Raw genomic sequence first — 57212 nt, forward strand, 5'->3', positions numbered from 1 at the left:
CAGCGCACCCCCACCTACATTCTCCCGATCCCGGCGGAGGATCCGCTCGCACGGCGGCTGTGCGGCGTCGTCGGCCCCGAACGCACCGGGCGCATCATGGCCGAGGTCAGTGCGCGTCGGCAGCGGCTTATCTGGTCCGTCTGCCAACGCTGGCCACGCGCATCCCGCAGGGTCATCAGGGTCATCCAGGGCAAGGCACTGCCAGCGGGCTTCGATCTGGACACGCACCTGAACCCGCCGTACGCGCCCTGGGACCAGCGGCTGTGCGCCGTACCTGACGGCGACTTCTTCGGTGCCCTGCGCAGCGGTTCGGCCGGCATCGTCACCGGTCGGATCGCCGAGCTCACTGAGCGCGGCATCACCATGGTTTCGGGGGAGGAAGTGACGGCGGACGTCATCGTCACTGCCACCGGCTTTACCCTTCAGATTCTGGGCGGAATGGAACTGCGTCTTGACGGCGTTCCCGTGAATCTCGCCGACCATGTGGCGTACCGGGGCGTCATGCTCAGCGGTGTGCCCAACATGGCGTTCGCCATCGGCTACACCAACGCGTCCTGGACCCTGAAAATTGGGCTTCTGACCCGCTGGTTTTCCCGTCTGCTCGCCCACATGGACCACCACGGCTACTCCGCAGCAGTGCCGGTCACGCCGGAAGGCCTGCAGACACGGCCGCTGCTGGACTTCGGCGCGGGCTACGTGCAGCGGAGCCTGGAGTCATTGCCCCGGCAGGGAACGGAAGCCCCGTGGCTAATGACGATGAACTTTCTTGCCGACCGCAAAGACCTGCAGAAGGGCGCCCTCGTCGACGAACATCTGCACTTTTCGGGGTCTGAGGGGCCGGCGGCGGGTGCGGCCGGAGCAGCGGGGGATGCGAAAACGGCCGCCGATGCGGAAACCGACCGCTTCGCCACCCTGCGGACAGGTGTGCGGATGTGTTACCGGGTGGACGGCCCTGCCGACGGCGAACCAGTAGTTCTCGTCTCCGGGCTCGGGATGGACCTCACGTCCTGGCCGGCGTCGATTGTGGACGGCCTGGCGGCTGCGGGATACCGGGTGATCCGGCCGGACAACCGCGACGCCGGCCGTTCCAGCAGGATGAACACGCCCACGCCCACCCTGCTGGATCAGGCCTTGGCCCGTCCACTCCCGGGCGCCTACCGCCTGGAAGACATGGCCGACGACGTCGTCGCGCTTCTGGACCATCTGGACGTGCCGCGTGCCCACCTTGCGGGAATGTCGCTGGGCGGAATGATTGCCCAATCGGTGGCTGCCCATCACCCTGACCGGGCACTGACCCTGACCTCCATCATTTCCACCACAGGTGCGCGAAAGACCGGTGCCGCGGCGTTGTCCACCAAGCGGCGTTTTGTCGCCCGCCCTCCGCGGTCCCGCGAAGAGTTCATCCGGGCCCGAGTGGGAATGATGCGGCATCTGGCCGGCCGTACCTACCCTGCGGATACAGCAAACGACACCGCGGCGGCCGCCCTCGCCTGGGACCGCGGCGCCTTCCCGGACGGCGGGACGGCAAGATCCCGCCAGCTCGGCGCTATCAACGCCTCGCAGGACCGTACACGTGATCTGGCCCGGATCATCGCTCCTACTCTGGTGATCCACGGCGACCGGGATCCCATAGTCCATCCCAGCGGGGGAACGGCAACGGCCGCCGCGGTGCCCGGGTCCCGCCATGTCACCATTCCCGGGATGGGGCACTACTTCCACCCGGTCATCGTGCCGGAGCTGCTGCGGCTCATTACCGGGCATCTGGCTGCACATCGGCAGGTTAACGCAAAAAGCGCACTGCAGCCTCGGCGGCAGTGAGCTCGTTACGGGTTCAGGAAGCGGACTTACTGCCCCATGCCGGGGTGCACCGGAACGAAGTCAATCTTGTTGTTGTCCAGGACCCGCTTCTTCGCGATGCGGGTGAATCCCTTGGCATCCAGGCCGTTCTTTTCGCGGAAGACCGCCAGGGCATCGTCGTATGCCTTGTTGATCCGGGCGCCGGTGATGACCTCGGTGGTTCCGTCGGTGAAAGTGATGCTGACGGAGGCCGACTGGGGGAAATGCCGGTCCATGCGGATGAAGCCGTCGTGGCGCTGCTGAAGATTGATCAAGTGGTTCCACCTTTGGAGATTGCGAACTACCAGTCTTCCCTATTCCGGCGGCTCTGGAGTGCAGAGTTGCCTCTTGGCGATGACAACGGTTGCGTCGGTGGCCTCCCTGCGGGCGATTTCCGGGGCCAACCGGCGGGAAGCCATGACCAGTGCAACAGCCTCGGCCTGTCGTTCACTGCATTCCAGCAGCAGGCAGCCGTCCCGGCTCAGCCATTCCGGGGCGCCGGCAATGATCCGCCGGAGGACATCCAGTCCGTCGCTGCCGCCGTCGTGGGTTGCTGCCGGTTCATGGTTCCGAGCCTCGCGCGGAATGGTGTTCAGTTGCGCGGTGGGAATATACGGAGCGTTGGCGACGACGACGTCGACCCGGCCTCGCAGGTCATGCGGGAGGGGCGAAAACAGATCTCCCTCGAAAACCGCGGCCTTGCCGGTGAGATTCAGGCGGGCGCACCGTACGGCGGCCGGGTGGATGTCCACCGCATACGCCTCAAACGGTGAAGCTGAATGTCCGGATATCGCTAGTGTCACGGCTCCTGAGCCGCAGCAGAGCTCAACGACCAGGGGACGGGGATGCCCGGCTTGCCCGGAGCGTTCCCCGGTCTTGGTGAGTTCGGCAGCGTCGGCGAGTCCGGTGAACTGGCTGATGGCGGCAATGGCACGGTCGGCAAGGAGTTCGGTTCGGCGCCGGGGTACAAATACGCCCGGCGCAACCGGAACCCGTAGTCCATAGAATTCGGACCAGCCAAGGATCTGCTCCAGCGGTATTCCGGCGCAGCGGCGCCTGACCCTGTCTTCCAGAATCTCGGTATTTTCTGGTTCGGCGGCGAGCAGGGCCGCTTCCTCTTCGGCAAAGACACAGCCGGCTGCCCGTAGCCGTGCAATGAGTTCCGGTACCGGATTTACTGTTGAGTCCACCGGCACACTGTCACAGGTCACGTCCGGTAGGGCAATGGGCTGCGTCGATATGGGTTCTGCCTCGATTACAGCGTTCTGTGAAGCGAGAACATGAAGGGGGCTGCGGGCCTGCGCATGTCCATGGCTCCCAGCAGTGTATTCGCGTCTACCTTCCGGAAGGCGTCGTTGACAGGCAGCGCATCGTAAATCATGGTTGCGGAGACTACGCCGCGGTACTCCATCATTCGAAGCCGTGCACGGGGCCGGCCCGTTCTGGTCAGCTGGAGAAGTGGACGGGCAGCCCTTCCCGCGCCGGGATGTTTGTGCACCAGCGGTCCGATCCGCAGTGCCAGCCGGAGTGGGACGAGTCCCGGGTTCACCTCGAACTCCTTACCGGCCGCGGTCCGGAAGATTAGCGGACGAGCGGCCTCAGCGCCCTCGAACCGCTTACCCTGCCAACCCAGCGGCCCCAGGGCACCGTCAAGCCGGTGACCTGTTGGAACGTCGGCGCCGTGCCAGTCGCCGATCACTTCGTCTAAGCGAACTGGAGGAAGTGAATCGAAGAAGGCCAGCGCTTCGGCTGCTGTTGTGCCACGGCTCAGGGTGCTTAGCCGTTCTGCCGGCGTCTTTTTCGGTGTCCGCTGTTCTGATGTCTGCTGTTCCGGATTATGCCGTTCCGAATGCGGAGTCTGTAGCGGATGTTGAGTCTGTTGATCTGGATGTTGTTGACTCATGCTGGTCCTTTCGTCTTGTCGCCCCTCGCCGCTTCGTTTCCCAAGGGTGGGCTTCCTAGAGAGCCACCTGCCTAGAGAGCCACCTTTCCTGGAGAACCCCCTTCCGGAGGTACCTTTCCGGGGAGGGGCCGGCCGTTGCCTGGGAACCCTCTTCTTGCGGAGCCGGTGCGTTGGAGGAGCCCCTTCCCGGGGAGCCACTGCCTCCCGTGGAACCAATGTAATCCCCGGCTGGCGCGCTCGCAGATATACAAGGAGCTACAGTTCGCTCGAGGCGTCCGAGGCCGACTAACCGGGCTCGGGAGTGGACAGAGAGCCTCGGAACAGATGGAAAGCTAAGACCGCGCGAGTGGGCCGACGTTAATTTGGAGTATCTGACCAGTATGTGGATTTCCCGGAAACAGTGGTCTATTTCACTAAAATAGAAGACATGTACTACTCCCCAGCTGTTGAAGACGAAGGCAGGAGTACCCCTTTGGCTTCCACTCCCGCTTCTGTCCCCACTTCTACTCGCGGTGCTTCGCCTCGGGCGTCAACCGCTCAGAACCAGACCTTGACCCCAGCCGCTCGAAACAGGAACCCGGCCACCCGAAGCGAAGCGGCCACTACTGCCGGCTCTCCGGCAACAGCGGGATCGGCGAAAGCTTCGGAACCCGCCAAGTGCCCGGCAGCGTTCGAACCGGCAGGGAACCCTGCGGCGCTGGAGACGGCGGAGCGGGTGCGGCTGATCGATGAGATCCGTGCTCTGGAGGACCTCAAGAATGTCATCACGGCTGCGCAGGCCCGTGCCGCGGCTGCCTTTGATGCTTCCATCCGCACCGCCCAGGCCGCCGCCGGGCTGAAGGCTGATCAGCTGGGGAAGGGTGTTGCCGCGCAGATCGCCCTGGCCCGGAGGGAATCCCCGCACAACGGGGCGAAGCTGCTGGGCCTGGCACGAATCCTCACCACGGAAATGCCCCATACCCTGCACGCCCTGACCCTCGGGGTGATCAGTGAGTGGCGGGCCACGATCCTGGTCCGGGAAACCGCCTGCCTGTCCCTGGCCGACCGGCAAAAGGTTGATGAACTGGTGGCCGGGAATCCGGGTGAGTTGGAGCAGCTCGGGGACCGGCAGCTGATCGCGAGGATCAAGTCCCTGTCCTACGGTCTGGATCCGCATGCGGTGGTGAAACGTGCCGCGCATGCGGTCTCGGAGCGGTTTGTGTCCTGCCGGCCGGCACCGGACACCATGACCTGGGTGACGGCCCTGCTGCCGGTCGCCCAGGGAGTGGGCGTGTATGCGGCCCTGACGCGGGAAGCGGACAGGCTCCGGGCAACGGGGGATCCGCGGTCGAAGGGTCAGATCATGGCTGACACGTTCGTGGAACGCACCACGGGGCAGGCTCGGGCGGAGGATGTTCGGGTTGAGGTGCAGCTGATCATGACGGATCGGGCTCTGCTGCACGGAATCCGGCCGCCGGAAGACGGAATCCTGCCGCAGAAGGACAAGGCTCAGCGGAAACAGGAACGGCACCAGGGCCAGCCGGAACCGGACCCGGGCAGCTTCCAGGGAGAGCGGCTGCGGCGAAGCAGGGCGCCGTGGCAGAATCTTGGTCCTGAACAGGGCAGCCGCCGGAACCAAAGCCACAGCCAGTACCGGGGCCGGAGCCAGAGCCAGAGCCAGAGCCAGAGTCAGCGTCAGGACCAAAGCGGAGAGTCATTAGAAGCCGCAGGCTCCTTTGTTCCGGACGGGGCGGAGCCGGCGATTCTGGCCGGTTACGGGATCGTTCCGGCGCAGTGGGCCAGGGACTTGATCCGCGGACCAAACCCAGCGGAAGCAGCGCCGGACCATCCGGATAGATCACCTGACAGTACCGGCAGCACCGGCAGTACCGGCGCCTGTTGGGGTACGCCTCCGGCCCGCCCGGATCCGCGCACCGAAGTCTGGCTCCGCCGCCTCTACGTCACACCGGACACCGGACAGCTCACCGCGATGGATTCCCGGGCCCGGCTGGTACCCCGCGGCCTGGCCCGGCTGATCGCAGCACGGGACCAGGTTTGCCGGACCCCGTGGTGCGGAGCACCCATCCGACACTACGACCACATCACCCCCGCACGCGAGGGCGGACCCACCAGTGCCGAGAACATCCAGGGACTGTGCCAGGCCTGCAACCAGGCCAAGGAAGCACCAGGCTGGGAAGCACGCCCCTCAGTTCTCCAGCCCGTGTTCGCCAAGGAATCCGGCGGTAAGAACCAGCCGCCGCCGAATCGGCACAGCGTCAACACCGTGACACCCACCGGACACGTCTACACGTCAACGGCTCCATCCCTTCCCGCGATTCACGTGTGATTCCTTCCATGCAGAGATTCGATTATGCCGGGCAACTTGCGGAATAGAGGCAGTCCACCAGGTGGGGCCACAAATGAGGCAGGCAAATCTGAAAAGTGGTTATGCGAGCACTCCGCTCCACGCCGCCGCCCGATCGGAAACTGTCTCTGAAGCGTAGTAACTGAGTGATCTGCAGGCCCGCTTTGTTACCTAGTCTCTCCCGGAATCCTCCTGCGCCGGCAATGGGTGGCTCTTCGAAGGTGCAAACTGAAGAGGCACCGGCACCGGCACCGGGACGCCGCAGCCCTCGGTCGACGGTAGAGTGTCACATGGTTGTGACAATCAGCCGATCACCTTTTGTTGGAGAGCGAATGACCAGTGAGAACCGGCCGCAGATTACAGTTATCAGGAAAACCAACCTGAGAGAGACTGTGGCGCGGGCTCTCCGTGCTGCCATCATTTCGGGAGAGATGGTGCCCGGTGTCGTGTATTCGGCACCTAGCCTCGGGACGCGTTTCGGTGTTTCCGCCACCCCCGTGCGCGAGGCGATGTTGGATCTCGTACGGGAGAACCTGGTTACAGTGGAACCAAACAAGGGCTTCCGCGTTACGGAGGTGTCGGAGGAAGATCTGGATCAGATGGCGGCGATCAGGCTGCTTCTCGAACCGCCCGTGGTACGTAGCATTGTCCCCGATGTTCCCGCTGCGGACCTGCCGCGGCTGCGTGAGATGGCACAGCAAATTGTTGACCGGGCAGCAGCGGCAGACCTTGTAGGCTACACGGACGCTGATCGTGAGTTCCATCTCCGCTTGCTTGACTACAGCGGTAACCGCCGGCTCGTGGAGCTGGTTGCCGACCTGCGGTCCCACAGCCGCCTCCTGGGGCTCAATGCTCTGGTTGAACGCGGCGAGCTGAGCCCCTCAGCGGAGGAACACGTGAAAATGGTTGACCTCATTGAGCAGGGCCGGGCAGAAGAGCTGGAAGAGCTGATGCGGTCCCACATCTTAAAGGTCCGGGAAATGTGGGCGAAGCCGCCGGTCTCCTAGAACCGGCGGCTTCGCCTGTGAAGTCGTTGGCGGACCCCTAACCTACCGCTTACCGTCCACCATCCGTGGCAGATTTAGTGGATTGGCCTCCTGCAAAGCTTCCGGCAGCAGATGGGGCGGGAACCCCTGATATGCCACCGGACGCAGGAAACGGCCAATGGCCGCAGTGCCGACCGACGTGGATCCGCTGGCAGTGGTGGCCGGGTAGGGACCGCCGTGCTGCTGAGCATAGGTGACCGAAACGCCGGTCGGCCAGTCATTCCACAGCACCCGGCCAGCCTTGCGGGCCAGGACGGTGATCAGCTCCTGGACGGGGCAGGTGTCAGTTCCGTGGACCGTGGCCGTCAACTGACCTTCGAAACTCTCCGCCAAGGGTACAAGCTGAGCTTCGGAAGAGTACTCCACCACCAGTGCTGTCGGGCCAAAACACTCGGTCTGAAAGCTGCGGGGGTCAGTGAGCATCTGTTCGGCCGTAGTCAGCAGGAGCGTCGGGCTCGGCGGATCGGTGAGCGGGTCCTGCCCTTGCACCAAGGTGCCAATCTCCGGGTGGCCCGCGAGCTCTTGGAACACCTCCAGATAGCCGTCCTGAATGCGCTGGTTAAGGAGCGGCGCGGCTGCGGGCAGCGCCGCTGCGCGCAGCTGTTCCACCAGGCCGGACCCGGCTGGAACAAAGAAGGTACCGGGCTTCGTGCAGAACTGGCCCGCGCCTGCCGAGAAGGATGCAACAAAAGCGGCCGCAATGTCTGCCCCGCGCTCAGCTGCTGCTGCTTCGGTGACAAAGACTGGGTTGTTGCTGCCCAGCTCCCCGAAGAACGGAATGGGCTCAGGCCGCGAAGCCGCCAAATCGAACAGAGCCCGGCCGCCGCTGATCGAACCGGTGAAAGATCCGGCTCTCACCCGCGGGTCGGTGAGCGCTTCGCGGCCAGCTGCGGTTCCGTAAACTACGGCAAAGGTTCCCTGCGGAGCACCTGCATCTGTGAGGGCACCCGTCAGGACGGCCGCGGTAAGGGCAGAGAGCTCCGGATGCCCGGAGTGTGCCTTCAACACCACGGGATTGCCTGCTGCCAGAGCTGAGGCGGTGTCTCCGCCCGCAACGGAAAAGGCAAACGGGAAGTTGCTGGCAGCAAAGACAACCACGGGCCCAAGCGGTTCCAATACACGCCGAAGATCCGGCCGAGGTGCACCCATCGGCCAGTCTGGATCAGCGTGGTCGATCCTGGCGTCGAGGTAGCTGCCGTCGCGCAACACCTGCGCAAAAAGCTGCAGCTGGAACGTGGTGCGTTTGAGTTCGCCCTTGAGGCGAGCTTCAGGCAGATGTGTTTCTCGCATGCCTACCGGGACCAGCTCAGGGGCTGCGGCATTGAGGGCATCCGCGGCAGCGTCTAGGAATGCTGCCCGTTCGCTGGGCCGGAAGGCGCCCAGTGGCGCCGCGGCTGCCGAGGCGGCCGCCAGCACGATCTCAAGTTCTGCCTCAGTGGTCGCTGCGGGACGGGAAAGAGATACTTCGGTCATGCCGGAGACTCCGTTCTGCTAGGGGGTGAATTTATTGGGTCGGTCAGGGCGGCTAGGTCTCCCAAGCTGACGGGGGCGGCCAACGGGCGCTTGGCAGCAGAAGCCAGCGAAACCGCCGACGGAGCTGCTTCCAGACCTGCAGTCAGGCAGCCGGCGGCAAAGCCGCAGACCCGGCCCTGGCACCACCCCATTCCGGTGCGGGTCAGTGACTTCAGAGTTCGGGAATCCGAGGCGCCGAGCGTTTGGAGAGCATTCTGCGCTTCTCCGACCGTGACTTCCTCACAGCGGCAGAGAAGGGTGTCCGGGCGCTGCCACTGGGGCCACGCCGGTGGGATGGGATGGGCTGCATGCATCGCGGCTGCAAACCGCCGGTAAGCCTGCTTCCGGTCCCGGCGCGGTGAAGCGGAAGCTCCAGCCAAGCTGAGGGCGGCAGCTGTGCCGGCGGTATCCCCCTCCAGCACGGACAACATCGCTCCGCCGACGCCGGTGATCTCGCCTGCAAGAAAGAGGCCGGGGACGCTGGACTCCTGGGAGTCGTTCACCATCCCGACGAGCGATCCGTCAGCATCGATGGTGGTCTGCACGCCCAGGGCTGTTGGGAGCTCAAGTTGCGGGGTGAACCCCCAGCCGAAGCCGACCGTGTCCACATGGTGTATCGTCCGCTCGGTTCCGGGACGGACCCGGCCCCGCTCATCGACCCGGGCGGTCCGTACCCCCTGCACCCGGTCTGCGCCCAACACTTCCGTGACCACGGTACGGGTACGTAAGGGAATCCGGTGACGGGCAAAGACGCCGGCATACTCCGCTCCCTCTATTGCCTTTTCGGGGACCAGTGCGGCGGCAGGGAGATGGGGCAGCCAATTGGTCAGAGCCGCTGAATCATAAACTCCGAGGACCTTGCCACCGGTCGCAGCAATACCGGCAGCCACGGAGAGGAGGAACGGACCGGTACCCGCGACGACAAACCGTTTACCGGGCAGCATGCCGTTGGCTTTGATGAAACCCTGAATTCCGCCGGCTGCCATCACTCCCGGGAGGTCCCAGCCGGGCACGGGCAGCTGACGGTCGTATCCGCCGGTGCACAGTACTGCCTTGGGGGCGATTACGGATATCCCCTCCGTTGTCGAATCGACTACAGGGCTGGTGCGCAGAACAAAACCCTCCGCTGAGTGTTGTGCCATCCACACCTGCTGGCCGGGAAAGTACCTGAGCCGACCGTCCGCGACGGCGGCGTCAAAACGTCGGCGCAGACCACGGTAGGTCCTCCAACCGTGGTGGCCCGCTCCGTCCGGATCCGGAAAACTGCTTTCGGACCGGTGCCGCCAGTATTGCCCGCCCGGCTGGGCACCGCTGTCAATCACCACCACGCTGACGCCGCGGTCAACTGCAGCTGCTGCAGCGGCCAAGCCGGCGGGACCTGCACCAACAACCACCACCGCTGCTGTAACTTTCGGGCTCATTCGCGGGGTCCTTTGGCCGGTACCTGCCCAGAGAATGCATCGGAATTGCGCGTGAGCGTGCCGCGAATTTTCATGCCTTCGGCTACTTCGGCCAGGCAGGCGCGCTGGTTAGGTTGTCCGTTAATCGTTACGAGGCAGTCATAACAAACGCCGATGCCGCAGAACAGGCCACGAGGACGACCCGCGCCCCGGGTTCCACGCCAGGCAGTGATGCCTGCACCGATGAGCGCTGCGCCCACACTTTGTCCCGCTTCGGCCTGAATGGCCCTGCCTTCAAAATCTGCGCGCACCACGGCCGGGATATGGTCCGGCTCCGTTGTTGCGGGCGTTCTGCGCTGCTTCATGCTGGGGTCTCCTCTCGGGCTGAAAAGGCTGAGGCCGGTGCTGGCTCACCAAAGCGCGCTGGTGCAAAAGCATCCAGCGGCAGGTCGGTGGCTTCTCCGGCCAGGGCCTGAGCGAGCAGCTTTCCCGTTCCGGCCGAAAGCCCAATCCCGGCTCCTTCATGCCCGGCCGAATGCCACAGTCCCGGTGCCCGTTCGTCGGGCCCGATGACAGGCAAATGGTCAGGGCAGTACGGACGGAAGCCGTGGTAGTGGCGCAGGACCTTCACGCGTTCCAGGAATGGGAACAGCTCCAGGGCGTTGGAGGCCATTTTTTGCAGTGCCTCTGCGCTGACCCTGGCATCGAATCCCACGCGCTCACGGCTGGAGCCAATCAGGATAGTGCCGGATGCCGTACCTTCAACCACCGGGGAAGTCTGGAGGCCGGCGTCGGAGCTGCCCACGTTATCGATGTATTCCGCTGCGTAAACCTTGTGATGGACCATGGGCGCAAGAGGCTCGGTGACCATCACAAAACCGCGCCGCGGGAGAACCGGAACCCTGACGCCTGCCAGTGCTGCCAGCTGTCCGGCCCATGTTCCGGCGCAGTTCACGACGGCGCCGGCGTGGAAGATCCCTGTGGCAGTCCGTACCCCAATGACGGAATCTCCGCGGCGCAGGAATCCGGTGACCTTGGTATTGGGTATCACTACCGCGCCGTTTTGGCGGGCCAGACGGAGCAGATGGGCGACCACCAGCATGGGTTGCACCTGGCAATCCTCCGGGTAGCTCGCCCCGCCAAGCGCAGCCGGATTGATGTTGGGTTCGAGCCCGCGCAGTTCGGCGGCATCCAGGGGCACAACGGACACGCCGAAGCCGGACTGGGCGGCCATCACCCGGTTCAGGGATTCCAGGCTGCTCTCCCGAGAGGCAACGATCACCCCGCCCTTGGCCTCAAATTCCCACAGGCCTTTGTGCTCCTCCAAGTCACCGTGCCAGACACTGAGTGAGTAGCGGGTCAGTTCGAGTTCCGGACCGAGTTCCTTGTCCGAAACCAGGATGTTTCCTTCGCAGGCTGAAGATGTGCCGCTGCCGGGCGCGCCCTGATCCAGGACCGTGACCCGCAGGCCCTTGCGGCTGGCAAAGTAAGCGGTAGCGGCACCGATGACGCCGGCACCGATGATGACGACGTCGGCGGGAGCGTTCACGCCGGCACCTCCTTGGCAGTTGCGGGGGAATGATTCCGGATCATGACGTTGATCCGGGTGCCTTGAACACCAGTGCTGCCGTCACCAGATCCTGCCAGGCCATGCCCACCCCCGAGTAGAGGCAGGGACGGCCGGGGGTGCGGACCAGTTTTCCCTGCACGAGCTCGCGCAGGTTGACCGGCGGCATCTGCTGCCACTGCGCAACGCTTCGGGCAGGAATGAGGTCTCCGCTTTCCCGCCAGGCCGAAGCCCGGCCCTCCACCACTACGTCGCTTCTCAGGACCAGCGTGGCATCCACTTCCCTCGCGTCGAGACCATGCTGGCCCACGGATGCAACAATGGCGTTGGCTGCCGGCAGGGAACCGTCGAAAAGCGGGATCGTCGACGTCGTCAGGCACAGCAGGACGTCAGCTTCCGGGACCAGTGCTTCCGTTCCTTCGGTAACGGCGATCCCTTCGCTGTCCAGCTCCCGGATCAGGCCCCGAACCCGGTCGGGACGGCGCCCGACGACGGCGAACCGGGCCGTCGGAAACAGTGCCCTGGCCGCGCGTATATGGTTCAGCGCCTGTACTCCGGCGCCGAAGACAACAAACAGCGGGTCGGTGGGGAACGGCGCCGAGACGGGAGCAGCTTCAGCCATGTGCCGCACGGCCAGCAGGGTTGTGGCAGGAGTGCGCACCGCTGTCAGTTCCGTCCCGTCCATCGTCGCCAGCGGCGCCGAGGTACTGGAGTCAAAGAGAACATAGACGCCCTGGATTTTATTCAGCCCGAGTTCCGGGTTGGACGGTGCCACGGTCAGGACCTTGACGCCGCTGTAGCGGGCTCCGCTGGTTGGCATAATCAGGAATTCTCCGGCCGGAGAAGGGCTGAAGAGGCGGGGGCTGTCCTCCTCAGGATCCACTGAACTCCGCAGCGCATTTTCCAAAGCGGTGACAGCGGCGGGAAATGGGGCGGCAGCCCGCACAGCGGCGCCGTCGTAATAGGGGATGGTCACAGCAGGAATCCTTCCGGGAAGGGATCGGACGGGTCCAGGAAGTACTGGGCGGTTCCGGTCAGCCAGGCCCGTCCGGTAACGGTGGGGATGACGGCAGGGATACCGGCAACAGTTGTTTCTCCGATAAGTCTTCCGATGAAGCGGGACCCGATGTAGGACTCGTTCAGGAAGTCCGTATCCGTGGTCAATTCCTTGCGCGCATGCAGTTGAGCCATCCGGGCGCTTGTCCCGGTGCCGCAGGGGGAGCGGTCAAACCAGCCGGGGTGGATGGCCATGGCATGGCGGGAATGCACGGCTGTTGACCCGGGGGCCTCCAGATACACGTGGTGGCACCCGCGGATATCGCTCCGTTCGGGGTGCACCGGTTCGTTGTCTGCGTTGATTGCATCCATGATGGCCAGGCCTGCACGAAGCAGGTCATCCTTGCGTTCCCGTTCGAAGGGCAGCCCCAGCGAATCCAATGAGACAAAGGCGTAGAAGTTTCCCCCGAACGCCACGTCATACTGCACCCGGCCGTAGCCGGGGACTTGCACGACGGCGTCCAAGCGGTCCACGTAGGAGGGAACGTTGGTAATTGTCACGGATTCCGCCCGCCCGTCGCGCACTGCGACATCGGCGATGACAAGCCCGGCAGGGGTGTCCAGCCGTACCGTAGTGAACGGCTCGTGCACTTCCACCATGCCGGTTTCGACCAGAACGGTGGCGACGCCGATCGTGCCGTGCCCGCACATGGGCAGCAGTCCGGAAACCTCGATGTACAGGACGCCATAATCAGCATCCGGGCGGGTGGAGGGCTGAAGGATCGCTCCGCTCATGGATGCGTGCCCTCGCGGTTCGGTCATCAGCAGAGTGCGGATCGAGTCGTTATGCTCCAGGAACCACAGCCGGCGTTCCGCCATGGTGGCGCCCGGGATGGTGCCGATCCCGCCGGTAATGACCCGGGTGGGCATGCCCTCGGTGTGCGAGTCCACGGCGTGGAAAATACGGCTGGTTCTCATGACGCAGGCGTTCCTTAGAATCTTGGGGGCGGTGCGCCCCGAGGTGTGACCCGGGACGCACCGCATGGCGGAGATGAGCTTACTTGTATCCCTTGGCGAGTGCGGCTTCGGTGTCCCGGATGACGGCTTCACGTACAGCGTCGGACAGGGGGCCGCGCGGTGGCCGGCACGGGCCGCCCTTGCGGCCGGCAACGTCCATCGAGAGTTTGATGGCCTGGACGAATTCGGTTTTGCTGTCCCACCGCAGGAGGGAATGAAGGTCCTGGTAGATCTCGCGGGCCCGGGGCAGGTCCGAAATGTTCCCGGAGGTAGACAGGTTGTAGAGCTCCACCGTGGACTGGGGAATGGCGTTGGGATAGCCGGCCACCCACCCGACTGCTCCGGCGATGCCCATTTCCAGAACGGTGTCGTCGGTCCCGATCAACAAGTCCATTCCCGGCGCCAGTTCCTTTATCTCGTAGGCCCGGCGCACGTCTCCGGTGAACTCCTTGACGCCGACAATGAGGCCTTCGTTGTACAAGCGGGCGATCAGGTTGGGGGTCAAATCCACCTTGGTGTCGATGGGGTTGTTGTAGGCCACGATCGGAAGTCCGGCTTTGGCGGCGAGGCGGTAGTGTTCAAGCACTTCGTCGTCGTTGGCGCGGTAGGAGTTCGGCGGAAGCAGCATCAGGGCGCCGGCACCGGCTTCTGCGGCCTGCTCGGCCCATTTCTGGGACTGCAGGCCGCCGTAGGCGCCTACCCCCGCCATGACGGTAAAGCCTTCCGGGGAAGCGTCCACGGCGGTCTGAATTACCCGGGCGCGTTCCTCTTCGCTCAACGTCTGGTATTCCCCGAGCGATCCGTTCGGAGCCACGCCGTCGCAGCCGTTGTCAGCGAGAAACCGCACGTGTTCCGCGAAGCCGTCGTAGTCAATGGAGAGATCATCGTTCAGGGGAATGGCCGTGGCAACGAGTACGCCGTGCCAGGGTTTGCGGTTCTCGGTCATGGTGTCCTTTCGGGAAAAACAGGGGAATGCAGCCGAAGTGCGGTAGGAATTCTGGAACTCCGTGGGCAATGTCACATCACGATAGCATGTGACATTGCACTAAACAACTAGCTCTAGGGGAGTTGCGGCTTGGAAGCAGCGGAACGCGAATCCACGGTCGCGGCCGCGGTTTCGGCACGCTCCACCCAATAATCGGCGCCGCCGATGCCGAGGGCAACCGGGTCGAAGTGGGGATCGAGTCCCCGTCTGCGCTGTGCGTCGTAGTCCTTCGTGACCTTGAGGATAACGCCGCTCAGGCACAGCAGGACCAGCATGTTGATCCAGCCCAGGGAGCCGTACCCTATGTCGCCGATGGTCCACATCACGGCGGCTGATTCCACCGCACCGTAGAAGGTGATGGCCAGCATGCCAATCTTCAGGCCCCATTCAAGGACGGGGTTGTCATCCCGGCCGGTGAGGTAAACCAGGTTGGTTTTGGCGATGTAAAAAAATGCCACCAGTGTAGTGAAGGCAAAAAAGAACAAGGCCACGGCAACGAACGCCGGACCAAAACCGGGGAAAATCGTGTCCACGGCGCTTTGCGTGTATGCCGCTCCAGCCTCGAGGCCCGGAACATTGCTGACCAGTACGGTTCCATCCGGAGCCGTGACATTGTATGAGCCGGTCATTATGATCATCAGGCCGGTGGCCGAGCAGACCACTACGGTATCGATGAAGATGGAGAAGGATTGCACCAGGCCCTGTTTTGTAGGATGTGAGACTGCGGCCGCAGCAGAAGCGTAGGTTCCTTCCCCCACACCGGCAACATTGGAGAATACCGCGCGCCGCACACCCCAAGCGATGGCGGCGCCGGCGATGCCGCCGAAGATCTGATGCAGGCCGAAGGCGCTCGAGAGGATCAGGCTGAAAGCCGGGATAATCTCCTGCCAATTCATCACCAGGATGATCAGGGCCGCCAAGATGTATCCGGCGGCCATGACCGGCACCATGAGCTGCGCCACGCCCACGATGCGTTTGGTGCCGCCGACAATAACGAATCCGAGCAGGAGCGTGATGCCGATTGCGCTAACCCAGACCGGCATGCCGAATGCGCCTTCGAAACTTGCCGCGATGTTGTTTGACTGGACTCCCGGAAAGAGCAGGCCGTAGCCAACCATGGTGATGATTGAAACTGCAACGGCGAGCCACTTGAGTTTCAGGCCATGCTCTATGTAGAAGGGAATTCCTCCGCGGTGCTCTCCGTTGATTCGACGTTTGAAGACCTGGGCCAGGACGGTTTCGGCATAGGCGCTGGCTGAACCCAAGAGGGCGCAGGTGACCATCCAGAAGAGGGCTCCGGGCCCGCCGGCTGCTATGGCCGTCGCAACGCCGGCGATGTTGCCGACGCCAACCCGGCTGGCGATGGTCAGCAGCAGTGCCTGGAGGGGGGAGATGCCGTCCGGGGAGTCCTTTTTACGCACGATTTCACGCAGTGTGTCCGGCAGTCGGCGGAACTGGATGGCACCCGTGAGGACCGTGAAGAAGAGCCCTACAATGAGGGCAAAATAGGCCATGGGTGTCCAGATGGAGTCATTGATTGCCACGAGTGTTTCCATGGTGTTCCTTGCTGAGAGGGCGGGCAGTCGGGGAAGGGGGAAGCGGATGCAGGAGGTGTTGCGTGTCACATAAGGTGCAATGGTACATAGCACACAGCCCTCCGGCAAGCATTGCCTTGTGGCGGGCGGGCAGTAGTTAAGTCGGCATAAACGCGCGGTACACGCTGTCCTTGAAATATTCCCGGCAGGAGACGGGGACAATGGAACGGTGAGAACTCCGGACGTCCCTCAGCCAGATTCCTCCCGCCACCCCGGGCCGTTCGACTTGCAGGCGATCGGCGCGGGATTGGTTTTCGCGGAGTCGCTTCCGGATTTGGCAACCGCGCTGGACCGGAGCGCTGGACCGGAGCGCCGGAGCCGGAGCCGGCGCCGCAGTCGTTCAGGCCCCTCCCGGCACCGGAAAAACCACGCTGGTTCCGCCGCTGGTCGCCAACTTGATTGCTGCCCGGGCCACCGCAACCAACAAACCCTTGCGAGTGGTTGTCACCCAGCCGCGCCGGGTCGCCGCACGCTCCGCAGCTCGACGGCTTGCCGAGCTGGACGGCACCAAGGTCGGCGGCAGAATTGGCTACACCGTCCGGGGCGAAAGCCACACCGGGACGGATACAGTCATCGAATTTGTCACTCCGGGAATCCTCCTGCGCCGGCTGCTGGCAGATCCAGGACTGGAAAACACTGCTGCTGTCATCCTTGATGAGGTCCACGAACGCGGCTTGGAAACGGACCTCCTCCTGGGCATGCTCACTGAAGTGCGCCAGCTGCGCCCAGACCTTAAGCTCGTGGCCATGTCCGCAACGGTTGATGCGCCGCGGTTCGCTGCGTTGATCGCAAATGACGACGACGGCGGCGGCCCGGTACCCGTTATCGGCTGCCCGTCGGCGCTGTACCCCCTTGAGGTCCGCTGGGCGCCGGGCAAGTCGCTTCGCATCGACGAACACGGAGTGACCCGGTCCTTCCTGAACCACATCGCCGAGACGGCCGCTGCTGCCCACGGTGACATGCTGACCGAGAACCCGCAGGCCGACGCACTGGTTTTTGTTCCCGGCGCTTGGGAAGTGTCCTACGTGGCCTCCCAAATCCGCAACCGAGTAGCAGCAGGCCCGCCCGCACGCGGACCCGAAACGGAGGTACTGGAGCTGCACGGGCAGGTCGATCCGCGGGAACAGGACCGGGCTGTCTCGGGCCGGCGCCCCGGTGAACCGCCGCGGATCATCGTCTCCACCAGCCTCGCCGAGTCGTCGCTGACCGTTCCGGGGGTTCGCCTGGTGATCGATTCCGGCCTCGCCCGTGAACCCCGCCGGGACGCCGCACGCGGAATGTCGGGACTGGTAACGGTCTCCTGTTCCCGGGCATCGGCGTGCGGCGTGCCGGACGCGCCGCGCGCCAGGGTCCCGGCCGGGTCATCCGCTGTTATGACGAGCGTACTTTCGGGGCTGCACCGGCTCACCAGACCCCGGAGGTGGCAGTCGCGGACCTCACCGCCGCCGCACTGGTCCTTGCCTGCTGGGGAACTCCGGGCGGCGAAGGATTGGCGCTGCCCGACGCCCCGCCGCGTGCCGCCCTGGCAGATGCACAATCGGTGCTGCATGACCTTGGCGCCGTCGATGGCAGCGGGGCCGTCACGGCTCTTGGCCGAACTCTGGCCGGAATCCCCGCGGATCCGCGGCTGGCGCGGGCCCTGCTGGACGGAACTCCCGTCGTCGGTGCCCGAACTGCCGCAGAAGCTGTGGCTCTGGTGTCCGGGGACCTTCGTGCCCCCGGCGCTGACCTGTCCCGCCTGCTGGTGAACCTGCGCGCCGGACGGGAACCGGGAGAGCGGCGGTGGTCGGAGGATGTGCGGCGGCTGCAGTCACTGTCCCGCCGCGCAAGTAACGGCCCCGCGAAATCATCCGCCGTGGCGGTGCCGGGAGCCGAGGCCCTGGGGTTCGTCGTCGCGCTGGCCTTCCCGGACCGCATTGCCCGTCGCGTCCCCGGCGGCGCCGGTGCCGGTGAACGGTACCTTCTGTCGACCGGAACCCGGGCAGGCCTGCCGGCGGGCAGCCCGCTGGCCGGGTATGAGTGGCTCGCTGTTGCTGAGGTTTCCCGGGCTCAGGGCCGGGATGCTGCCGGAACGGGAGCCGTGATCCGCTCGGCGGCACCCCTGAGCCAGGACACGGCGGAAGCCGCAGCCCGGCATCTGCTAACGGATACCGTGGAGGCGGCGTTCACCGGCGGCCGAGTCACTGCCAAGCGTGAACGGCGGCTGGGCGCTGTTGTGCTGTCCTCCACACCGGTCCGCCCGTCACCTGAAGAAGGCCGGGCAGCCGTAGCCCGAGCCCTCGCCCGCGAAGGGCTGGGAGTCATCGGCTTTTCCCCGGGGGCCGACGCGCTTCGGCGCCGGATGGCACTGCTGCACCGCGAACTGGGGGAGCCCTGGCCCGATGTTTCCGAACCTGCGCTGCTTGCCCGGCTTGATGACTGGCTCGCACCGGAACTGCAGGCGCTGGCCGCCGGCGCGTCAGTGAACGGAATCGACCTCACGGAACCGCTGCGCCGGCTGCTTCCATGGCCGGAGGCATCGCGGCTGGGGGAGTTGGCGCCGGAACGGCTGCAGGTCCCCAGCGGATCCCAGGTTCGGATTACCTATCCCGCAGTGGACGACGACGGCGGCCGCCCGGTAGTGGCGGTCAAGCTGCAGGAGTGCTTCGGCTGGGCGGAGACGCCGCGGTTGGTTCAGGGACGGGTGCCGGTACTGTTCCACCTCTTATCACCGGCCCGGGCGCCGCTGGCTGTCACTGACGATCTGGCATCCTTCTGGTCAGGACCCTATCTTCAGGTACGTGCCCAAATGCGGGGCAAATACCCCAAGCACCCGTGGCCGGAAGACCCCTGGGCGGCAAAGGCCACGGCAAAAACGAAGGCCCGGATGTAGCGCCTGAGACGGAACGGATGCCGGGAGCCGGATGCCGGGAGCGGTAGGAGATGAATCACGTGAGTGGCTCCGTTGGCGGGCGGGCCTGCGCTCATAGGCTGGAAAGGCGGCAATTTTCCTGTTCCCTGCCGCAGTGAAAGGCTCGTTACCCCGTGAAGCAAGACATCCGTGGCTTCCTGGCGGTCCCTGCCGGCCGCGGGCACCGGTTCCCCGCTGTGCGGGTGGCCGCAGGGATGCTGATTCCGCTGCTGGTACTGATTCTGCTGGGCCGCACCGATCTCACGATGTGTGCCATCTTCGGGTCGCTCACCGGAGTTTTCGGCCGCTCGGAACCGCACTGGCGGAGGCTTCGCCATCAAGCCCAGTCCGGCGTGCTGATGTGCCTGACCGTGGTGGCCGGAGTCTCCATGTCCGTTGCCGGGCACGGCGACTGGGAGCTGGTTGCTGCCGCCACCGTTGTCGCCATGGTCATCTCGGTGGCTGCGGACTTCCTGCGCATCAGGCCCGCCGGTCCCTTTACCTACATCTTCGCGTTTACCGCCACCGCCGCCGCTCCTTTTGCGGGATCCGTCGGTGAAGCTGCCCTGGCCGTCTCCGGAAGCGCCGCAACCGCGGTCCTGCTGGGGATCGCCGGCCGGCTCCATGCCCGCCGCCACACCCCGGTCCTGCTGCGGCAGCAGGTTCCGCCGCCGGAAGCAGCACGAATCCTCGCCCACTCGGGACGGTACGCCGCCGCCGTCGCCGGCGCCGGTTCACTGGCACTGCTTCTGGGGCCGGGACACAGCTACTGGGCGATGCTCGCGGCCTGCGCACCGATTGCCGCAGCAGATGCCGCGCACGCTCCGGCCAGGGCCAGCCACTTCATCCTGGGAACGTACGGCGGCGTTCTGCTCTCCGCCCTGCTGCTGCAACCGGGATGGAGTCCGGTGCAACTGGCAGTCCTCCTGGCACTGCTGCAGTTCGGCGGCGAGGTGTATGTCATCAGGCACTACGGGCTCGCCATGGTCTTCCTGACACCCGTGGCGCTGCTGATGACCGGCTTTGTCTCCGTCCAGCCGGTCTGGGAGCTGACCGTGGACCGGGCCGTTGAGACCACCATCGGCGCGCTGGTCGCCGTCGTCGTGATTCTGCTGACGACGGGCCGCGGCGCGGAACGGGTGAAGAAGCTGTTGCGGCGGCCAGCCCCGGCCGCGCCGGATCGGCAGTAGGCGGCCGAGCCGCTGATTCCGCCGTGAGAGCTCCCTGCGGCCGGCGGGCCCGGGTGTTTGGGCGAGCCCGCGGCTAGACTTTCGGGCATGACGGACCGTCCCCGGATCCTGGTCGTGGAAGATGACCGCAGCCTGGCGCGGATGCTGGCGGAGCTCCTGGAATCCGAAGGCTATGCAGTGACGGTGGCCTTCGACGGACAGCGGGCCCTGCACGAGGGGCTGACCCACCCGTTCGATGTCCTCCTGCTGGACCGCGGACTGCCGGCCATCGAGGGGCTCGATGTCCTGGCCCGGCTGCGCAGCCGGGGCATCTACGTGCCCGCGCTGGTGCTATCCGCTCTGGGAAACCCGGCGGACCGGGTGGAAGGCCTGGACCGCGGCGCCGAGGACTATCTGGCCAAGCCCTTCGACATTGACGAACTGCTGGCCCGGCTCCGGGTGCTGCGGCGCCGGAATGTTCCCCGCACGCCTGCCCTGCCCGTGCCCGGCGGAGTCCTGGATACCACCGGACGTACCGTGACCACCGACTCGGGCGAGGTGGTGGTCCTCTCCGACCGCGAAGGTGCCCTCCTGGAACAGCTGGCACGCCGCCCCGCGCAGGTCTTTCCGCGCGCTGACCTCCTGGACGCCGTGTTCCCGGACGCGGACGACGACGGCGTGGTGGACACGTACGTCCACTACCTTCGGCGGAAGCTGGGCAAGGGCATCGTGCTGACGGTGCGCGGCATCGGATACCGGCTCGGAGCTCGGACGTGAAGCACCCCGGGGGCAACCCGGAAGATGCCGAGCTGACGCGCGCGTCGCTGCGCTTGGCCGTCCAGTTCACGGTCCTGGTTGTGGTGCTGCTGGGCCTGGCCGCGGGGCTGGTGTACGGACTGGTATCCACGCAGACCCGGGAAGCTGCGGAACAGACACTGTCCTCGGCCGCACAGTCCGATTCTCCGCGGGAGGCTCCGCTGGATGTCTTCCTGGCCGTGTACGACGACGGCCGGCTGGCTGTTTCCCGCAACATGCCTTCGGGGCTGCCGGATGAGGAGGCGCTGGCCGAAGTGGCTGAGACCGGCGTCGCCCGCCGGGATACCGTGACCGCCGGGGACCGCACCTACGAGGTCCTGACCACCCGCCGCGGCCGCGACGTAGTCCAGGCGGCCGTTGACACGCGTGAATCCACCGAACAGCTCCGGCGCCTGGCCGTGGCACTGGTGGTTTCCGTGGCGGCGGCGGGGCTGGTGGCCGGAGCGGTCTCTGCCCTGGCGGCGCGCGCAGCGATGCGTCCCATGGCCGAAGCGCTGGCGCTGCAGCGCCGTTTTGTTGCGGACGCCAGCCACGAACTGCGGACTCCGCTGACGCTGCTCAGCACCCGGGCGCAGCTGCTGCGGCGCCGGCTCGTGTCCGACGCCGCCGGGCCGGCGCCCCAATCCAACGCTGACGGCAGCGGGGGCCGGCCGGACCAGGAAGCGGTGCAGGCGGCCGACGACGTCGTGGCCGACACCAAGGTGCTGACCGGGATTCTGGAGGACCTGCTGATGGCTGCCGATCCCCGGCAGACCGGGCCGGCGGAACCGGTGAACCTGGTTGTGCTGGCGGAATCAGCGGTGGCGTCGCTGCAGCCCGAAGCCAGGCGCCGCGATCTGTTCCTGGAGCTGGATACTCCGGCGCCGGAGGTTATTGTTCTCGGCGGTCAGTTTGCCCTGCAGCGGATCTTCACGGCTCTGGGGGCCAACGCGTTGGACTATGCCAGATCACTCGTGCGGGTTTCCGTGCGACCCAGCGGCAGGGAAGCAGTGATCAGGGTTATGGACGACGGTCCCGGCTTTCCACCCGGATTCAGCCGGCAGGCCTTCGAACGGTTCGCCTCTACCCGGAACCAGGCCCGGAAGCCAGCCGGGGACCCCGCCGAAAAGGATGGCCGAACCGCTGAATCGGGACCGTCGCGCGGCGTAGAAACGTCAGCAGAGCCGCGGCACTACGGGTTGGGCTTGGCCCTGGTCGCAGAAATAGCATCCCGTTACGGCGGCAGCGTCCGCGCACTGCCTGCCGCGGGCGGTGCGGGCGGAGCGGGCGGTGCGGGCGGAGCGGGCGGAGTGGTGGAAGTCCGGCTGCCGCTGGCCGGAAAGCGGCCCTAAGAATCCTCGAAGAATCTGATCCGAAAATGGATGCGTAAGCAACCCACTATTCGGAGGTGAAAACCACTATGGCAATCCGGGACAAGGCCAGGGGACCGCTTGGCTGGATTCTCGGCGTCGTCGGGGCCCTGGCACTGCTGGTTGGTTCTTTCTTCGCCGGCATGGCTACCGCGGATTCCCCGGCGGATCAGGAACAGGCCTCGGTGACCGAGCAGCAGGACGAGGGCACGGAGAACAACACCGAGACGGAAGACTCGGACACCAGGCCCGACCGCGGTCCGCGTTCCGACGAAGACAACGGCGGTTCGGACTCTGAGGCGGACGCCGACAGCGAACCGGATGCGGATGACCGTGATGAGAAGTCCGGCGAGAAGCCGGACAAGGGCTCCCGGGACAGCGACACTGAGATGGGCCGCCCGGACCAGGACCAGGACGCGGATCAGGGCCGGCACGGACACCATGACGGCCACCGCGGCGGCGGCAACGGTCCGGACGACGACGGCGGGCCAGGCGCCGATAACGACGGCCGCGCGGAGGAGGACGACGCCCGGGAACAGGACGAGCCTGCCGCCTGAGGACCGTCAGACCCAAAGGCAGCCAACTCCATCCAGACCGCCAACTGAACAAAAGCCAGCTGAACGAGAATTCAACTGAGACATTCCAACTGAGACATTCCAACTGGGACATTCCAACTGGGACGAGAAAAGGAACGCCCGGCCAATGGCCGGGCGTTCCTTTTGGTTTCACCGAAGGTTTGGGACGTTCGCTTCCCGCCCCTGCGGTAAATCTAGTGCTGCGTGATTACGCTACGCGGTAGTACGCGGCACCGGAACCGACGTTAGCGCTCTGCTGAACAGTCTGGTTGCCGTTCCATCCGCTGTGGATGGCTTGGCCGTCGCCGATGTAGATAGCGATGTGGGCAAAGCCCATGCCGCCGTCGGCGTAGTAGATGATGTCGCCGGGCATCGGGTCAGAGACCGGGGTTCCGTAGGCAGCAAGCTGCGCGGGGGCCAGGTCGCCAACTGAGTGGCCTGCTGCCCGGAGGGCAACTTCCACCAGCACGGTGCAGTCCTGCATTGCACCCATCTGGGAGAAGGCGGAGTTCAGCATGGTCTGGTTGGTGCCGGTAACAGCTGCGCCGGCTGCGGGAGCAGGAGTCACCGAGGAGGCCTGGGTGCTGATGCTGCCGAAGTCTGCAGTCTCTGCAGCGGCGGCCGGAGCGGCGTAAGCAGCTGCCGGTGCAGCTGCAGCAACGGGAGCTGCTGCTGCGGCGCCGCCGGCGTACGTGATGACGTCACCGGGGTAGATGATGGATTCCAGCGCAAGGCCGTTCTGCGCCAGGATGTCGTTCAGGTTGACGCCGTATGTGGCGGCAATCTTGCCGAGCGTGTCGCCGGCCTGAACAACGTGGGTGGAGCCCGAAGCTGCGGGAGCTGCTGCCGGAGCGGCAGCAGGAGCAGCAACGGCGGCAGGTGCGCTGTAGGACTCGGCTGAGTCGTTGGCGATGACACCGGCAGAAGCCGGAGCTGCCATGCCGAGCATCAGGCCGGAACCTGCTGCCACAACGGCAGCGGTGCTGCCGATGGTGCGTGCTTTGCCGCTGGTGGAGTTCGCAATTGCGGCCCACATTCCGGCGGTCTCGGCACGGTGGCGTCCACGAGTGTTATTGAAAGACATTGAGTTACCTCTCCCGATACCTGCGAGGTGAGCTGTCGGATGCGGATGGGAGTCACCCGGTCAGCCGTAGAAAATCTTTGGCTGACTTAACCCCAAGGATTCAAAGGAACCCGTTTGTGGTTCCCCCGCCTCTGCCGAAGTGTGAATATCTGTGGACCTTGGCCAGCGGCAGAGCTAGGTAACAAGCCAAGGGAGCCGCTTCAGATAACGGCACGACCACTACGCTACAAGACGATTACGGGAGGATAACTATTTAGTAACGGACCTCGCAGTACCGTGTGAGTGGCGCCTCTTTATGCTAGGCGTGGGCCGTGACACTATGGGCCGCGCCTGCGCCTCTCCGGTCCGGTTAGTTCGTCTGGCGGATCACGTTGGCAACGGCGAAGTTGCCGAATCCCTGCAGGAGGTCGCCGGGCGCCAGCCTCACATCGCGCGCCATTCCCGCGCCCTTCAGAACGGCACCGCGCTTCTCCGGCGGGCTGGACCGGTAATCCCCGCCGTCGGCAAGGACCACGGAATCAGCCTCGACAGCTCCCAGGATCTGCGAGCCGGAACCGAGCACGGACCGCCCCGTCACCACGGGGCCGTTAGCCAGCCGGGCGCTGTCGCCGACCGCAACGGCATCTGCCCGGCCGGCTTTGAGCTGCACGCTGCCGGGGCCCAGCGTAATGTCGGACCCCAAAAGGATCATCCCGCCGTGTTCGGCGGAGACATAAGCCCCCGGGTAAAAGACATTGCGGTGGCCGATCACGCAGGAGCTCTCATTGTCGGCCTGAAGTACGACGCCGGGATAAAAAACATTTCCTTCGCCCAGCTGTACTTTTGCGGAAATCAGCGTTGATGACGGATCCAGGATCTGCTGCGTAGTACAAAGCTGCAGAACTTCCGCGACGGTGAGGAATCCAAAATCCTGGCGAATACTGTCGGCATCTGTTCGCTGAGGAGCTGGCATCTTCTTCTCTTTCTTCGTCATCTGGCCGGAACGCAAAGATCAGCGGGAACCGGGAGCACTCCTAGCCTACCCGCCCCTGCGCGTGCGCCGCCGCTTGGGAACCCCGGGGAGTGCGGGCAGCGCGCAAATTTCATACACCAGACTCATATCGTGCTTAGGACCTAATGCGCCATGATGGGACCGGGAAAAACATTTACCGGACGGGTAGGGAATGCGCGCATGAGCCAAAGAGCCGCCGGGACGGTTTTGGAGACCGCGCAACTCACTCTGGAACCGCTGCACCCGGAGCATGCTCCGGAAATGGTGCAGGTCCTGGCACCTCCGGGACTTTATGAATTCACCGGCGGACTGCCGCCCGGCCTGGAAGTGCTGACTCACCGCTACATCCTCCAATCAGGCGGAGATCCGTCGGGGGCACAATTATGGTTGAACTGGGTTTTCCGGACTCGGAATACCGGATCCGCCGCGGGTTTTGTCCAGGCAACGGTCGATGCCGGCAGCTCGACGGCGGATCTCGCCTGGGTAGTGGGTGAGGAACATCAGGGTCGAGGCTATGCCACGGAAGCAGCGCAGGCCATGGTGGACTGGCTCATCCGGCAGGGCGTGGTCCGGTTTTCCGCCAGCATCCACCCCGCAAACGTTCCCTCCGCCGCGGTAGCCGCCCGTCTTGGGCTCACACGCACCGGCCTGCTTGATCCGGACGGTGAGGAGATCTGGAAGCTGAACTAGGACCGCAGGTACGCCAGGGTGGCGAGGACCCGGCGGTGGCCACTGTCTGACTGGGCCAGCCCCAGCTTCGCAAAGATATTGCCGATGTGCTTGCTGACAGCAGTCTCCGAAACGGAAATGGCCGAAGCAATGGCCGTGTTGCCCAGCCCCTCGGCAACCAGTCCCAGAACTTCGAACTCCCGGGGAGTCAGGGACCTGATGGGGTCCCGGGTGCTGCGCCGGCTGAACAGCTGGGCGATGACTTCTGGATCCATCACCGTTCCCCCGGAGGATACGCGCCGCAGGCCGTCAACAAATTCCCCGACGTTGCCCACGCGTTCCTTCAGCAGGTAGCCCACACCCTGGGCCCCGGAGGCCAGCAGCCTGCTGGCGTAGCGGTCCTCAACGTAGGCGGAAAGGACCAGAACGGGAAAGTCGGGCACCCGCGCACGCAACTCCAGGGCTGCTTTCAGCCCTTCGTTGGTGAAGGTGGGCGGCATGCGCACATCCAGCACCGCACCGTCTGCCCCGCCCGGCTCGAAGGCTGCCAGCAGGTCATCGGCGTTGTCCCAGGAACCCACGACGTCGAATCCTTCGCCCCGGAGCAGCAGTTCCAGTCCGGCGCGCAGCAGCGCATCATCCTCGGCTATTAGAAGGCGCACGGCAGTTCCACCCTGACTTTCGTGGGCCCGCCAGCCGGACTGGCCAGCACCAGCCTGCCGCCAAACGCCGCGGCCCGGCGGGCAATCCCGGCAAGCCCGGTTCCGGAGCCCTCGGCAGCATCAACCGGTCCCACCCGCGCGCCTCCGCGCCCGTCGTCGTTCACCTGTATCACCAGGACATCCTCCCGAGGAGTTGATTCGGTGTGCAGCACCACGTCGATCCGTGACGCGTCGGAGTGCTTCGCCGCATTGGTCAGGGCCTCGGCAAGGACAAAATAAGCAGCTGATTCCACCGCCGCCGGGGCACGCTCCAGCCCGTGCACGTCCAGGGAGCAGGGGATGGGGGAGCGGCTGGTCAGCGCCGAGGCCGCACCGCCCAGGCCCAGCTCGTCCAGGACCGGCGGATAGATGTCATGCACGGCAGCCCGCAGGCCGGCCAGCGCTTCGGACGCGGCATCCTGGGCGCGGCCAATGAAGGGCACGGCGGCGGCCGGGTCGGTCTCGGCAGCACGCTGCGCGAGCCCCAGCATCATGACGACGCCGACCAGCCGGTTCTGCGCGCCGTCGTGCAGTTCCCGCTCAATGCGGCGCAGCTCCGCGGCGTGCGCAGTGAGAGCACTGGCCCGGGCTGCGGAGAGCTCGGAAATGCGCTGCGACAGGTCGGCATAGCGGCGGGGCGAGAGGATGGCGAGAGTTCCCTCGCTGATTCTCCGGGCCATCCACGGAAGCAGAATCCAGGCGGCAACCCCGTACGCCGCTCCAAGCAGCATGGTCAGGACGGCATCACCCCAGCTGCGGATGGCGATGGTCAGCTCCAGCGGCGACTCCGGAGGGAACAGGGGCCAGAACGGGGCGGCCGCTATATACAGCACGGAGCCCAGGGGCAGCACCAGGGCCAGGATGCCTGCCAGCAGGGCAAAGGCACTGTGGAACAGAAGCCAGGACAGGTCGCGTTTGGACTCCGGAGCGCTGAGCAGGGCCGCCAACTGGGCGAAGGAATACCGGCCGGAGAGCCGGCGCCGTTCAAAGGGAACCACAGCCGCAGCGAATCCGGCGGCCCGTCCCTGCGCCCGGGCGGCAAGCCGGTCCAGGACCTCCAAGAGGCCGGGAACCGCATACAGCCCGACGCCGAGGGCGATGAACGGAAGCAGCACCAGCCCGGCAACCAGGATTCCCAGCGAGCCCAGCCAGTAGCCGGCCTCGCGCAGGAGGAAAGCCGCATCCCGTAGGCGGGTCTGCAGGCTGGCACGGCTGGGGAGTCTCACCTGATGAATTATGCCCGAGGGTCCGGACAGTGTCGGTATAGCCAGCTATACCCCAAACCGGGCTGTTGGCTGTATCGGATCGCGTTTCACCAATCCGTAGCGTCGGTGGAAGCAAAGACCCCGCCACTAAACCGCTCAAAGGATGAACCCCATGTTTTCCGATCCTTCCGAATTTCCAGATATGGACGTCCCCGCCGCCCTGCAACTGCAGGGCGTTTCGAAGAGCTACCGCTCGGGCAGCACCACGGTGCCGGCCCTCCGCGACGTCTCCCTCGCCGTACCGGCCGGAACCTTCACCGCGGTCATGGGCCCCTCCGGTTCGGGCAAGAGCACCCTGCTGCAGTGTGCAGCCGGGCTGGACGCCCCCGACAGCGGCCGCGTGCTGCTGGGAAGCACCGAGATTTCCGGAATGCGCAGCAAGGCACTGACCCGCTTCCGCCGCGATCACGTGGGCTTTGTCTTCCAGTCCTACAACCTGCTGCCCCAGCTCACCGTGGCCCGGAACGTCACGCTGCCGCTGCTGCTGGCCGGACGGGGGAGCGACGACGCGTGGCTCGACTACGTACTGGAGTCCGTGGGGCTGGCAGGGCTGGGCGAGCGGAAGCCGCAGGAGCTTTCCGGCGGCCAGCAGCAGCGGGCAGCAATTGCCCGGGCCCTCATCACCCGGCCCGACGCTGTTTTCGCCGACGAACCCACCGGAGCCCTCGACTCCGGGACGGCCCGCCAGGTGCTGGACCTGCTCCGGCACACTGTTTCGGTCCTGGGCCAGACAGTGGTCATGGTGACCCATGATCCGGTGGCCGCCGGCCACGCCGACACCGTCATTTTCCTTGCGGACGGACGCCTCGACGGCAGCATGACCGGTGCCACCGCGCTGGACGTCAGCGAACGCATGGCCAACCTTGGGGAGCACTGACATGTTTTCTCTTGCCAAAGCCTCGATCCGGCACCACCGCGGCGGTTTCGCCGGAGTATTTGTGGCCGTCTTCCTCTGCGCCGCACTCATCACCGCCATGGGCATCCTCATTGAATCGGGACTTCGCGGCGGCATCGCAGCCGAGCGGCTGAAGGGAGCCGACGTCGTAGTGGGCGCCCCGCAGTCGCACCCCGTGGTGGAGGACATGGATGCTCCCTTCTCCGAGCGTGTCCTGCTTCCGGCCGAAGCCGTCGCGCAGATCGCATCCGTTCCGGGGGTCGAGGAAGCTGTCGGCACCGTTGACATCCCCCTGGCCACGGCAGACGGCACGAGCGTGTCCGCCGCCGGGTGGGAAAGCACCGCCCTGGCACCGTACGCGCTGTCGTCGGGAGAAGTTCCCGCGGGGGAGAAGGACGTTGCGGTGGACGCGAGCTTCGGGGCGGATCCCGGCAGCAGGCTCGTCCTGAGCCACGGCGGTGTTCCGGCGGAGTACACGGTCACCGGCATTGTTTCGCCGGAGGCCGGCACCGAGGCCAACGACACCGGTGCCGCGGGGCCCGCCGTTTTCCTGAGCACCGACGGCGCGGCGGCTCTCTGGCCGCACGGGGACACCGTGGCCACGGTGGGTGTTATTGCCGGCCCGGATGTCCGTCCGGAGCAGCTCGCCGCGGATATCGAGTCGCAGGTGGCCGGAGTCGTTGGCTACACCGGGGACCGGCGCGGCGATGTGGAGAACCTGGGCGGTTCCGCCGCCCGTTCCACGCTGCTGCTGTTCAGCGGGTCCCTGGCCGGGGTGGCGGTAATGACGGCGGTGTTTGTGACCGCCGGAACCCTGTCCCTGTCTATTCTGGGCCGTCGGCGGGAATTCGCGATGCTGCGTGCAGTGGGAGCCGGAGCCAACCAGACCCTGGGCCTGGTGGTCCGCGAAGTCCTGCTGGTTTCAGGGGCGGCCGCAGTGCTGGGCGCTGCGCCCGGATTTCTGCTCGCCGGGTTCCTGGGCAGCCAGTTTGCCGCGGCCGGGGTCATTCCCGAAGGTTTCCGGCTCGCCTTCAGCCCGCTTCCGGTACTGGCCGCCGTCCTGATCAGTATTGCGGCCGCAGTGGGCGCTTCGCTTGTTGCTGCCCGCGGCACCGTCCGCACAGCACCGACAACCGCACTGCGCGAGTCGGTCACCGAGAAATCACAGCTGGGCCGCGGCCGCGTCATTACCGGGCTGGCGCTGCTGGGCTCAGGCCTTGCCGCCGCGCTGGTTCCGGTGGCGGTGCCCGGGACTGCCGGTCTCGCTGCCGCAGCCTCCAGCATCCTGCTCCTGATCATCGGTGCCGGAGTCCTCGGGCCCTGGCTGGTGGCGGGGGTGCTGAAACTGCTGCAGCCGCTGGTCCGCCGCAGCGCATCGGCATCGCTGATTCTGGCCGAGGCCAATGCCACGGCGTTCCCGCGCCGGCTGGCCTCGGGGATCATTCCGCTGGCGCTGGCCATCGCGCTTGGATCCGTGCAGTTCTTTATGCCGACAACCGTGGCTGCGGAAGCCGAGCGGCAATCCCGTGACGGAGTGGTGGCCGGTTACCTGGTCAGCGCCCCGGGCTCCGGAATCTCCGGGGAACTGGCGGACAAGGTCGCCGCGCTGCCCGGGGTGGAAGCCACGTCTCCCGTGGCCCGCTCCGCGATCCTCGCGAAAGCCGCGTTCCTGGGGATGGAGGACGGAGTGCAGCCCTACGCCATCCAAGGTCTGGCTCCGGAGGACCTGTCCGGAACCCTGGACCTTGGGGTGAGCGAAGGGACGCTGGACCGGCTGTCCGAGCCGGGCACCGTGGCGCTGAGTACGGCGCTGGCCCGGGAAACCGGTACAGAGCCGGGGGAGGAGTTCGCCTTCTACTACGGTGACGGAACAGAGGCGACAGCCGTCGTCGTGGCCACCTATGAACGGGGCCTGGGATTCGGCGACGTCGCGGTGGCCAACGACACCCTGCGCGGCCACACCACTACGGGCCTGAACGACCATCTGCTGGTCAGCACGGAAGATGATGCGGATCCGGCAGCGCTGACCGCTGCGGTGGGCGAGTTGGGCCTGACGGTACTGGACAGGGAGGAGCTGGGTGCCGCCGGAGCAGCAGAGCGCAGCGCCGAGTCGTGGGTCTCCGTCCTGGCGATGCTGGTGCTGCTGGGGTACCTGGGTATCTCGGTGGTCAATACCCTGGTGATGGCGACCGCACGGCGCCGCCCCGAACTGCTGCTACTGCGCACCCTGGGGGCCTCCGATGCGCAGCTGCGCCGCATGACGCGGCTGGAATCGGTGCTGGTAGCCGTAACCGCCGTCGTGCTGGGCACGGCGCTCGCCGTGCCGCCGCTGATGGGTATTGCCTTCAGCGTCTCCGGCCAGCCGGTGCCGACAATTCAGCCGGTGGCTTATCTGCTGCTTGCCGGCACGACGGCGCTGCTGGGCCTGGGCTCCATAGCGGTGGCCACGCGTGCCGCGCTGCGTCGGCCGGCAGACTGACAATCGAGGTCCGGGCGGGACAGCAGCGGCGGCTGCTGCCCCGCCCGGGCGCGTTCAAGGGCCTTCCGGGGCGCGGCTAAGATTGCAGCTCGGGCAAGACCCGGCACCCACCTCCACCACCGTGAACAGGATTTCTCTCTTTTGAGCATTGACCCCCCTTCCGTAGTCTCCTCCGAACAGTCGTCCCCGCAGCCGCAAACGGCCTCCGGCCGGGCGGTACCTGCAAAAGCAGCCGGTAAAACCCCGCGCGGCGCACGGGTCCCCGCACCGGATGCCCTGGATCCCCGCACGAAGACCGTGATCGGGCTCCTGCTGGTCTCGTCCTTCGTGGTGATCCTGAACGAAACCATCATGAGCGTGGCCCTGCCGCGGCTCATGGCAGATCTGAATATCACCGCCGGAACCGCCCAGTGGCTGACCACCGGCTTCATGCTGACCATGGCGGTGGTGATTCCCGCCACCGGGTTCCTGCTCCAGCGCTTCTCCATGCGCGGCCTGTTTATGACCGCCATGTCGCTGTTCAGTGCCGGAACCCTGCTGGCCGCACTGGCCCCGGGGTTCGGAGTGCTGCTGGCAGGACGCGTCATCCAGGCCGGCGGCACCGCCATCATGCTCCCGCTGCTGATGACCACCGTCCTCAACGCCGTCCCCGCCCACCGGCGCGGACGCATGATGGGAACAATCTCGATCGTCATTGCCGTGGCTCCGGCCATCGGCCCCACCGTCTCGGGCATCATTCTCAGCGTCCTTGACTGGCGCTGGATGTTCTGGCTGGTCCTGCCGATCGCAGTGCTGTCCCTGATTGTGGGAGCGCTGAAGGTCCAGAACCTGACCGAGTCCAAACGCGTCCCCTTCGACATCCTCTCCATTGTGCTGTCCACCTTTGCCTTCGGCGGACTGATCTTCGGGCTGAGCAGCATTGGCGAAGCCGCCTCCGGCAAGGCAGTGATGCCGCTGTGGATTCCGCTAACCGCCGGCGTCCTGGCCATGGCCGGATTCATTCTCCGCCAGCTGGTGCTTCAGCGCACCGACCGGGCGCTGATGGACCTGCGGACCTTTGCGAGCAAACCCTTCGTCGTCGCCATCGTCCTGGTTCTTGTCAGCATGATGGCCCTGTTCGGATGCCTCATTGTTCTGCCGCTGTACCTGCAGACGGTCCTCGGGCTCACCACGCTGAACACCGGACTGCTGCTGCTGCCCGGCGGGGCTGTCATGGCAGTTCTGTCACCGATCGTGGGCGGACTGTTCGATAAGTTCGGTCCGCGTCCGCTGGTCATCCCCGGAGCAATCGTGCTCAGCGCCGCGCTGTGGGGCATGACTGCCCTGGACGAAAACAGCCCTGTTGCCCTGGTGATCGTGCTTCACTGCCTGCTGAACACCGGACTCGGATTCATTTTCACTCCTTTGTTCACCTCGGCTCTGGGTTCCCTGCACAAGTCGCTGTACTCCCACGGCAGCGCCATCATCAACACGCTGCAGCAGCTGGCCGGCGCCGCCGGCACGGCCGTGTTCATCACCCTGATGACCACGGGGACCACCGCAGCGGTAAACGGCGGCATGGCGGCTGTACCGGCCGCAGCCGCCGGAGTTCACACGGCCTTCTTCTGGGGCGCGGTCATTTCACTGGTGGCCGTGGCGGCATCATTCCTGGTGCGCCGTCCCACCAATGAACTGCCCGACGGCGTAACCCTCCACTAACCGCACCGCTGCGGTCCCGGCTCAGGAAATGAAGGGGCCGGGACCGCAGCTCGGATTAGTTTCGCAATCCCTCGGCGGAATGTGCCCCGGGCACTATTTCATTGGCACCCTTCGGCTAAACTGTTTCGAAGGGGTGGTCCAGAATTATATGAATAAGGAACAAGACCACGTGGCTCAGAAAAGACAAGTTCTGCTGATTGACGACCTGACCGGTGATGACGCGCAGGAAACTGTGAAGTTCGCACTGGACGGCGCTCAATACGAAATAGACCTGACGACCGAGCACGCTGCTGAACTTCGCGAGAAGTTGAGTCCGTATCTTTCCAGCGGGCGCCGCCTGCGCGGGGGAGCTTCCGGGCGCAGCGCCCGGCGTGAATCTGCGCCGCGCAGCGATGACAGCCGAAAGATCCGCGAATGGGCGATTGACAACGGCTATAAGCCCAGCGCCCGCGGACGGATCAGCCAGGAAATTCGAGAGGCGTACAGCGCCGCTCATTAGTGCGATTCCGCGGCATACCTGCCGCGGCCCGGGCGGGATGCTTTCACGGGGGCAGGAATGGTCCCGCCCGGGCGCACCCGGCAGACCTTTGTTCCGGTTTGCCCGGTCCGGTCATATGGCGTGACAATCCGCCATATTTCCCCGTCTCCGCGTCATATAACGCGCTTCTGGAGTTTCAGCGCGGCCTGCCGCATGCTGGTTCCAGCCCCTCCGCACGGCACCCGGCACCGGCCGGAGAGGGGACGCACCCGCGTTGCCGGTGGATGAGAGCCTGCGTCCACACCATCCAGAGCAGCTGAGAGACCTGCCTCCGCGACGCTGCAGCTTCCCCGAGGACATTTCCATCCGGAAGGGTGCTAACGGCAGGAACGATGGAAGGAATACCCATGTCGCCTGACCGCATTTCCACCAGCCACGCCGGTTCACTGCCCCGAACCCCCGAACTGATAGCCGCCAATGCGGCCCGCACCTTCGCCGCCGACGGTTTCACGCTCGAACGAACCCCTGAGTTTGAATCGCTATTAGCCGCAGCCGTTCTGGACCTGGTGCAGCGGCAGAAGGATCTCGGCATTACCATTCCGGGCGATGGTGAATACGGCAAGGCCATGTCCAATGCCGTGGACTACGGCGCCTGGTGGACCTACAGTTTCCAGCGCACTGCGGGACTGGAACTTACCGAATTCAATCCGATCACCGCCGCGCCGATTCGCAGTGAACCGGGCACCATTCGGCTGACCTCATTTGCCGACCGGCGGGACTGGACCAGATTTGCCGCAGCCTATTCGGATCCGGAAAGCGGGATTCAGCTCGGGCGGAACGCCACCGCTTTTCCCACAGCCACCGGTCCCATCAGCTACACCGGCCACGAGGCCCTGTCCAGCGATATAGCCAACCTCAAGGCCGGACTGGCCGCCGCAGACCTTCCCTCCGGGTTTATTACGGCATTGTCACCCGGCTCGGCAAGCCGAATCGGGAACGGGTTCTACGCGAGCGAGGAAGAATTCATCTGGGCCTGGGCGGATGTCCTCCGGGAAGAATACAAAGCCATCGTTGACGCGGGGCTCACGGTACAGATCGATGATCCCTCAATTGCCGAAAACTGGGACCAGATCAACCCCGAACCCAGCGTCGAGGACTATCAGCGGTTTACGCAGATCCGTGTGGAGGCACTGAACTACGCCCTCCGCGGGCTGCCCGAAGAGCAGATCCGCTTCCATGTCTGCTGGGGATCCTGGCACGGGCCCCACACCACGGACATTCCCTTCGCTGACATCGTGGATCTGGTTCTGGGCATCAACGCCGGCTCCTATTCCTTTGAGGCTGCCAACGTCCGCCACGAGCACGAGTGGACCATCTGGCAGGACAAGCAGCTTCCGGACGGCAAGGTTCTGGTTCCGGGCGTGGTCTCGCATGCCACCAACGTGGTGGAACACCCGGAACTTGTGGCCCAGCGGATAGAGCGCTTCGCCTCCCTCGTAGGCCCGGAAAATGTTATTGCCGGCACCGACTGCGGTCTGGGCGGCCGGCTGCACCCGGACATTGCCGTTGCCAAGCTGGAGTCGCTGGGCCGCGGCGCCGAAATTGCGGCGGCGCGTCTCTATCGCCGCGCATCTTCCGTGCGCTGAGCGCTGTACCGCAGCGGGTGCGGGGCGGCAGATGACGTCGCACCCGCACCCTTGACGGACCGCTGCGGTGCACGCATACTCGGTCACTAAGCGATTAGTTAGTTCGCCGGAATGAGTGACCAACGATGCGATGGAGCCGTTATGACGACCACTGAGACCCTTCCTGCCCCTTTTGACCCCACGGCGGTGCAGGATGTGGACAGCGACCTGTATCTGTTGGACAACCTGCTCGATGACCAGGCGAAGGACGTACAGGCCCGCGTCAGGGAATTTGTGGACAATGACCTGCTGCCGGTGATCAACGAATACTGGGAGCGGGCGGAAGCCCCGTATGAACTGATTCCCAAGCTGGCGGCACTGAACATTGCCGGCGGAACGATCAAGGGTTACGGGTGCCCCGGCATGACCCGGCTCGCTGCCTCTACGGCTGCTGCTGAGCTCGCGCGCGGCGACGGTTCCATCAATACCTTCTTTGGTGTGCACTCGGGCCTGGCCATGGGCAGCATCGACATGCTCGGGAGCGAGGAACAGAAACACCGCTGGCTGCCTTCCATGGCCCGCTTCGACAAAATCGGGGCGTTTGCCCTGACCGAACCGGGCCATGGATCGGACTCCGTTTCCCTGGAAACGTCCGCCCGCCGCGAGGGGGACAGCTACGTCCTGAACGGCAGTAAGCGGTGGATCGGCAACGCGAGCTTCGCCGACGTCGTCATCATCTTTGCCCGTGACGAAGCGGACTCCGCAGTGAAGGCTTTTGTGATGGAGAAGGATGCCGACGGCCGCCATCCGGCCGGCTACAACGCGGAGGTCATTACCGGAAAGATGGGCAAACGGGCCGTCCTGCAGCCCAATATCGTGATTGAGAACCTGCGGATTCCTGCGGAGAACCGGCTGGAAAACTGCAACTCGTTCAAGGACGTCAACAGGGTCCTGGCGGCCACCCGCGGGGGAGTGGCGTGGGAAGCGCTCGGCCATGCGGTCGCCTCGTACGAGATTGCCGTCGCCTACGCGAAAACCCGTGTGCAGTTCGGCAAGGAAATCGGCCGGTTCCAGCTTGTGCAGAACAAGCTGGCCAACATGCTTGCCCAGCTCACCGCCATCAAGCTGACCTGCTTCCGCCTGAACGAACTCGCCGAAGAAGGTGTCATGACCAGTCCCATGGCGTCCATGGCGAAGATGTTTGCCGCCCGGCAGGGCCGCTGGATCTGCTCCGAGGCGCGCGACATTATGGGCGGCAACGGTCTGCTCCTGGAGAACCACGTGGCCCGCCACCTGACCGACATGGAAGTGGTGTTCACCTATGAGGGCACCGACACCATGCAGTCACTGATCCTGGGACGGCACATCACCGGATTCTCCGCCTTCGCCTAGGATGGGCCCATGGCGGAATGGGATGATGTGCTGGCGGCCGTGGCAGCCGCGCTTGGGGGAGACAAACCGGGGGCCCGGCGTTTGCTGACGGAGTGCTGGGACAGCACGGCGCCCGAAGACCACGGCCAGCGGTGCGTCCTGGCCCATTATCTTGCCGATGTCCAGGATGATCCGGATGCCGAGATCGGTTGGGACGAGACCGCACTGCTGGAGCACGGCTTCCTGTCCGACGGCGATCTCGCGCCGGTGGGCATTCCTGCCGTCAAGGGCATGCTTCCTTCGCTGCACCTGAACCTGGGCGACGGATATCTTCGCCGCGGTCAATTCGACTTGGCGCGCGAGCACCAGCAGGCCGGACAGATGCGCAGCAAACACCTCTCCAACGACGGCTACGGTGCCATGATCCGCTCCGGTCTGGACAACCTCGGCCTGCGCATCTCCGACGCCGGCGCCTGAAGCGCCGGCATCCGACGCAGTGGATCATTTTGCTGCGAAGACCTGCTGCTTCATGGTCACTGCGGACGACGACGGCGGCCTGCGGACGTATGCTCCCTTCGGCTACAGGGCCCTCGCTGCAGATCATTCCCTGGCCTCTGTCCTTGCCGGTGCACCATGACCGACAAGTCATTACCAACAGAAAGACGAGCGCGTAACCTAGGGGGCATCCGCGGCCGGGGTTGAAGGGGGCCGTTCGTTCCGGGGAGGTTGGAATGTCCGAACCAGCATCGTCCAGCGCTGTTCCTCCTCCCGGGCCGGATTTCCGCGCCCCCGATGCAGCTACTCCGGAGGGCAGGAAAATCATCCGCCGGGCAGTGGCCGCTTCGGCGATGGGAAACGCCACCGAGTGGTTCGATTACGGGGTCTACGCGGTGGCTGCCACGTATATCACCGCCAACTTTTTCCCTGGCGACTCGGCAACGGGCTCGGTGTGGACCCTGGCCACTTTTGCCCTGTCCTTCGTGGTTCGGCCCCTGGGCGGGCTTTTCTGGGGGCCGCTGGGAGACCGGATCGGGCGCAAGCGCGTCCTGGCGCTGACAATCATCCTGATGGCCGGAGCCACCTTCGCCATCGGCATCCTGCCCACGCATGAAAATGTTGGGATCCTGGCTCCGGCGCTGCTGATCGTGCTGCGGATGATCCAGGGCTTCTCCACGGGCGGTGAATACGGGGGAGCGGCCACCTTCATGGCCGAATACGCACCGGACAAGAAGCGCGGCTTCTACGGCAGTTTCCTGGAGTTTGGAACCCTGGGCGGTTTCGCCCTGGGGTCCCTGATCGTCCTTGTCTGCAGTCTCGTGGTGGGAAACGACGCCATGGCCGACTGGGGGTGGCGAATTCCGTTCCTGATTGCCGGTCCGCTGGGAATCATCGGACTCTATCTGCGGACCAGGCTTGAGGATACGCCTGTCTTCCGGGAGCTCGAAAACCGCCACGAGGTGGAACCAGCCGCGGGATCGGCCCTAAAGGACCTGCTGGTGAAGTACTGGCGGCCGATGCTGACCATGGCCGGCCTGGTGGTTGCGCTCAACGTTGTGAACTACACCCTGCTTAGCTTCATGCCCACCTATCTTGAGGGAACAGTGGGCATGGATGCCGACGTCGTTCTCACCCTGATGTTTGTGGGGCAGCTGGCCATGATGGCTTTGATTCCGTTTGCCGGGCGGTTGTCAGACACAGTGGGCCGCAAGCCGATGTGGCTGGTCTCGCTGATTGGCCTCTTTGTTCTCGCCGCGCCCATGTATCTGATCATGGCCGGCGGTTTCTGGTTCGCATTGCTGGGCTTTGCGGTGCTGGGTCTGCTGTATATCCCGCAGCTGGCCACGATCTCGGCCACCTTTCCCGCCATGTTCCCCACCCAGGTGCGCTACGCCGGCTTCGCCGTCACCTATAACGTCAGCACCGCTCTTTTTGGCGGCACCGCGCCGGTGGTAAACGAACTGCTGATCAACGCGACCGGCAACCCCCTGGTTCCTGCCTTCTACATGATGGGGGCCTGCCTGGTGGGGCTGGCCGCGGTTGCCGCCATGCCCGAGACTGCAGGCTCGTCCCTGCGGGGAATGAAAATTCCGGCGACCCGGGCAGCGCGCCGTCCCAGACTGACCTAAAGGGATGCGCCGGGCCGTTCGAGAGGAGCGGAAGGGACTAGGGGCCCCTCTTTATTTCGAGAATTCGTATCCAGCTCCATCCATTTATATAAAGTTTTTCGGATATACCGCTCCGCCTGCCGCGGAACACGCAACAGAGCACCACGACGCGCTCAACCACAGACTTCACTACCTAATCCAAGAAGCCGAGGTGCTCCGGGGCCCGGGCGCCGGCTACCACCGCCGCACGTCTCGCGGCACGGGCGGGCTCCAGATACGCCGCCACGGCACGGGCAATCTTCGCTCCGCCCTGGACAGACGGTTCTATCGGGTTGGCATAGTCGCCGTCGTCGTCGCACACCAGACGCAGATCGATCACTGAAAGCCCTGATGTGAATGCCGCCCGGGTGATGACGTCGTTGAATACGGCAAGGGCTGTACGGATAATCCTCTGGTTGGGCTCGGAAGCAGGAGTGTCGTAGATGGTGCAGACCGCGGCCGGCAGCCCAGTTGCGGCCACTGCTGTCACCATTTCCAGATAACCGACGGTGAAGGAATCTTGTGCGGAGGCCAGTTTCTCCAGTGCGTCGGCGACGGTGCCTGCACCCGCGGACAACACCCCGGAATGTCCCAGCGCGTCGTTGCCTCCCGCACTGATGACGAGGTGGGTCGCGGTCGCGGGCAGCTTGCGCAGTTGGCGGATGACACCGGCTGCAACGTCGCCGTCAAGGGCCAGCAGGGTAGTGGTCCAGCCGGCGGAAAGCTCCCCGCGCAGCTGGGCGGCGACATCCGGACCGCCGCCGGTGTAGGCACCGTTGTCAAAGATGGAGTCACCCAGCAGGACCACATGGGACGGTTGCATGGCGATCAGTATGCACCCCGCATATTCATCGGGGAAAGTGCCGCGGGCTACGCCCCGGGCTCTTGGGGGATGCTCCAGATTCCGGCAGAGGCAGTTCGGTCCACGTAATCGGTCATGGCACGGGCCGGGCGGCCCAGCAGCTGTTCAAGGTCGGGCCTGACGTTGCTGACCGAACCGTTCATGACTTCGGCGAATAGCCAGGCGATGCCCTCGGCCTCTGCAGGGCTGAGCCCGTACTCCCCGGCAGCCGCGACAAAATCCGCAGGCGCGGTCGGCTCATGGACAACCCTCCGGCCCAGCCGGGAGGTCAGGAGCCCGGCCGCTTCACCGAACGTCAGGGATTGGGCCCCGGTAAACTCCAGAACCGCGTTCCCCCTGGCGGCGGCCGCATAGGTTTCCGGGTCCGTCAACAGGGCCTCCAGTGCTTCTGCGGAGTCTTCAAGGTCCACAAAGGGTTCGGAGACCTGGTCCACCGGCACCCGCAGCCGTCCGTCCAGAACCTGGGGATACAGAAAGTGTTCGGAGAAGTCCTGCTGGAACCAGGCCGAACGCACGACGACGGCGGAGGGAAAAGCGGTGCGGACCGCCTCTTCGCTGGGGCTGGCGGCGGAATCACCGCGGCCGGACTGCAGCACCAGACGGCGGACGCCGTGCTCCCGTGCCGCGGCGGAGAACGCCCCGAGGATTTCCGGTGCCTCCGGATCCGCAACGTCGGGGGCGTAACAAAGGAAGGCGGCGTCAGCTCCGGAAAGGTGCTGATGCCAGGATTCCGGCGCGGTCCAGGAAAAGGACGGAGTGCCGCTGCGGGATGCCCGCCGGATACTGCAGCGGGCGTTGCTGCCCAGGCGGGAGACGAGGCGGCGGCCGGTACGGCCTGTTGCGCCGGTCAGGAGAATCGTTGATGTGTTCATGCCTCCATCCCACCCCTGACGGCGCCTGTGCTCCATAATGAATCCGCCGGAGTTGTTTCGAATTCGTCCAGCCCGGCCCGGTGAATTGCACGGTAAATGCACCGGTAAACGCACATCGGGAAACAACGATCGGGGAAGGAAGAGTGGAGTCCTTCGAAGCCTTCGTTGAGGGGCCGCGGGCCAGGGGCGCGTTTGTGCTGAGGCTTGAAATGGACGGCGAGTGGTCCATTCGGGTGGCGGACGAGGCCATGCTGACAGTTCTGGCGGTCCTGGAGGGTAGCTGCTCCGTCACTACTGCCTCGGGAGTGGTCCGGGCGGTGGCCGGCGAGGTCGTCGTTGTACGCGGTCCCGGACCGTACTCCGTCTCCTCGGATCCGGAGCGCTCTGCGGATTTCATCATCCCGCCGGATCAGTCCTGCATCGACGTCCACGGCAACCGTCTGGTTGAGTCGATGCAGCGGGGTGTGCGCACCTGGGGCACCACGGAACGGGGCAGGGACAGGTTTCTGGTGGGCACGTATGCCGATCCTCTCGAAATCGGACGGCTTTGGGTGCAGCTGCTGCCCGAACTGTTGGTGGAGGCCACTGATTCCTCCACGCGTGCCTTCGCCGACCTGTTGGCGGCCGAGGCGGCCACCGAAGCTCCGGGACAGGCCGTGGTCCTGGACCGGCTGCTGGATGCGCTGCTCGTGGCCGCACTGCGAGCGGCGGGACCGGGAATCGCCCGGCAGGGGGATCCGCTGATCGACCGGGTTATTGAACAACTCCACGCGAATCCCCGAAGGGCGATATCAGTGGAAGCCATGGCTCGGAGCGGGGCCCTGTCCCGGGCTGCGTTTTCGCAGCGGTTCAGCCGCCGCACCGGGCTGGGACCCGGCGCCTACCAGCGCCGGCTGCGCCTGGCCTGGGCGGCGGACGAGCTGCGCGCAACAGCCCGGACGGTGGCCGCCGTGGGGGAGGAAGCAGGCTACGGCAGCCCGGCTTCCTTCTCGAGTGCCTTTAAGCAGGAGTACGGGCAGAGTCCGCATGGCTGGCGGACTGTGGGCAGCAGGGGAGCGGGCGGCGGGGGAGCGGCCGGCCGGGCGTGAGCCCGGAGCCCTAGTGGCTTGCGGGCACTCCGGCACCCAGCAGGCGCAGGGCGACGGTGCTGTGGTGCTCAGCGATCTCCGCCGCACTGAGCCGGCCGTCGCTGCGGTACCAGCGCGCGACGTCGATGCACAGGGACAGCAGGGTGACAACGGCCATGTTGGCGTCCGGTACATCGAAGACGCCCTGTGCCAGGCCGTCCTCAACAATCCGGCGGAATTCGTCCTCCACCTGGTGGCGCATCCCCAGCACGTCACGGAGGTGTTCTTCGCTCAGGGCCGGCAGCTCAAAGTTCACTACCCGGGACTTGGTGTGGTTGGCAGCCTGCCACTCCACCAGGCTGCGCACCAAAGCACTCATCTGGTCCAAGGGTCCGTCAGCGGAGGCTGTGCTGGCGCGCACCAGTTCGAGGGTCCGTTCATGGCCGACTTTGGAGATGCTGTACAGCAGGTCTTCCTTGGACTTGTGGTGCACGTAGACAGCTCCGGAGGTGACGCCGGCCCCGGACGCGATGTCCCGCGTCGTTGTTCCGTGGAACCCCTTGGCCGCGAAGGCCTCGGTGGCAGAGTCCAGCAGACGCTGGGCGGTGTCGGTCATGCCATGCTCCATTCGGCGGGTTGCTAGTCGCTAACTGAGCGATCAGCAACCAGCCTAACAGTGGCGGGTACGCCAGTCCTGCCGGCGTCCCACCGGCGTCTCAGAGGCTATTTCACCCGCAGGCCCATTACTCTCCCGGTATGGTCCGCACCCGGGTCCATGGCCTCCGGCCACTGTGCCGTCATCATGAACAGGAGGCCGCCGTCGTCGCCTCCTGCGGCGCAGGAGAAGCATCCATGCTCCAATTGCACGGTTTCCAGGACCTCACCGCCCTGCCGGATGCGCACGCAGCGTTCTCCCGGCACTTCCGCAAACCAGATGCCGCCGCTGCCGTCCCAGCAGATGCCGTCCGGCGCGCTGCCCTCCAGTTCGGCCCAGACTCCTTCCGGATCCAGCCCGCCGTCCTCCCGGATCCGGAAGGACGTGAGCCGGCCCGCGTTGGATTCAGCCACCACGAGCGTGGCACCGTCGCCTGACACCAGCATGCCGTTTGGAAAAGCCAGCCCGTCCGCAACTTTTTGGACTGACCCGTCCTGCCGGATCAGCGCGATCACACCGGTGTCCTGCATCTCTCCGGAGTAGTCGTAGCCGATGCCGTTGACGTAGGTATTTCCGGCTGGATGCACGGCAATTTCGTTCCAGGGAAAATCGGAAATGCCGCGCAGATCGGCAACGGGAACGAGGCCTGCGTGCGGGACTTCCAGCAGCACCGTGCCGTCGGCACCGGAGACGACGATCATCCGCCCGTCCGGCAGCCAGTCGAAGCTGATGGGAAAAGACGGCACTGCGGTGACCCGCCGTACGTGTCCGTTCCCGTCCAGTGCAGAGATGGTGCCGGCCATCCAGTCAGCGAACCACAGCTCGTTTCCATGCCACCGGGCTGATTCCCCCATTCCCAGCCCGGATGCCAGCGTTGTCATTTCAACCATCGTGGACACCTCTTTCAGCGGTAGTTTCAGTGCAGAAGGGCGGTTGGAGATTCGGACTGGTTTTCAGTATGCAGCCGCCGCGCCACCCGGGAACAGGGGCGGAGGACTACCGGAACCAGCGGTCAGCCGCACCGGATAAGATGAGTGGCTGGTCAACGGGCACAATACTGCCGGCAGGTCCCTCCGGACCGCCGGTGCCGGGCACCAGTTTCATCCCCGAAAGGACACCCCCGTATGAGCCTGATCCGGCTGCAGGACGTCAATGTTGGCTTCGATAAGACGCAGATCCTGCGTGAGGCCTTCTTCCGGCTGGATCCGAAGGACCGGGTGGGGCTGATCGGCAAAAACGGCTCGGGGAAGTCCACCCTTTTGAAGCTGATCCTGGAACAGATCGAGCCGGATTCCGGCACGGTCTCCCTGGAACAGGGACTGAAGATCGGGTACTTCTCGCAGTTCTCCGAACTGAACGGCGAGTCCACGATCACCGAAGTGCTCGACGCGCTGTTCGTGGAGATCAAGGCTGTTGAGGCCGAGCTTGCCGCCATTGACGAAACCATCGGGGCCGATCCGGAACCGAAGGTCATGGACCGGCTGATCCGCCGGCAGGCCGAGCTCTTCGAGTCAATGGACCGGCTGGACGGCTGGGATTACCCGCGACGCATCGACGCAGCGCTGACCACCCTCGGTTTCAGTGAGGCCCACCGCACCTGCCCCATCGACGCCCTCTCCGGCGGCTGGCGCAACCGTGCGGCCCTGGCCAAGATCCTGCTCGAAGCCCCGGATGTGCTGCTTCTCGACGAGCCCACCAACTACCTCGACGTCGCCGGAGTTGAGTGGCTGGAAGGCTGGTTCCGCGATTTCTTCGGTGCCGCCGTCGTGGTCTCCCACGACCGGAAGTTCCTGGATTCCGTGGTGACCCGCATCATCGAGGTGGAGAACTACCACCTGCACGAATACCCCGGAAACTTTGCCGAGTACGTCATCCAGAAGCAGTTCCGCCTCAAGGCGCTGGAATCCCAGTTTGTGCATGAGTCCGAACTGCTCGCCTTCGAGGCCGAAGGCATTTCGGACCGGCGCGAGGCGGCCAAGTCCGGCAGCGGCGCACTGGACGGAAAGCTCGCCAAGATCAAGAAAGCCCGCGCACCCCGTCCGGTGGACCAGATCATCACCGAGATTTACGGCGGCCTGCACGTCAAGGACAACCTCTGCCGGGTGGAATCCCTGGAGAAGTCCTACGGAGACAAAACGCTGTTCAGCGGGCTGAGCTTTGAAATCCGGCGCGGTGACCGCTTGGTGGTTCTCGGCTCGAACGGCAGCGGCAAGACGACGCTGCTGCGGGTGCTGACCGGCGAGGAGAAGGCCGACGCCGGGAAGGTCGTCTGGGCGAACGGCGCCCGGATGGTCTCCTACAACCAGGTCCTCGCGGAGCTCGACGACGCGGACACCGTCACCCACGCGGTCAACGCCATGCCGGACAGCCTAGCGCTGACCGCCACCAAGAAGTCAGTCAACCGGTTCCTGACCATGTTCCAGTTCTCCGAAGCGGATCTGAAGCAAAGGATCGGGAATCTCTCCGGCGGACAGAAGGCCCGCGTGGCAATGGCCCAGTGCCTGCTCTCCGGTGCGTCAGTGCTGCTGCTCGATGAGCCCACCAACCACCTGGACCTTTCCAGCACCCAGGTGATGGAACGGGCGCTGCTGCACTTCCCCGGAGCCGTGGTGGTGGTCAGCCACGACCGGTTCTTTACCGACAAAATCGCCAACCGGCACCTGGTGTTCGGTGCCGACGGCGCCGCACCCGGGGAAATCGACCTCCGGGTCGCGTAAACCAGCTGCCGGCGAGGCCGCCTAGATTCGGCGGGCGGCCTTCACTACGACGTCGAGCAGCTCACCCGGGCCGGGGAGCGCCCGGGTCTGCTCCTCTGCGGTTTCAATCTGCCAGACCGCCGGGTCCAGCGTCCCCATCACGTCTGCGAGCGTGACTTGCGCTTCGGCGGGAGGGCGGTTGCCGTGGTCGTGGTGGTGTCCTTGAGCCTGGTCCTGACCGGAGGCTGCGGGCCCGTGCCGGTGGCCCACAATCAGCAGTGTGCCGCCGGGAGCCACCCAGTTGGAAATGCGGGTGTAGAACGCCAGCTGGGGAATGGAGGGGTGAGCGTAGCTGGTGACCACGAGGTCAAACTTCTGCTGCGGTTCCCACGACACCAGATCGGCCTCAACCCATGTCACGCTGCCGGCTGCCGGCTGCGGGGTACGGCCCGCCGCCTGTGCGAGAGCCGCGGCGGAAATGTCGGCCCCTGTCACGTCCCAGCCGCGGGCAGCAAGCCAGAGTGCCTCAGCGCCGGCACCGCATCCGGCGTCCAGGGCCGTGCCCGGGGCCAGATCTGCGGTTTCACGCACTACATACGGATTTGCTGCCGGCTCCGGGGCTGTTTCCGGGCCGGCGGCAGGTGCAGTCTCGCCGGACTCCTGCCAATGGCGTTCCCAGTAGTCCTTGTCGAACGTGTGCTCTCCGGGCTGGTGCCCGCTTGCGTTTTCCACTTGAAACCCTTTTTGCCGGTGGCCGTTGCCGCGATGGATGGATATATCCATCGTCTCCGGCGGGATTCAGAAGGGGCAAGCGGTGTTGCCGGAACGGCAACCTGCTCCGTCCCCGGCAGCTAATCCCCGGCGAAAGCCTCAGTGGGTAACTGTCGTCTGCTGATACAGCGCAAGCCGCGTCTGTCCCTGAACCATGCAGTAAACGCTGGACATGAGTGCGCTGAAGGGCTCATCCTGTCCCTTGCGGGCGGCCGTTGCCCGGTAGACCAGAGCAGCGGTCTCCGCACCCGCCGGCACCACCCGTGCGTCCGTCAATGTGTAGGACGCCCAGGGAGGGGCCTGGTTGAGGGAGCCGGCAATCTCGTCGCGGCCGAGCACCATGCCGTTGACAAGAATCATCACCCCGTCCGGCGTCATGAGCTCACCGTAGTAGGTGCCGCCCTCCGAGCGGCACAGCGCGTCCCAGCCGAGGTGCTCGAGGGCGAGCAGGTGTGGAAGATCCAGTCCGGCCATGCCCCGAGGGTACTGGGGCTGCCCGCAGGCAGGAAGAGCGGCCCCGCAGGCGGGGCCGCTCTTCCACCGGTACCGCAGGGTTACGCCGGAGCGCCAATCATCGGCAGGGTTTCGGCCATCGAGCCCAGTTCGGCCAGCAGCGCGGGGGCGCTGCCCAGCGAATACGCGTTCTGCCGTCCCCAGAGGAAATAGCGGTGGATCGAGTAATCGATGTCGGCACCCATGCCGCCGTGCAGGTGCTGGGTGGTGTGCACAACACGCAGGCCGCCCTGGGCCGCCCACCAGGAGGCCACCAACGAGGCCGACTCGGCGTCGTCGCTCTCCCGGTCCACGAGCCAGGCAGCCCGGCGGGTGGTGAGCTTGATCCGTTCGGCATCCAGGTGGGCATCAGCCGCGCGGGCCGAGACAGCCTGGTTGGTGGAGAGCGGGCGGTCGAACTGGATGCGTTCGGACGTGTAGGCGGCCGTGATGGCGATAGCTTCGTCGCAGACTCCCGCCTGAACCGCCGCCAGTGCGATGCGCCCGAGCAGGCGCGCCTGCCGGATGGCTGCACCGCCGCCGGTAAGCACCTCGTCGTCGTCGACGTGCACCGCGCTCAGCACCACCGTCGCCGCAGCCCCCTGATTCGTCACGGCGATGCTCTCGCGGTGAACGCCTTCACGGTCCGTGGGAAGCAGGACGGCAACCACACCGGAATCCGTCGTCACCGGAACGAGCAGCGCATCAGCTGCCGGGGCGCCCGGCACCGCCGACAATATTCCGGAAAGCTTCCATCCCGAGCCGTCCCGTTCAGCGCGAACCGCGTTGTCTCCGTCAACACCGGCATCAATGGCACCGACAATCAGCGCTGAGCCGTCGAGGAACGCGGGAAGCCAGCGTTCGCACTGCGCCTGCGTGCCCCATGACGCCAGCGGCATTGCCGCCATCGCCACCGCGGCGGCCAGCGGTACCGGGGCGACCCGGCGTCCCTGCTGCTCGAGCACCGCAGCCAGCGCCAGCATGCCCAGACCGGAGCCGCCGTGTTCCTCGGGAAGCGCCAGTCCAAGGATTCCGCTCTCGGCCAGAGCGGCCCAGAGCCTGCCGTCGTGTCCGCCGAGCTCCCGCTCGACGTCCCGCACGCGCTGGAGGTCGGCCAGCTGGGTGAAGATTTCTTCGGCTAGCTGCGCGGCTTCGCGCAGATCCTCATCGAGTTCGAACTGCATGCGCGTCTTCTTTCTTCTCTTGGCGGCGTGCCGCCAGTGTCATTCCCAGTGCCTTGGCAGCAACGATGTCCCGCAGGACCTCGTTGCTGCCCCCGCCGAAGGTGTTGTTCTGTGCCCGGCGCGCCAGGGTCTCGACGCGGCCGGAAATAGCAGCTCCCGGGGAGCCGGCCCGCAGCAGCCCCGCCACGCCGAGGACTTCCTGCAGCTTGCCGTAGACCTCCACCACGGTTTCGGTGCCGATCACCTTCGCCGCCGCTGCCTCGCCGCCGCCGAGAGTCCCGGCCGCGACATCGGCCACCAGCCGCAGGTTTACCAGCTCCGCCGCCGAGAGCAGGGCATACACCTCGGCCAGCGTCGACCGGACCCACGGCAGGTCTATGACACAGCCGGAGCCGAGCGGTTCCGCGCGGGCCCACTCAACGACCTGGCCGAAAACCTCGTTGGCAATGCCGCCGCGGGCTGCCAGCGCCACCCGCTCATGGTTGAGCTGGTTCGTAATCATCCGCCAGCCGCCGTTCAGCTCGCCGACAACGTTGCTGAGCGGAATCCGCACGTCCTGGTAATAGGTGGCTGCGGTGCTGATGCCGCCGACGGTGTGGATCTCGGTGGCGGAAAAGCCCGGAGCCGAGGTGGGCACCATGACCACTGAGATGCCCTTGTGGCGCGGAGCGTCGGGGTCGGTGCGCACGGCCAGCCAGATCCAGTCCGCGAAGATACCGGCGCTGGTGAAGAGCTTGTTGCCGTTGATGACCATTTCGTCCCCCGCAATCCGGCCCGAGGTGCGCAGTGACGCAAGGTCGGTGCCCGCTCCGGGTTCGGAGTAGCCGATGGCGAAGGTCAGCTCGCCGGCGAGGATGGGCGGCAGGAAAAACTCCTTCTGCTCCGGGGTGCCGTATTTCATCAGTGCCGGCGCAACGGTGTTGAGACTGACCAGGGACAGCGGCGCATTGGCGCGGATTACCTCGTCGTAGAACACGAACTGTGCCTCGGGGTCTTCGCCCCGGCCGCCGTATTCCTTGGGCCAGCCCAGGCCGAGCCAGCCGTCGGCGCCCATCTGCTTCAGGATCCGGGTGAAGGTCGGGCCGCCTTCCGTTTGGTGCACGAGGTCGCGGGCATCCTCCTCGCTGATGATCTCGGCAAAGTAGGCGCGCAGGTCAGCGCGCAGCTGCTTCGATGCCGGTGAGAGGTCGGGGTTCATTTTTCACTCCTGTAGCTCAATGGTCGGTGGCAAGTATGAGGGCGCTGTGCGGCACGGGGGATCCGCCGGTAACGAGCACGTTTGAGAGGGCCTTCTCCGGCTGGTTGGTCGAGGTGCCGCGGATCAGGCGCACGCCTTCGGCAATGCCGTTCACGCCGTGCAGGTACCCTTCGCCCAGCTGGCCGCCGTGGGTGTTGATGGGCAGGCTGCCGGTGAGCTCGAGTGCGCCGTCGGCGATCATGCCCTTGGCTTCCCCTCGCTTGCAGAACCCGTATTCCTCGAGCTGAAGCAGGACCATGGGCGTAAAGGCGTCGTACAGGATGGCGGCGTCGATGCCCTCGGGCCCGTGCCCGGCCTGCTGCCACAGCTGCCGGGCGACCAGCTCAACTTCCGGCATTTCGTCGATGGAGTCCCGGTAGTAGCTGGACATGGAGATCTGCTGCGGCCCGACGCCCTGCGCTGCGGCGGTGATGATGGCCGGCGGATGCGGCAGATCGCGGGCACGCTCGGCACTCACGATGACCAGCGCCTGCCCGCCGTCGGTTTCCTGGCAGCAGTCCAGCAGACGCAGCGGATCGGCGATAAACCGCGAGGCCTGATGGTCTTCGATCGTGATGGGCCGGTTGTGGAACCAGGCCTTAGGATTCCTGGCGGCATGCTTGCGCGACAACACGGAGATCTGGCCGAAATCGGCACTGGTGACCCCAAACTCCTGCATGTACCGCCGGGCCAGGAAGGCCTCCTGCGCCGCCGGGGTCAGCAGGCCGTAGGGATTAATCCAGTTGCGGTACTCCTGGTCTGTGGTGCTGGCATAGGCGAACTGGGGCGGGCCGGAGCCGAAACGGTGGCCGGAGCGCTCGTTGAAGGCGCGGTAAACGACGACGACGTCGGCAACGCCGCTGGCCACTGCCAGCGCCGCCTGCTGCACGGGCGCACAGGCCCCGCCGCCGCCGTGCGGGATGCGGCTGAAAAACTTCAGCTCCGGGATGCCGAGGGCCCGGGCTACGGCAATTTCCGGGTTGTTTTCCATGGAGAACAGGGAAAAGCCGTCAACTTCCTCCACCCCGATCTGGGCGTCGGCCAGTGCGGCGAGGACCGCTTCACAGGCGAGGCGCCACTCGCTACGGCCGGAGTCCTTGGAAAACTCAGTGGCACCAATGCCCGCGATCGCGGCGCGGCCGGAAAATCCGCTCACGCCGCACGCTCCGTCCGCAGCTGAAGGCTGACCGTTGCCGCGAGGTGCATTCCGCGCTCATGGTTTCCCGTTACGTTCACGGTGACGGCGTCGCCGTCCCCGGCCGTGACCTCTCCGGTGAGGTGCAGGACGTCGCCCGGGTGCAGCGGCATGCCCAGGCGCAGCGACACGGAGCGCAGCCGTGCAGCGGGTCCGGCCCAGTCGGTGATGTAGCGGCTGACAACACCGTTGGACGTGTTGATGCTGATGAAGACATCGGGGGCACCGCGGCGGACGGCTGCATCCGGGTCGTGGTGCACATCCTCGAAGTCCTGCGAGGCGATGGCGCCGGCAACAATAAAGGCGCGGTCAACGGGAATCTCCAGCTCGGGGAGCAGGTCTCCCGGTGCGAAACCGTTCGTGGTCATGACACTCCTTGGTGCTGTGCGTCTGGTGCGTCTTCTAGTGCTGATTCGTCTTCTGCCGCTGTTCCTTCGCTGCCCCGTGGCCGGAGCCGCAGCCGCGGCAGCATCTCGCCGCGGGCATGCTCGGCAAAAAAGACCTCCACCGGGCAGCCGACGGCCAGCAGGTCATGGTCGGTGGGCTCGAAGTCCGCCACCAGACGCGTTCCGGTGTCGAGATCTACAAGGCCAACCAGCAGGGGATAGGTGAAGGCGGGATCCTGGGGGTGATGCACAACGGTCCAGCTGTGCAGGGTTCCCTGCCGGTTTGACTCCACTGAGTCCCATTCGAAGGAACGGCACTTCGGGCATGTCGGCGCCGGCGGATGGCGCAGCGTGGTGCAGTCGGTGCAGCGCTGGACGACCAGGCGCCCTTCGGCGGCAGCATCGAACCAGAACACGTTGTCGTGCGTGCGCACAATGGGTGGAACTGCAGTACCCGGGGTTGTCATGAGCCCTCCTTGGGCCGGAACCGCAGCAGCGTGAAGCGCTCGGTGGTGATGGTTTCCTGGTCGGCGTCCTCGTAGCGTTTTCCGAGAATGATGAAGTAGCCCTCGCCGAGTCCCGTCTGCTTCGGTCCGGTGATGGACTCGATGGTGATGTGGCAGGTGACCTGCAGGCCCACGGTCAGTTCCCGCTCGTACTCCTGCTCCATCCGGGTGGCGACCACGGAGGTGTAGCCGGCCCGGTCAAGCAGGGACAGCAGCTCGGCGTACGGAGTCTGCTCCACGATGCCTGCCGCGCGGGCACGCTGCACCTCGCGCCACCGGCGGTATCCGGACATTACCCAGGTGGACACCATGGCCGGGGGAGCGATGATGCCGCTGCGGCCGCTTTCCCGTGCCGCCGCCTCATCGACGTAGACCGGGTTGCGGTCATCCAGGGCTTCGGCCCAGTTCCGGATCATCGCTTCCGAGACCCCGTACCGCGCCATCCGGGGCGGCTCGGCGACGGTTCCGACAAATCGCTGCAGCGCCTCAGCGCTCAGTACCTGCTCCGCCGTCGTCATCGGGCACCGGCCCCTACGGTGCCAACGGCCCCCACGAGTGCCTGCGATGCTGCCGGCAGGGAATTGATCCGGCCCGCGGCAATGAATTCGGCCCGAATGGCTTCGCGGTGTTCTTCTTCCAGGGGAATGAAGGCGCTGCTGCGGTTCCGCGCCCACCAGACATTCTCTGCTTCCCAGGCCACCCTGCGCAGCGGAGCCTTGTCGATTTTGGCGTTGGCCGTTGTGGGGGCTTCATCAACAACACGCACAAAGGTTGGGCGCCACTTGGTGCCCAGATCAGGCTGGGCAGCCAGGAAGTCTGCCAGATCGACGGGGTCGAATTCGGCACCCGGATTGAGCACCACGGTGCACATGAGCTGATCGCCTGTGCGGGGATCGGGTACCGCATAGGCATGGACACCGGAGATTGACGGGTGCCGGGAGATGATGCGCTCAATGGGGGCGGTGCCAAAGTTTTCACCGTCCACCCGGAGCCAGTCCGAGGTCCGGCCGCCGAAGTAGAAGTAGCCCTCCTCGTCGCGGTATCCCAGATCCCCGGTCCAGAAGTCGTCCCCGCCGAAACGCAGCCGATCGGCCATTGCCTCCGGGTTCTTGTAGTACCCCTCAAAGCGTGGCCCGGCCCCGACCACCACAATCTCACCGGTGGCTTCCTCGGCGTTGAGCAGGCGCCCGGTGCCGTCGAACTGCGCCCGGGGGCATTCGGCGCCGTCGTCGGAGCGGATCTCCACCGTCATGCCCGCAGCGGGAAGTCCGAGCGCACCGCTGGGTGTGCCCGGGACGGGGACGATGCGGATGATGCCCTCGCTGGATCCAAACCCTTCACGGACCTCACATCCGAACCGCTTTCGGAAGGCTTCCGCTTCCGCCGGGGACGCTTCAGAGCCGAAGACTGACTCGAGGGAGTTCTCAGCATCGGCCGGGTCTTCCGGCTGGGCGAGAATGTAGCTCAGCACGCGCCCGACATAGTTCACGAAGGTCACTTTGTTCTCCCGGATGTCGCGGGAGAACCGGCTGGCCGAAAACTTGCGCACCATGACAACGGTGGCGCCGGCCTCGGCTGCGGTTGCCAGGTTCATCATGATGCCGTGGCCGTGGAACAGCGGCAGGTGCAGGTAGCTGACCGATCCGCGGTGCAGCGAAATCCGGTCCTTCAGGCTGGGCGTCACGGTGCCAAGCCGGCCCTGGGTGCAGATCACGGCTTTGGGCGCTCCGGTGGACCCGGAGCTGAACAGCAGGAGATAGATTGCGGACGGGTCCGGGATCACCGCGGGCAGGGGAGCCCCGGAATGGCCTGCCAGCAGCTCTGTATATGCGGGGGACTCCACATCGAAGATACGGTCCGCGGGGACCGGCAGTTCGGGACGGTCATCTGCCGCCAGATAGAGGGGCTCGCTCACCAGCAGATCGCAGTCGGCATGCATCATGTCGTGTGTGAGCTCGGCGCCGCGCCGCGTGGGATTAATGCCGACGACGACGTCGCCGCTCAGCGCTGCGGCAAGCAGCCAGAAAACGTAATCGGGGGTGTTCTGCAGCAGGATCCCAACATGGACCTGGCTCCGTCCGGCACCCGGCGTGATCGTTCCAAGAACGGCGGCCCGGGCCGAGGCCTCGTTGATCACCTCTGCCCAGCTCCAGCTCCGGCCTTCGAAACGCAGCCCCTCATGCTCATCCTGTGCGCGGGTTCTCACCACTTCTGCGTACGTTCGCACCGCATCTTCTCCTTGTTGTCCCAGCGTTTGGGTCCACGCTAGGTGAACTTCAGCCCCGCTCCGCCGCTGTCCCACCCAGTGGAATCCCACTGGGTGGAATCGGACCGGCACCGGGCCTGCCGCGCGGCAGGCTGTACCCATGACTGATGCACAGCCGTTTGATGAGGCCCTGCGGGAAGACGCAGGACCCCGCAGCGGTGTTCTGGAACGCGTCACCCTGATCATGGACTGCCTGGGCGAGGCCCCCGGCCATCTCGTGCTTGAAGATGTAGCCGCCATCACCGGCCTTGCGCGGTCCACAACTTTCCGTTTGCTCCGCCAGCTGGCGGACCTGGGCTGGGTGAGCCACGACGCCGGGGGTTATGTGCTCGGACCGCGTTTGGCATACCGCGGTGTGTTGTCGGATTTTGACGGACTTCGCGAGGCCGCGTCACCGGTACTGGGTGAGCTGGCGGCTGCCACCGGCTTCACTGCGCATCTGGGAATCATGCACCGCGGATTTGTGGACTACGTGGACAGAACGGGCGTTGGAGCGCGGTCAAGCGTGCCAACCCGGATCGGAACGAGGATTTATGCCCCGGAATCAACCTCGGGCATGGCGATGCTTGCCTGGCTGGACCGCGAGGAAGTCGACGCCGTCATTGAGCTCGCCGGCGTGAACCGGCCGGGCGGCCGCGACGAGCTCCACCGGGAACTTGCCGCTGTTCGGCGGCGCGGGGGCCTGGCCTGCCGGGACGGCAGCCGCCATGCCAGCGGTGTCAGCTCGGTGGGCGCTGCAATCATGGGTCCGGGGGGACCGGTCGGCGCAGTGTCCGTTGCCCACCGGGGAGCCATCCCGGAGCAGGTCACCGGGCCGCTGGTACTGCAGGCCGCCGCGGCCATCGGTGCCGGGCTCGGCAACGGGGCGGCGGGCGGGCCGCGGTGAAGTCCCGGCAGCAGCTCTGTTACCGTAACCAAACGAGCGCTAGCCATAGAAGCGCCGGACAAAGGAGTCCCATGCTCGCCGAGATGGCCTTTTTTTCATTTGTCGAACTCACGGACGCCTCATCGCACGGCGCCTACAACCGCTGGCATCAACTCGACCACCGGCCGGAAAACCTCGCCCTTCCCGGCGTGGCCTGGGGGGACCGCTGGGCGCGCACCGGCAAGGAGGCGGACCCCGTTCGGGGAACCGCCGTGGACGGCACGGACTACGTGGCTATGTATTGGTTCCGGGCACCCGTGGAGGAGAGCATCGCGGCCTGGGACCGTCTGGGTGAAGCTTCGTTCCAATGGGGGCGCGGCCCCATCATTCCGGGAGTCCGGCGGCCGCTTCTCGGATTCTTTCGGCCGGTCAAGGGCTATGCAGCGGCAAGGGTGCTGGTCGATCCGGATGTCCTGCCCTACCGTCCCAACCGCGGACTGCACCTGACCCTGACGCGCCATCCCGAGCCCCACAGCCGGGAGGCACACACAGCCTTCGCCTGGGAAGATACCCGCCTTATTCCGGAACTGCTCAGCGTAGACGGAGTGGCCGGGGCCTGGACGTTCTCATTCAGCCATCCGCAGCAGCACGGCACCCTGCCGTTCAAAGGTTCAGTGTCCGAGCCTCCCGGCGGCCTGCGGATCCGGATGCTCTACTTGGACGAAGATCCGGGCCCGGTCTCCCGGGACGTCGCACGGGCGGAACAGGCCCTCAGCACCGCACCGGACGCCCCGCGGAACACTGGCGAAGTACTGTTCGCGTCGCCGCTGCAGACCATCATTCCGTGGCAGGACTGGTAGCTTTCCCGTCCGTCCCCGTCCACCGGACACCATCACCAGCATCTCAACCGAAGGGAGCGCACATGGCGCTAACAGATTCCACCGACAGCCTCGTCAGCACCGAATCGCGCCAGGGGGTGGTGTGGCTGCGCTTCAATCGGCCGGACACCCTCAACGCGGTCTCTACCGCAGCACTTGCGGAACTCGCCGCAGCCCTTGAATCGTCCCGGGATGCGGACGCCGTCGTCATCACCGGAGCGGGCCGCGCCTTCTGTACCGGCGCCGATCTTGGCACCGACGTTACGGGAGCCACCGTTGCCGCTGCTGCCGACGCGGTCTCCCTGATTGCGGAGATCCCCGCACCGGTGATCGCCGCCGTGAACGGGCCGGCTGCAGGTGTGGGCGCTTCCCTTGCCTTTGCCTGCGACCTGGTGCTGGCTGCGGAATCAGCCTTCTTTCTCCTTCCCTTCCTGCCCCTGGGCCTGGTGCCCGACGGCGGGGCAACCCACGCCGTCGTGACCGGCGCCGGCCGGATTCGGGCCGCCCGCATGGCGTTTGGCGGAGAACGGATTCCCGCGGCCCTCGCCGCCGAATGGGGACTGGTAGGGGAAGTGGTTCCCGATGCTCAACTGGGTTCCCGGGTCGACGACGTCGTCGCGCGGCTGTGCTCCGCGCCTCGAGCGGCAGTATCGGAAACCAAGCGCCTGCTGCGGGCCGCGGAGGCTCCCGCCCTGCAGTCCGCCCTGGAGCGGGAGCTCGAGATTCAGTCGGACCTGCTGGGCAGACAGGAGTACGCACGGGCCCGCACAGGGTTCCTGGCCCGGAAACCGGTGGATTTCCGCGGCGAGCGCGGCTGAAGGCTCTCATGGATAAAGTGCCTGCAGGGCTCCGCCCGTGAGCGGCGCCGGAGCATACGCCGATCAAACGCGCCGTCTCCGCACCACGAGCGCCGGTCAGCTGGCCGCGCTGCAGTCCGGACAACTGCCGCCGCCCGAAGCTGTTGCGGACAAGGTGTGGGCCATCGCCGCGCCCATCCCCGAAGGCAGCGTCACCTACACGCTCAGCTATGTCCTGGTCAGTGCTGATTCAACCTCATTCTCCATCCTGGATCCGGGGTGGGACTCGCCGGAGAACCTTGACTCCCTCCGCCGGTCCCTGGGGCTGATCGGGCTTGCCCTCGAAGGCCTCTCCACCGTCGTCGCCACCCATCACCACCCCGACCACCTCGGCATCGCCTCCACACTCAAAGCCATGACGGGTGCCAGAGTGGTGCTCTCCGGCATAGAGCGGGCCGTCCTGACCTACCAGCTCAGTCCCGGGCTGCGGAACCCGGCGTCGTACACCAGGGTCCTGGAGGCATGGGGAGTTCCCAAGGCGCGCCGCGCCGAGCTTGTTGCTGCCTTTGCCCGCACACCCGATTTTTCCGACATTGAGCCTGACGTGCTGCTGGCGGACGGAGACGTGCTGGACCTGGACGGACACAGCCTCACCGCTGTTGCGACGCCCGGCCACACCGGTGGCCATCTGTGCTTTGCCGACAATGACCGGGGGCTCCTCTACAGCGGTGACCACATACTGCCGCAGATTCACTCCGGGTTCGGGCTCGGCGCCCTCCCCGGAGATCAGCCGCTGCCTGATTACCTGACGTCGCTGCAGTCCCTGCGGCGGTTCGCTGCACATGAGGTGCTGCCGGGGCATGAGTTCCGCTTCCTCGGGCTCGACGCACGGGCAGCTGAAATCTCCGTGCACCAGCTGCGGCGCACGCTGCGTATTGCGGATCTGCTGCCGGAGCTGGGAGACGCCCCGGTGTGGGACTATGCGCGGCTGCTGCACGGGCCGGGTTGGTCCCGCCTTTCCGGATTCTTCCTGCATGCAGCGCTGCGGCAGACGGAAATGCATCTGGACCTGGCGCGAAGCCCGCACCTGGCAGAGCTGCTTGCGCCCTTTCCCGCGCTCAGGCCCCCGGAGGCTGCCTCAGCTGGCTCCGCTGACTAGGCACTCCCGGAGACTAGGCACTCCCGGAGACTAGGCACTCCCGCAGGACGGCCGGCAGCCGGATTGGCCGTTGATCGGGAGAAACGGTCACGAGCCAGTTGGATGCCGTGGCCACCAGGGCGCTGTCGGTGCGGCGCCACATTTCGAAGTCGAACCGCACCGAGGACGTGCCGATATCTCCCACGCGGAGCTCGATGGTGATCTCGTCAAAGAGTTTGGCGGGAAGCAGGTAGTCGCAGTGGGTTGCTCTCGACACGGTCCACCAGCCGAACCGTTCGAGCAGCGTGTCCTGCCGCAGGCCCTGCAGGAACAGCCATTCCGTTTGCAGCGCCTCCATGCGCGGAAACCAAGCAGCGTAATACAGGATTCCGGCGGGATCTGTGTCCGCATAGCTCAGCCGCTGTGTGTGCTCGTGCAGCAGCGGGTGCTGCTGGGTGGCTGCCGATGCCGTCTGGCTGTCCATCGGGTTGTTCCCTGCCTTCGTCGGTTGTTCCGCTGGCAAGCCCGCTCCAGGACGGGTCCTGCCTCGTAAAACAAACATAGCGCTTGCTTGGTTCTTGGGCTACGGTGTGACGATGTGCAATGAAGCTCGAGCCTTAACGGCTGCAAGACCTCCGGCGCCAGGGGGCCGGACCGCATGATCAAGTTTCTGCTGCGAAAGCTCGCCACAACGTTGCCGCTTCTCGTCGTAGTGCCCTTCCTGGTGTTCGCGATGATTGAACTGGTGCCGGGGGACCCCGCCGCAATTCTCGCGGGCGAGAACGCCGATCCGGCGCAGATTGAGGCCGTCCGCGATAAGCTGAACCTCGGCTCACCGCTCATTGTCCGCTACGGGAACTGGCTCCTCAGTGCCGTCCAGGGCGATTTGGGAACCTCGTTCACTTCGGGCTCCACTGTCATCGGACTGCTGGGCAGAAGCCTGGG

Annotated in this window: 53 protein-coding genes, 1 pseudogene and 1 riboswitch (2 of these 55 running past the window's edge); of the genes and pseudogenes, 25 read left to right on the forward strand and 29 right to left on the reverse strand. The window is 65.5% G+C overall.

The genetic code is table 11. The annotated features are described in order from the left end of the window. A protein-coding gene (locus WKB88_RS02455; protein ID WP_341392951.1) for an alpha/beta fold hydrolase crosses the window boundary here: on the forward strand, positions 1-1818 show its 3' portion. 678 nt of this gene lie to the left of the window's left edge; the window shows 1818 of its 2496 coding nt (coding positions 679-2496); its start codon lies off the left edge, out of view; it ends in the stop codon at positions 1816-1818. Positions 1819-1844: 26 nt separating this feature from the next. On the opposite strand, the gene WKB88_RS02460 is transcribed toward WKB88_RS02455, so the two are convergent. The 3 genes from WKB88_RS02460 to WKB88_RS02470 form a co-directional block, all read right to left on the reverse strand. Further along, positions 1845-2111: a hypothetical protein gene (locus WKB88_RS02460; RefSeq protein WP_341392952.1), complete on the reverse strand. Its 267-nt coding sequence runs from the start codon at positions 2109-2111 to the stop codon at positions 1845-1847. Positions 2112-2150: 39 nt separating this feature from the next. Continuing rightward, positions 2151-3026 carry a putative protein N(5)-glutamine methyltransferase gene (locus WKB88_RS02465; protein ID WP_341392953.1) on the reverse strand — a complete coding sequence of 292 codons (876 nt, stop codon included), beginning with the start codon at positions 3024-3026 and terminating at the stop codon, positions 2151-2153. Positions 3027-3091: 65 nt separating this feature from the next. Continuing rightward, entirely contained in the window at positions 3092-3607 is a 516-nt protein-coding gene (locus WKB88_RS02470) for a DUF4334 domain-containing protein (protein ID WP_445818860.1), read from the reverse strand. A gap of 682 nt (positions 3608-4289) precedes the next feature. Here WKB88_RS02470 and WKB88_RS02475 point away from each other — a divergent pair. Both WKB88_RS02475 and WKB88_RS02480 read left to right on the forward strand, forming a co-directional pair. Next, positions 4290-6065: an HNH endonuclease gene (locus tag WKB88_RS02475; protein ID WP_341392955.1), complete on the forward strand. Its 1776-nt coding sequence runs from the start codon at positions 4290-4292 to the stop codon at positions 6063-6065. Between the two features lie 350 nt (positions 6066-6415). Further along, complete coding sequence (locus WKB88_RS02480) at positions 6416-7090, forward strand: GntR family transcriptional regulator (RefSeq protein ID WP_341392956.1); 675 nt, start codon at positions 6416-6418, stop codon at positions 7088-7090. A 42-nt stretch (positions 7091-7132) separates the two neighbouring features. On the opposite strand, the gene WKB88_RS02485 is transcribed toward WKB88_RS02480, so the two are convergent. The 8 genes from WKB88_RS02485 to WKB88_RS02520 form a co-directional block, all read right to left on the reverse strand. Further along, on the reverse strand, positions 7133-8602 hold the full coding sequence (locus tag WKB88_RS02485) for an aldehyde dehydrogenase (NADP(+)) (protein ID WP_341392957.1): 1470 nt from the start codon (positions 8600-8602) through the stop codon (positions 7133-7135). Then, positions 8599-10062 carry an NAD(P)/FAD-dependent oxidoreductase gene (locus tag WKB88_RS02490; RefSeq protein WP_341392958.1) on the reverse strand — a complete coding sequence of 488 codons (1464 nt, stop codon included), beginning with the start codon at positions 10060-10062 and terminating at the stop codon, positions 8599-8601. Before WKB88_RS02490 ends, WKB88_RS02485 begins: the two co-directional genes overlap by 4 nt. Next, positions 10059-10406, reverse strand: a complete 348-nt coding sequence (locus WKB88_RS02495; RefSeq protein WP_341392959.1) for a (2Fe-2S)-binding protein — start codon at positions 10404-10406, stop codon at positions 10059-10061. Before WKB88_RS02495 ends, WKB88_RS02490 begins: the two co-directional genes overlap by 4 nt. Next, positions 10403-11590, reverse strand: coding sequence for an NAD(P)/FAD-dependent oxidoreductase (locus WKB88_RS02500; RefSeq protein ID WP_341392960.1), 1188 nt, complete (start codon positions 11588-11590; stop codon positions 10403-10405). The genes WKB88_RS02495 and WKB88_RS02500 overlap by 4 nt, the downstream gene beginning before the upstream one ends. Positions 11591-11630: 40 nt before the next feature. Next, positions 11631-12584, reverse strand: a complete 954-nt coding sequence (locus WKB88_RS02505; protein WP_341392961.1) for an ornithine cyclodeaminase family protein — start codon at positions 12582-12584, stop codon at positions 11631-11633. After that, complete coding sequence (locus WKB88_RS02510) at positions 12581-13582, reverse strand: proline racemase family protein (protein WP_341392962.1); 1002 nt, start codon at positions 13580-13582, stop codon at positions 12581-12583. The genes WKB88_RS02505 and WKB88_RS02510 overlap by 4 nt, the downstream gene beginning before the upstream one ends. 79 nt (positions 13583-13661) lie before the next feature. Further along, positions 13662-14567 (reverse strand): dihydrodipicolinate synthase family protein, encoded by a 906-nt coding sequence (locus WKB88_RS02515; protein WP_341392963.1) that lies wholly within the window; start codon positions 14565-14567, stop codon positions 13662-13664. A gap of 113 nt (positions 14568-14680) precedes the next feature. Beyond that, entirely contained in the window at positions 14681-16162 is a 1482-nt protein-coding gene (locus WKB88_RS02520) for an alanine/glycine:cation symporter family protein (RefSeq protein ID WP_341392964.1), read from the reverse strand. Between the two features lie 208 nt (positions 16163-16370). Here WKB88_RS02520 and hrpB point away from each other — a divergent pair. From hrpB to WKB88_RS02545, 5 genes and pseudogenes are all read left to right on the forward strand, one after another. Then, a pseudogene (gene hrpB / locus WKB88_RS02525) lies at positions 16371-19073 on the forward strand (ATP-dependent helicase HrpB). A 152-nt stretch (positions 19074-19225) separates the two neighbouring features. Beyond that, a complete protein-coding gene (locus tag WKB88_RS02530; protein WP_341392965.1) occupies positions 19226-20281 on the forward strand; it encodes an FUSC family protein in 1056 nt (351 codons plus the stop codon). 87 nt (positions 20282-20368) lie between these two features. Beyond that, entirely contained in the window at positions 20369-21037 is a 669-nt protein-coding gene (locus tag WKB88_RS02535) for a response regulator transcription factor (RefSeq protein ID WP_341392966.1), read from the forward strand. Continuing rightward, a complete protein-coding gene (locus tag WKB88_RS02540; RefSeq protein ID WP_341392967.1) occupies positions 21034-22407 on the forward strand; it encodes a sensor histidine kinase in 1374 nt (457 codons plus the stop codon). The genes WKB88_RS02535 and WKB88_RS02540 overlap by 4 nt, the downstream gene beginning before the upstream one ends. A 56-nt stretch (positions 22408-22463) precedes the next feature. After that, positions 22464-22982 carry a hypothetical protein gene (locus WKB88_RS02545; RefSeq protein WP_341392968.1) on the forward strand — a complete coding sequence of 173 codons (519 nt, stop codon included), beginning with the start codon at positions 22464-22466 and terminating at the stop codon, positions 22980-22982. 226 nt (positions 22983-23208) lie between these two features. On the opposite strand, the gene WKB88_RS02550 is transcribed toward WKB88_RS02545, so the two are convergent. Then, the gene (locus WKB88_RS02550) at positions 23209-24084 is read right to left on the reverse strand and encodes a LysM peptidoglycan-binding domain-containing protein (RefSeq protein WP_341392969.1); all 876 of its coding nucleotides are present in this window, start codon (positions 24082-24084) and stop codon (positions 23209-23211) included. A 3-nt stretch (positions 24085-24087) separates the two neighbouring features. Continuing rightward, positions 24088-24238: riboswitch (cyclic di-AMP (ydaO/yuaA leader) on the reverse strand. 195 nt (positions 24239-24433) lie between these two features. Next, positions 24434-25036 (reverse strand): hypothetical protein, encoded by a 603-nt coding sequence (locus tag WKB88_RS02555; RefSeq protein WP_341392970.1) that lies wholly within the window; start codon positions 25034-25036, stop codon positions 24434-24436. Between the two features lie 219 nt (positions 25037-25255). Between WKB88_RS02555 and WKB88_RS02560 the strand changes: the two genes are divergently transcribed. Next, the gene (locus tag WKB88_RS02560; RefSeq protein WP_341392971.1) at positions 25256-25765 is read left to right on the forward strand and encodes a GNAT family N-acetyltransferase; all 510 of its coding nucleotides are present in this window, start codon (positions 25256-25258) and stop codon (positions 25763-25765) included. On the opposite strand, the gene WKB88_RS02565 is transcribed toward WKB88_RS02560, so the two are convergent. After that, positions 25762-26406 (reverse strand): response regulator transcription factor, encoded by a 645-nt coding sequence (locus tag WKB88_RS02565; protein ID WP_341392972.1) that lies wholly within the window; start codon positions 26404-26406, stop codon positions 25762-25764. The two genes, WKB88_RS02560 and WKB88_RS02565, sit on opposite strands and share 4 nt — an antisense overlap. Further along, a complete protein-coding gene (locus tag WKB88_RS02570) occupies positions 26394-27671 on the reverse strand; it encodes a sensor histidine kinase (protein ID WP_341392973.1) in 1278 nt (425 codons plus the stop codon). Before WKB88_RS02570 ends, WKB88_RS02565 begins: the two co-directional genes overlap by 13 nt. A gap of 151 nt (positions 27672-27822) precedes the next feature. On the opposite strand from WKB88_RS02570, the gene WKB88_RS02575 reads away from it, so the two are divergent. The 9 genes from WKB88_RS02575 to WKB88_RS02615 all read left to right on the forward strand — a co-directional run bounded on the left by WKB88_RS02575 (position 27823) and on the right by WKB88_RS02615 (position 38382). Then, positions 27823-28587, forward strand: a complete 765-nt coding sequence (locus tag WKB88_RS02575) for an ABC transporter ATP-binding protein (RefSeq protein WP_341392974.1) — start codon at positions 27823-27825, stop codon at positions 28585-28587. 1 nt (position 28588) lies between these two features. Further along, positions 28589-31084, forward strand: a complete 2496-nt coding sequence (locus WKB88_RS02580) for an ABC transporter permease (RefSeq protein WP_341392975.1) — start codon at positions 28589-28591, stop codon at positions 31082-31084. Between the two features lie 141 nt (positions 31085-31225). Beyond that, positions 31226-32782 carry an MDR family MFS transporter gene (locus tag WKB88_RS02585; protein WP_445818853.1) on the forward strand — a complete coding sequence of 519 codons (1557 nt, stop codon included), beginning with the start codon at positions 31226-31228 and terminating at the stop codon, positions 32780-32782. Positions 32783-32930: 148 nt separating this feature from the next. After that, entirely contained in the window at positions 32931-33281 is a 351-nt protein-coding gene (locus tag WKB88_RS02590) for a histone-like nucleoid-structuring protein Lsr2 (RefSeq protein ID WP_341392976.1), read from the forward strand. A gap of 386 nt (positions 33282-33667) precedes the next feature. Next, positions 33668-34906 carry a cobalamin-independent methionine synthase II family protein gene (locus WKB88_RS02595; RefSeq protein ID WP_445818854.1) on the forward strand — a complete coding sequence of 413 codons (1239 nt, stop codon included), beginning with the start codon at positions 33668-33670 and terminating at the stop codon, positions 34904-34906. A gap of 141 nt (positions 34907-35047) precedes the next feature. Further along, a complete protein-coding gene (locus WKB88_RS02600; protein WP_341392977.1) occupies positions 35048-36277 on the forward strand; it encodes an acyl-CoA dehydrogenase family protein in 1230 nt (409 codons plus the stop codon). A gap of 9 nt (positions 36278-36286) precedes the next feature. Then, complete coding sequence (locus WKB88_RS02605; RefSeq protein WP_341392978.1) at positions 36287-36733, forward strand: hypothetical protein; 447 nt, start codon at positions 36287-36289, stop codon at positions 36731-36733. Between the two features lie 19 nt (positions 36734-36752). Further along, entirely contained in the window at positions 36753-36893 is a 141-nt protein-coding gene (locus tag WKB88_RS02610) for a hypothetical protein (RefSeq protein ID WP_341392980.1), read from the forward strand. 94 nt (positions 36894-36987) lie between these two features. Beyond that, entirely contained in the window at positions 36988-38382 is a 1395-nt protein-coding gene (locus WKB88_RS02615; protein ID WP_341392981.1) for an MFS transporter, read from the forward strand. A 172-nt stretch (positions 38383-38554) separates the two neighbouring features. Here WKB88_RS02615 and WKB88_RS02620 read toward each other — a convergent pair whose 3' ends face one another. Both WKB88_RS02620 and WKB88_RS02625 read right to left on the reverse strand, forming a co-directional pair. Beyond that, a complete protein-coding gene (locus tag WKB88_RS02620; RefSeq protein WP_341392982.1) occupies positions 38555-39223 on the reverse strand; it encodes an SGNH/GDSL hydrolase family protein in 669 nt (222 codons plus the stop codon). Positions 39224-39270: 47 nt separating this feature from the next. After that, positions 39271-40134, reverse strand: coding sequence for an NmrA family transcriptional regulator (locus WKB88_RS02625; protein ID WP_341392983.1), 864 nt, complete (start codon positions 40132-40134; stop codon positions 39271-39273). A 143-nt stretch (positions 40135-40277) separates the two neighbouring features. On the opposite strand from WKB88_RS02625, the gene WKB88_RS02630 reads away from it, so the two are divergent. Beyond that, entirely contained in the window at positions 40278-41222 is a 945-nt protein-coding gene (locus tag WKB88_RS02630) for an AraC family transcriptional regulator (protein ID WP_341392984.1), read from the forward strand. A gap of 10 nt (positions 41223-41232) precedes the next feature. Here the strand turns inward: WKB88_RS02630 and WKB88_RS02635 are convergent, their stop codons facing one another. Both WKB88_RS02635 and WKB88_RS02640 read right to left on the reverse strand, forming a co-directional pair. Further along, a complete protein-coding gene (locus WKB88_RS02635) occupies positions 41233-41817 on the reverse strand; it encodes a TetR/AcrR family transcriptional regulator (RefSeq protein WP_341392985.1) in 585 nt (194 codons plus the stop codon). 107 nt (positions 41818-41924) lie between these two features. After that, positions 41925-42746: an SMP-30/gluconolactonase/LRE family protein gene (locus tag WKB88_RS02640; RefSeq protein ID WP_341392986.1), complete on the reverse strand. Its 822-nt coding sequence runs from the start codon at positions 42744-42746 to the stop codon at positions 41925-41927. A gap of 234 nt (positions 42747-42980) precedes the next feature. Between WKB88_RS02640 and WKB88_RS02645 the strand changes: the two genes are divergently transcribed. Further along, positions 42981-44573, forward strand: coding sequence for an ABC-F family ATP-binding cassette domain-containing protein (locus WKB88_RS02645; protein WP_341392987.1), 1593 nt, complete (start codon positions 42981-42983; stop codon positions 44571-44573). 21 nt (positions 44574-44594) lie between these two features. Here WKB88_RS02645 and WKB88_RS02650 read toward each other — a convergent pair whose 3' ends face one another. The 9 genes from WKB88_RS02650 to WKB88_RS02690 all read right to left on the reverse strand — a co-directional run bounded on the left by WKB88_RS02650 (position 44595) and on the right by WKB88_RS02690 (position 52550). Then, on the reverse strand, positions 44595-45284 hold the full coding sequence (locus tag WKB88_RS02650; protein ID WP_341392988.1) for a class I SAM-dependent methyltransferase: 690 nt from the start codon (positions 45282-45284) through the stop codon (positions 44595-44597). Positions 45285-45422: 138 nt separating this feature from the next. Further along, positions 45423-45797, reverse strand: a complete 375-nt coding sequence (locus WKB88_RS02655; RefSeq protein WP_341392989.1) for a nuclear transport factor 2 family protein — start codon at positions 45795-45797, stop codon at positions 45423-45425. An 80-nt stretch (positions 45798-45877) separates the two neighbouring features. Continuing rightward, positions 45878-46999 carry an acyl-CoA dehydrogenase family protein gene (locus WKB88_RS02660; protein WP_341392990.1) on the reverse strand — a complete coding sequence of 374 codons (1122 nt, stop codon included), beginning with the start codon at positions 46997-46999 and terminating at the stop codon, positions 45878-45880. Continuing rightward, a complete protein-coding gene (locus WKB88_RS02665) occupies positions 46980-48197 on the reverse strand; it encodes an acyl-CoA dehydrogenase family protein (protein ID WP_341392991.1) in 1218 nt (405 codons plus the stop codon). Before WKB88_RS02665 ends, WKB88_RS02660 begins: the two co-directional genes overlap by 20 nt. A gap of 16 nt (positions 48198-48213) precedes the next feature. After that, positions 48214-49392 carry a lipid-transfer protein gene (locus WKB88_RS02670; RefSeq protein WP_341392992.1) on the reverse strand — a complete coding sequence of 393 codons (1179 nt, stop codon included), beginning with the start codon at positions 49390-49392 and terminating at the stop codon, positions 48214-48216. Continuing rightward, on the reverse strand, positions 49389-49799 hold the full coding sequence (locus tag WKB88_RS02675; RefSeq protein WP_341392993.1) for a hypothetical protein: 411 nt from the start codon (positions 49797-49799) through the stop codon (positions 49389-49391). Before WKB88_RS02675 ends, WKB88_RS02670 begins: the two co-directional genes overlap by 4 nt. Further along, positions 49796-50284, reverse strand: a complete 489-nt coding sequence (locus WKB88_RS02680) for a Zn-ribbon domain-containing OB-fold protein (protein ID WP_341392994.1) — start codon at positions 50282-50284, stop codon at positions 49796-49798. The genes WKB88_RS02675 and WKB88_RS02680 overlap by 4 nt, the downstream gene beginning before the upstream one ends. Then, positions 50281-50841, reverse strand: coding sequence for an FAS1-like dehydratase domain-containing protein (locus WKB88_RS02685; RefSeq protein WP_341392995.1), 561 nt, complete (start codon positions 50839-50841; stop codon positions 50281-50283). Before WKB88_RS02685 ends, WKB88_RS02680 begins: the two co-directional genes overlap by 4 nt. After that, on the reverse strand, positions 50838-52550 hold the full coding sequence (locus WKB88_RS02690; RefSeq protein WP_341392996.1) for an AMP-binding protein: 1713 nt from the start codon (positions 52548-52550) through the stop codon (positions 50838-50840). The genes WKB88_RS02685 and WKB88_RS02690 overlap by 4 nt, the downstream gene beginning before the upstream one ends. A 139-nt stretch (positions 52551-52689) precedes the next feature. Here WKB88_RS02690 and WKB88_RS02695 point away from each other — a divergent pair, with 139 nt between their 5' ends. From WKB88_RS02695 to WKB88_RS02710, 4 genes are all read left to right on the forward strand, one after another. Further along, the gene (locus tag WKB88_RS02695; protein WP_341392997.1) at positions 52690-53475 is read left to right on the forward strand and encodes an IclR family transcriptional regulator; all 786 of its coding nucleotides are present in this window, start codon (positions 52690-52692) and stop codon (positions 53473-53475) included. A gap of 71 nt (positions 53476-53546) precedes the next feature. Further along, a complete protein-coding gene (locus WKB88_RS02700; RefSeq protein WP_341392998.1) occupies positions 53547-54314 on the forward strand; it encodes a hypothetical protein in 768 nt (255 codons plus the stop codon). Positions 54315-54376: 62 nt separating this feature from the next. Further along, positions 54377-55150 carry an enoyl-CoA hydratase-related protein gene (locus WKB88_RS02705; RefSeq protein WP_341392999.1) on the forward strand — a complete coding sequence of 258 codons (774 nt, stop codon included), beginning with the start codon at positions 54377-54379 and terminating at the stop codon, positions 55148-55150. A gap of 37 nt (positions 55151-55187) precedes the next feature. Next, positions 55188-56288 carry an MBL fold metallo-hydrolase gene (locus WKB88_RS02710; protein ID WP_341393000.1) on the forward strand — a complete coding sequence of 367 codons (1101 nt, stop codon included), beginning with the start codon at positions 55188-55190 and terminating at the stop codon, positions 56286-56288. Between the two features lie 13 nt (positions 56289-56301). Here the strand turns inward: WKB88_RS02710 and WKB88_RS02715 are convergent, their stop codons facing one another. Then, complete coding sequence (locus WKB88_RS02715; protein WP_341393001.1) at positions 56302-56751, reverse strand: acyl-CoA thioesterase; 450 nt, start codon at positions 56749-56751, stop codon at positions 56302-56304. A 174-nt stretch (positions 56752-56925) separates the two neighbouring features. Between WKB88_RS02715 and WKB88_RS02720 the strand changes: the two genes are divergently transcribed. Next, positions 56926-57212 carry the beginning of an ABC transporter permease gene (locus WKB88_RS02720; protein WP_341393002.1) on the forward strand. Its footprint extends 655 nt past the window's final position, so the window shows 287 of its 942 coding nt (coding positions 1-287); the start codon lies at positions 56926-56928; the stop codon falls past the right edge of the window.

Source organism: Arthrobacter sp. G119Y2, from assembly GCF_038069765.1.
Classification (GTDB): domain Bacteria; phylum Actinomycetota; class Actinomycetes; order Actinomycetales; family Micrococcaceae; genus Arthrobacter_B.

Excerpts from the sequence above, each read along its gene's own strand:
- WKB88_RS02480 (WP_341392956.1), top strand. The coding sequence starts at position 6,416 with ATGACCAGTGAGAACCGGCCGCAGATTACAGTTATCAGGAAAACCAAC.
- WKB88_RS02485 (WP_341392957.1), bottom strand. The coding sequence starts at position 8,602 with ATGACCGAAGTATCTCTTTCCCGTCCCGCAGCGACCACTGAGGCAGAA.
- WKB88_RS02490 (WP_341392958.1), bottom strand. The coding sequence starts at position 10,062 with ATGAGCCCGAAAGTTACAGCAGCGGTGGTGGTTGTTGGTGCAGGTCCC.
- WKB88_RS02495 (WP_341392959.1), bottom strand. The coding sequence starts at position 10,406 with ATGAAGCAGCGCAGAACGCCCGCAACAACGGAGCCGGACCATATCCCG.
- WKB88_RS02510 (WP_341392962.1), bottom strand. The coding sequence starts at position 13,582 with ATGAGAACCAGCCGTATTTTCCACGCCGTGGACTCGCACACCGAGGGC.
- WKB88_RS02515 (WP_341392963.1), bottom strand. The coding sequence starts at position 14,567 with ATGACCGAGAACCGCAAACCCTGGCACGGCGTACTCGTTGCCACGGCC.
- WKB88_RS02520 (WP_341392964.1), bottom strand. The coding sequence starts at position 16,162 with ATGGAAACACTCGTGGCAATCAATGACTCCATCTGGACACCCATGGCC.
- WKB88_RS02535 (WP_341392966.1), top strand. The coding sequence starts at position 20,369 with ATGACGGACCGTCCCCGGATCCTGGTCGTGGAAGATGACCGCAGCCTG.
- WKB88_RS02550 (WP_341392969.1), bottom strand. The coding sequence starts at position 24,084 with ATGTCTTTCAATAACACTCGTGGACGCCACCGTGCCGAGACCGCCGGA.
- WKB88_RS02555 (WP_341392970.1), bottom strand. The coding sequence starts at position 25,036 with ATGCCAGCTCCTCAGCGAACAGATGCCGACAGTATTCGCCAGGATTTT.
- WKB88_RS02560 (WP_341392971.1), top strand. The coding sequence starts at position 25,256 with ATGAGCCAAAGAGCCGCCGGGACGGTTTTGGAGACCGCGCAACTCACT.
- WKB88_RS02575 (WP_341392974.1), top strand. The coding sequence starts at position 27,823 with ATGTTTTCCGATCCTTCCGAATTTCCAGATATGGACGTCCCCGCCGCC.
- WKB88_RS02580 (WP_341392975.1), top strand. The coding sequence starts at position 28,589 with ATGTTTTCTCTTGCCAAAGCCTCGATCCGGCACCACCGCGGCGGTTTC.
- WKB88_RS02590 (WP_341392976.1), top strand. The coding sequence starts at position 32,931 with ATGAATAAGGAACAAGACCACGTGGCTCAGAAAAGACAAGTTCTGCTG.
- WKB88_RS02595 (WP_445818854.1), top strand. The coding sequence starts at position 33,668 with ATGTCGCCTGACCGCATTTCCACCAGCCACGCCGGTTCACTGCCCCGA.
- WKB88_RS02600 (WP_341392977.1), top strand. The coding sequence starts at position 35,048 with ATGACGACCACTGAGACCCTTCCTGCCCCTTTTGACCCCACGGCGGTG.
- WKB88_RS02605 (WP_341392978.1), top strand. The coding sequence starts at position 36,287 with ATGGCGGAATGGGATGATGTGCTGGCGGCCGTGGCAGCCGCGCTTGGG.
- WKB88_RS02615 (WP_341392981.1), top strand. The coding sequence starts at position 36,988 with ATGTCCGAACCAGCATCGTCCAGCGCTGTTCCTCCTCCCGGGCCGGAT.
- WKB88_RS02620 (WP_341392982.1), bottom strand. The coding sequence starts at position 39,223 with ATGCAACCGTCCCATGTGGTCCTGCTGGGTGACTCCATCTTTGACAAC.
- WKB88_RS02625 (WP_341392983.1), bottom strand. The coding sequence starts at position 40,134 with ATGAACACATCAACGATTCTCCTGACCGGCGCAACAGGCCGTACCGGC.
- WKB88_RS02635 (WP_341392985.1), bottom strand. The coding sequence starts at position 41,817 with ATGACCGACACCGCCCAGCGTCTGCTGGACTCTGCCACCGAGGCCTTC.
- WKB88_RS02640 (WP_341392986.1), bottom strand. The coding sequence starts at position 42,746 with ATGGTTGAAATGACAACGCTGGCATCCGGGCTGGGAATGGGGGAATCA.
- WKB88_RS02645 (WP_341392987.1), top strand. The coding sequence starts at position 42,981 with ATGAGCCTGATCCGGCTGCAGGACGTCAATGTTGGCTTCGATAAGACG.
- WKB88_RS02655 (WP_341392989.1), bottom strand. The coding sequence starts at position 45,797 with ATGGCCGGACTGGATCTTCCACACCTGCTCGCCCTCGAGCACCTCGGC.
- WKB88_RS02660 (WP_341392990.1), bottom strand. The coding sequence starts at position 46,999 with ATGCAGTTCGAACTCGATGAGGATCTGCGCGAAGCCGCGCAGCTAGCC.
- WKB88_RS02665 (WP_341392991.1), bottom strand. The coding sequence starts at position 48,197 with ATGAACCCCGACCTCTCACCGGCATCGAAGCAGCTGCGCGCTGACCTG.
- WKB88_RS02675 (WP_341392993.1), bottom strand. The coding sequence starts at position 49,799 with ATGACCACGAACGGTTTCGCACCGGGAGACCTGCTCCCCGAGCTGGAG.
- WKB88_RS02680 (WP_341392994.1), bottom strand. The coding sequence starts at position 50,284 with ATGACAACCCCGGGTACTGCAGTTCCACCCATTGTGCGCACGCACGAC.
- WKB88_RS02685 (WP_341392995.1), bottom strand. The coding sequence starts at position 50,841 with ATGACGACGGCGGAGCAGGTACTGAGCGCTGAGGCGCTGCAGCGATTT.
- WKB88_RS02695 (WP_341392997.1), top strand. The coding sequence starts at position 52,690 with ATGACTGATGCACAGCCGTTTGATGAGGCCCTGCGGGAAGACGCAGGA.
- WKB88_RS02700 (WP_341392998.1), top strand. The coding sequence starts at position 53,547 with ATGCTCGCCGAGATGGCCTTTTTTTCATTTGTCGAACTCACGGACGCC.
- WKB88_RS02705 (WP_341392999.1), top strand. The coding sequence starts at position 54,377 with ATGGCGCTAACAGATTCCACCGACAGCCTCGTCAGCACCGAATCGCGC.
- WKB88_RS02715 (WP_341393001.1), bottom strand. The coding sequence starts at position 56,751 with ATGGACAGCCAGACGGCATCGGCAGCCACCCAGCAGCACCCGCTGCTG.